Below are 56,973 nucleotides of genomic sequence, written 5' to 3' on the forward strand. Positions count from 1 at the left end.
GTACTTCGTCGGCGAGCGCACGCCCAACCGTCCGGACGCGACGGCCTCGCTCGTCGGCATGACGGCGGGGACGACGGACCGGGCGCACCTGGCCCGCGCCGCCGTCGAGGGCATGCTCTGCGCGCTCGCGGACGGCCTCGCGGCCGTCGAGGGGACGGGTGTCGTCGTCGAGCGGCTGCTGCTCATCGGCGGTGCGGCCCGCAACGAGGCCGTGCGCGTCGTCGCGGCGCAGGTGTTCGGCCGGGACGTCCTCGTGCCGGAGCCGGGCGAGTACGTGGCGGCCGGCGCGGCGAAGCAGGCCGCGTGGGTGCTGACCGGGACCCTGCCCGCGTGGGACACCGCCACGACGGTCGTCGCCGCGGATCCGCACCCCGAGGTGCTCGAGCAGTACCGGGCCGCCGCACACTGAGCGGCCCGCCGTCCGTCAGTTCGTCCGTTCGTCCGTTCGTCCGTTCGTTCGCGGACACACCAGCCCCCGACGCCGTCCACGACGGTGTCGGGGGCACCATCGTCCCCGGAGGAGACCACATGCCGTTCACCGACCTGCCACTCGACGCCCTGCGCGCGCACCGCTCGGACGCCCGCCGTCCCGACGACTTCGACGCCTTCTGGGCCGACACGATCGCTGCGTCCCGGGCCGCCGGCGCGGGCACCGACCCCGTCCTCGTCCCGGCGGACACACCCGTCACCGGCCTCGTGGTCGAGGACCTCACCTTCCCGGGCTTCGCGGGCGACCCCGTGCGCGCATGGGTCGCTCGGCCGCTCGCCGCCGAGGAGCCGCTGCCCGTCGTCGTCGAGTTCCTCGGCTACAACGGCGGTCGCGGGCTGCCCGGCGAGCGGGTCTCGTGGGCCCTCGCGGGGTACGTGCACGTCGTGATGGACACGCGCGGCCAGGGCAGCGGGTGGGGCTCCGGCGGCGACACCCCCGATCCGCACGGCTCCGGCCCGCACGTCGGCGGCTGGATGACGAGCGGGATCGGCTCCCCCGCCGACCACTACTACCGCCGCGTGTACACCGACGCCGTCCGCCTGGTCGACGCCGTCCGGACGCTCCCCGGGGTCGACCCGGCACGCATCGCCCTGACCGGCGGGAGCCAGGGCGGCGGGATCACCATCGCCGCGGCCGCGCTCGTCGAGGCGCACGTCGGACCGATCACCGCGCTGCTGCCCGACGTCGCCTTCCTCTGCGACTGGGAGGGTGGGACCGCGGTCGCCGTCGGTGGCCCGTACCTCGAGCTCGCGACCTACCTGTCGGTGCACCGCGACCAGGTCGACACCGTGTGGCGCACCGCCGCGTACTTCGACGGGGTGCACTTCGCCGCGGGCATCACGGCGCCGGCCCTGTTCTCCGTCGCGCTCATGGACGACGTCGTGCCGCCGCGGACGACGTTCGCGGCCTACAACGCGCTCGGCTCGACCGACACGGCGATCGAGGTCTACCCGTACAACGGCCACGAGGGCGGCGGGTTCGCGCACTGGGAACGCCAGGTGGCGTTCCTGCGCGCCCGCGACTGACCGGGCACCCGGGTCAGTACCAGCGTCGGACGAACTGCTCCAGCACGTTCTTGACGACCTGGACCGGGCCGGGCGCCGGGTCCCCGCTGTCGCGGCCGATCCGTCGAAGCAGGTCGGCCTGGGCGTCCTCGTACTCGGCGACCTCGTCGGCGGAGTAGTCCGACGGCGGGACCGTGCGGATCGTGCTCACCGTCTCGAGGCGCTCGAGTCCCCACCGGAAGCCGACCGGCTCCGGACCGGCGTCGATCAGGGCGACGATGGCCGCGTCGGACGAGGTCCCGCCGGGGTCGGCGGCGGCCGAGATGAAGTCGACCAGGCCGCGGAGCGCCGGCTCCGAGCCGCCGGTGCGCTGGTGCACGCGTCGCGCTCGAGCACAGAGGTCGTAGAGGAGTCCGTCGTCCACGCACCGAGCGTGGCACACCGAGGCGCCCGGACGCCACCAGGACTGGGTACTCCCGTCCCGCGGCCGACGCTCGTAGGCTCGGGGGCCGTGACCGACACCGCCCCCGGACTGCACACTCCCGCCGCCGATGCCGCACCGTCCGCGCTCGCCCCGCTGAGCCTGCTGGCCGTCGTGGCCATCGCCCTCGCGTTCGTCGCCCCGATCGGTGGCGTCGTGGTCGGCTGCATCGCCCGTCGCGAGGTCCGGCGCACCGGGGAGCGCGGCGACGGCCTCGCCTTCGCGGCCGTGCTGATCGGGGCGACCCTGACGCTGGCGACGGTCGTGGTGCCCGCGGCGATCGCTGCGTCGGGCTTCCTCGGACTGGGTGTGCCGTTCGGGCTCGGCCTGACCGCTGGCCTGGGGTCCTGACCGTCAGCCGCCGACGAGCGACGTGACCGCGTCCACCACGACCTGCCGACGGCGCGCCGGCACGACCGCGCGGGTCAGCGCCTCGGACTCGGGACCCGCCTCGCTCCAGAAGGCCGCGAGGTGCAGCACCAGGCCGAGCAGGACGGCCGGCCGGTAGCTGCGCGGCAGGACGCCGGCTCGTTGCGCCCGCTCGACCTCGGCCACCATCGCGGTCTGCCGTTCGAGGACCGCGTCGAGCGCCACCGCCGAGGCCCGGTCGAGCCGGTGCCAGGTCGTCAGCCGCTGGGCCCACGGCCGCTCGGCCCAGGCGTCGTGCAACCGGCCGGCGAACCCCGGGAGGTCGTCCGTGTCGAGCGGGACCCGCTCGAACGTCTCGGCGACGGTCTGTTCGACGAGGGCGTCGAACAGCCCCTCCTTGCTGCCGAAGTAGTGGAAGACCTGGGCCTTGTTGCTCGAGGCGGCCGCGGCGATCCGTTCGACCTTGCCGCCGACGAGCCCCGACGCGGCGAACTCGTCGCGCGCGGCGAGCAGGAGTCGTGCACGGACGGCGTCGGCGGCTGGGGGCGTGAACGGTGCCATGCCGTCCACCGTACCGATCCCGACGACGGGCACGGCCGCGGGTCACCAGCGCGCCGGATCGGTCCGCCGGTCAGGACGGCGCCACCGTGACGAACAGGTACCCGGCGAGCGCGACCGAGCAGCACGCGATCGCGACCCGGAGGACGCCGTGCGGCACCCGCCGGGCGACGGTCGGTCCGATGAGCCCACCGATCACCGCCCCCGCACCGAGCGCGACGGCGGCGGACCACACGACGTGCCCGGACACCGCGAACACGACGGCGGGCAGGAGGTCCGCAGCGAGGAGCAGCACGTTCTTGACGGCGTTCGCCCGGTGCAACGACGGCGACCCGGTGAGCAGGAGCACGGCGATCATGAGCACACCGGACCCCGCGCCGAAGTAGCCGTTGTAGACGCCGACCCCGGCGATCCCGGCCGACGCAGCACCGGTGGACCGAGCACGGGCGTCGGCGGTCGTCCGTGCACGACGACGGTCGAGGAGCGGCTGCAGCAGGAGGAGCAGTCCCCCGGCGAGGACGAGGAACGGGACGATGCGGTCGAAGAGGTGCGCCGGCGTGACGACCAGGAGCACCGCGCCCGCGAGCGAGGCGACGACGGTCGTCGGCATCCAGCGACGCACGACCGCCGGATCGGCACGCACCTCGTGCCGGGCGCGGAACGCGGAGCTCGCACCGCTGCCGATGAGCGCGACGGAGTTCGTGACGTTGGCGGCGAGCGGCGGGATCCCGACGGCGAGCAGCGCCGGGTAGGCGACGAGCGAGGTGATCCCACCGGCGGTGCCGATCACCCCGGCCACCACGCCCGCGACGACGAAGATCCCGACGGTCAGCACGCTCCATGCTGTCACGACGCGGCGGCCCGGGGCGCGATCGGTCGCTGCAGGGCCCCCGATCGCCTGCCGTCGCGAGCACGCCGCCGATCGTCGGGGAACCGGTCCGGGCGGGGCCGTCAGGCCGCGGGGGCGACGGGTCCCTCGTAGCGGACCGCGAGCAGGGTCACGTCGTCCTCGTGGTCGACCGACCCGCCGAGCTCCTGGACCGCGGCCACGAGTTCGTCCGGGTCGCGGTGGGTACGGAGGAAGTCGCGGAACCGCTCCGGGGCGTCGAGGTCGCCGCCGAACAGGTCCAGCACTCCGTCGCTGACGCTCACCACGACGTCACCGGGGCCGAGCACCGTCCGCCGCGGGGCCCACTCGGTGCCGACGCCGATCGGCAGGTCGTCGGAGCGGAGCCACTCGTCGTCGCCGTCGGCGCGGAGGAGCACGGACAGCCCGTGACCGGCGTCGACCCAGTGGGTCGTCCCGTCGCGGGCGATCTGGAAGTGGAAGCAGGTCGTGAACTGGTCGGCGCCCGGGCCGGACCGCATCCCCTCGGCCGCCGACCCGATCGAGGCCTCCGGAGCGCCGGGGCTCGACGCCGTCCGCACGAGGGACCGCACCACGGCCGCGATCATGCCCGCGGCGACGCCCTTGCCCATCACGTCGCCGAGGGTGAAGGCCGCACCGTGCGCGGTCGGGTACCAGTCGTAGAAGTCGCCGCCGACCGTGCGGGCAGGCAGGCAGATCCCCCGCGTCGTGAGCTCGACCGGGATGTCGTCGTGGGAGTCGGGCAGCAGGGACCGCTGCACGAGGGCGGCCTCACTGATCTCGCTCTCCGCCTGCCGTCGGCGCTGCTGGGCGAACCGGAGTCGCAGGTCGGCCTGCCGTGCGAGCTCGTTCGTGACGCCGGCGACCGCCGCGAACACCAGGATCACGAAGACCAGGCGCACCATCTCGCTCGCGATCAGGTCGTCCGGGTCGAGCACGATCGGCACGGCGAACGTGATGACCGTGCCGACGAGCGGGTAGACGATGTGCTGTCGACCTGGCTTCGCCGCGATCCACACCAGCGGCAGCAGGACGGCGGCGAGGAACGGCGACCGGGCGTCCCCGGTGCCGAAGCGCAGCAGGCCGATCGCGATGAAGTCGACCGCCGGGACCAGCAGCTCGGCGCGCGCCAGACCCGGCCGCCACACCATGAGGGCGGCGAACCCGAGCCCGGCCAGGGCGAGCACGACGCCGCCCCAGACGCTGGCGGCGTCGGTGACCGCGAGGACCGGGACGACGGCGCTGCTGACGGCGGCCACGATCGTGAGCCCGGCGATCACCGCCTGGTTCACGAGCGGGGCGGACCGGGCGAGGCGCCACCGGGCGACCGGAGCTGCCCGCGGGGCGGTGGCGGCCTCGGGCACGCTGATCCGTGCGATGACCGGGCCGAGCGTGTACTGGGTCATGACTCGTTCACCGTACCGTCGCCACCGGGATCCGGCCGCGCCGTGGACCTCGGCGCGCCACCGGACGCCGGGTGGTGCCCCCTTCGCACCAGCCGGCGTCGTGCCGGGTCCCGACACGCTGGTCGTGTCCCGGCGCAGCCGCCGTCAGCAGCGCTCCCAGGTGACGGTGCGCCGGTCGGACGCCCGGACCTCGCGGACCGGACCGGTGACGCGGACCACCGCGCGCCGGGTGGCGGAGCCGGGGACGGGCGGTGGACCGGAGCGGTCGCCCGCCGCGACGATCCCGTCCGCGCGCACCGTGCCTCCCGGCTCCGACGCCGCCGCGTGCGACGCGACCCACACCTGCACGTCCCCGGGCTCGACCACCTTGCGGAGGGCCCGGTCGGTGAAGGCGAAGCGCTGGACGGGCACGCTCCAGCGGAGCCGTGCGGTCTCCCCCGGTGCCAGCGCGACCCGCGCGTAGCCGAGGAGCTGCACGACCGGGCGGGTGACGCTCGCGTGCACGTCGTGGCCGTAGAGCTGCACCACGTCCTCGCCCGCGCGCTCCCCGGTGTTCCGGACGGTCACCCAGACGTCGAAGGCGTCCGCGCTGGACACGCTCGGGTCGACGACGAGGTCCTCGTGGGCGAACGACGTGTAGGAGAGCCCGAACCCGAACGGTCGGACGGGGGTCGAGTCGGTCGCGGTCACGTCCGACGGCCCACCGAGGCGCGGGTGCAGGTACGTGTACGGCTGCGCCCCGGCCGCCCGCGGCAGCGAGACCGGCAGCCGACCGGACGGTGCGGCGACCCCGGTGAGGAGGTCCGCGATCGCGGATCCGCCGCCCTCGCCCGGGAAGAACGCCTGCACGACGGCGGCCGGTCGACGTCCGACGGCGCCGGTGTGGTCCGGCACGCCGTCGAGCGCCCAGCCGATCGCGTACGGCCGACCGGTCAGCAGCACCACGACGGTCGGGGTGCCGGTGGCGACGACGGCCTCGACGAGGCCGCGCTGGACACCGGGCAGGTCGAGCGACTCGGTGTCGTTGCCCTCGCCGACGGTGCCGCGGCCGAACAGCCCCGCCTGGTCGCCGACCACGACGACCGCCACGTCGGACCGCTCCGCGACCGCCACCGCGTCGGCGAACCCGGACCGGTCGTCGCCCGTCACGGCGCAGCCCGCGGCGAAGCGGACGGCGTCGCTGCCGAGGGCGTCGGTCAGGGCCTCGCGGACGGTCGGGATGGCGAACCCGAGCGGCAGGTCGGGGTGGGCCGCGAGCACGTGGTTGGCGAAGGAGTAGCAGCCCTGCAGCGCCTCGGCCCGGTCGGCGTTCGGGCCGATCAGGGCGAGCGAGGCACCCGGCCGGAGGGGAAGGACCGGGGCGTCGCTGCCGTCCACGGACCCGTTCGACAGCAGGACGAGCGACTTCGCGGCGAGCTCCGTCGCGAGTGCCCGGTGCCGGGGCGTGTCGAGGTCGATCCGGGTCGGCGGCTCGTCGTCGAACGCGTCGGGGTCGAGCAGTCCGAGCCGCTCCTTCTGGCGCAGCACGCGGAGCACCGCCCGGTCGACGAGCGCCTCGTCCACCTCGCCGGCCCGCACGCGGTCGACCAGCGGTTGCAGGTAGGCGTCACCGGACGGGAGCTCGACGTCGATCCCCGCGGTGAGGGCCATCGCGGCCGCCTCGCCACGGTCGGCGGCGATGCCGTGCATGACCTCGAGGAAGGCGACCGAGAAGTAGTCGGCCACCACCGTGCCGTCGAAGCCGAGACGGTCGCGGAGCAGGTCGGTGAGCAGTTCGCCGTTCGCCGCGACCGGGACGCCGTCGACCTCGGCGTACGAGTTCATGACGCTCCGGGCGCCGCCGTCGCGCAGCGCCATCTCGAACGGCGGCAGGAAGACGTCGGCGACCTCGCGCGGGCCGGCGTGCACCGGGGCGTGGTTCCGGCCGGCCTGCGACGCGGAGTACCCGAGGAAGTGCTTGAGCGTCGCGTCCACACCGGCGCGCTGGAGTCCGCGGACGTACGCCGTACCGATCGTCCCGACGAGGTACGGGTCCTCGCCGATGCACTCGTCGACCCGCCCCCACCGCGGATCGCGGATGACGTCGAGCACCGGGGCGAGGCCCTGGTGCACGCCGAGCTGGCGCATCGAGTCGCCGATCGCCTCGCCGACCTGGTCGACGAGGTCCGGGTCGAACGCGGCACCCCACGCCAGCGGGGTCGGGAACGTGGCGGCTTTCCACGCGGCGAGCCCGGTGAGGCACTCCTCGTGCACGAGCGCCGGGATCCCGAGTCGCGTCTCCCGCTTGAGCCGGCGCTGCTCGGCCCAGAGCCAGGCGGCGCGCTCGTCGGGTTCGACCGGCCGGGTGCCGTACACCCGGGTGAACTGCCCGAGACCGTGTCGGGTGATGTCCGCGAGCGTCCGGCCGCCGTCGGCGTCCTGGTCGCCGGCCATCTCGCCCTGCATCGGGGCGACGAGGCCGTTCTGGTCGAGCCAGTAGCCGACGAGCTGGGCGGTCTTCTCCTCGAGCGTCATCGCGGCGAGCAGGGTGGTCGCTCGGTCGGCGGCGGCCCCGTCCGCCAGCTCGGTGCGTTCGGACTGGAGGCGCGGTGCAGGACCGCCCCGCGCCTCCCGTCCGTCACCGGTCGCGCTGGTGACGTGCTCCTGCGTCGCGGGGCGCGCCTCCTGGCCGTCCGTGGTCTCGGCCGTCGGGCCGAGCGTGCTCACCCCTTCACCGCCCCGGTCAGACCGCCGACGATGCGCTTCTGGAAGACCGCGAAGAACACGAGCGCGGGGATCATCGACAGCGACGTGAACGCGAGCACCCGGGCGGTGTCGACCGAGTACTGCGACGAGAACGCCTGGACCCCGAGCGGCAGCGTGTACGCCGATGCGTCGTTGAGGATGAACAGCGGGAGGATGTAGCTGTTCCAGCTGCCGATGAACGCCAGGATGCCGACCGTCACGACACCGGGCAGCGACAGCGGGACGACCATCCGGAAGAAGAACCCGAGCCGGCTGGCCCCGTCGATCGACGCCGCCTCCTCGAGTTCGTCGGGGATCGCGCGGAGGAACGGCACGAGGATGATCACCGTCGTGGGCAGGGCGAAGGCGATCTGCGGCAGGATCACCCCGGCCAGGCTGTTGGTCAGCCCGAGGTCCTTCACGAGCAGGTAGAGCGGGGTGATCGCGACGGTGATCGGGAACATCAGGCCGGCGGCGAAGAGCGAGTAGAGCGCGTCGCGCCCCCGGAACCGGTAGCGGGCGATGACGAAGCTCGCCATCAGTCCGAGCACGACGACACCGACGGTGGTGGTGACGCCCGCGATGACGGAGTTGCCGAGCTGCTGCCAGAACACGCCGCTCGACAGCACGGACAGGTAGTTGTCGACCTGCCACGGGCTGGGGAGTCCCGCCGGGCTCGCGGTGATCTGCGAGTTGCTGCGGAACCCGCCGAGCACGATGTACAGGACCGGCCCGACGCAGACCGCGATGAAGAGCAGCGCGATGAAGTACGTGCCGAGGTTGCGCTCGCGCCGGACGGGCCCGGTGTCGCGGGGTCGACGCTTCGGTGCGACGAGGGAGGCGGTGGCGGTCATCGGTCGGCCTTCTCGGTCAGGGCGGTGGCGGTCATCGGTCGGCCTTCTCGGTCAGGGCGCCGGCGGTGTCGCGGCGCAGGACGAACCGCTGGTAGACCAGGGCGATCACCAGCGAGATGAGGAAGATGACCACGGCGACGGCGTTGCCGTACCCGTAGTTGCCGGAGAGGCGGCCGTTGGCGACCATGTACGTCGCCATCGTCGAGGTGCCGGCCGTCGAGGCGATGTACTGCCCCCAGATGATGTAGACGAGGTCGAACAGCTGGAGCGACCCGATGATCGACAGGAACGCCCAGATGCGCACGGTCGGGCCGAGGAGCGGCAGCGTGATGCGCCGCTGGATCTGCCAGTAGCTCGCGCCGTCGAGCTGCGCGGCCTCGAACAGTTCCTCGGGGATGCTCTGCAGTCCGGCGAGGAAGAGGATCACCGCGAAGCCGATGTACTTCCACGAGATGATCGCGAGCAGCGTCCAGATCGCGATGTCGGGGTTCGACAGCCAGTCGGCGCGGAGCGCACCGAGCCCGACGGTCTGGAGCAGGTCGTTCACGGCGCCGCTCGACTGGAGCATGAGGCTCCACCCGGTGCCGACGATGACCTCGGAGATGACGTAGGGCAGGAAGATGAGGACGCGGATCAGGCCACGTCCGCGGATGCGCTGGTTGAGGAGCAGCGCGAGGACGATCGCGATCGGGCCCTGCACGAGGAGCGACCCGACGACGATGATCAGGTTGTGCCAGAGCACGCCCCGGAACGCGGCGTCGGTGAAGATCACCGCGTAGTTCTGCAGGCCGACGAAGTCGGTGGGGGTGCCGTAGCCCTGCCAGCGGTAGAAGCCGTAGTAGGCCGCGAGCACGACGGGCAGGATGACGAACCCGACGAACATGATGGTCGCGGGGCCCGCGAGGACGGCGATCTCGACCCGGGTGCGGACGTCGGTCCCCTTGCGGACCCGGCGGACCGGGGCCGACGGCGAACCGTCGGCCCCGCCCGTGCGACGCCCCGTCCCGGACCGGGCCTCCTCGGGACGAGCCGAGGAGGCGCTGGTGACGGAGGTGGTCATGGGTGTCAGCCCTTCGCCGCGGCCTGGTTGACGGTGGAGATGATGTCGTCGACGGACCCCTTGCCCGCGAGCAGGTTGACCACGCTCGTGTTGAGCGCGTTGCCGACGTTCTGGCCGTAGACCGTGTCGAGGTAGTTCGACACGAACGGGGCCTTGTTGTACGACTCGAGCACGGTCTTCAGGTACGGCTCGGTGACGACCGACTGCGCCGACTCGTTCGCCGGGATCGCGTTGAAGGCCTTGTAGTAGGCCTCCTGCACGGGCTTCTCGGTCATGTAGTTGAGGAAGTCGGTGCACGCCTGCTTCGGAGCCTTGGCCGAGCAGGAGTACCCGTCGACCGCGCCCATCATCGAACCGGGTGCGCCCTTGCCGCCGGAGACCTCCGGGAAGGGGAAGAAGCCGAGGTCGGCGAGCGGCTTGCCGTCCGGGGTGAGCGACGAGATCACGCCCGGGTCCCACGCCCCCATGAGCTCCATCGCAGCCTTGTGGTTCGCGACCAGGCCGGCCGAGCTGCCGGCGCCCTGCTGCGCAGCGGTGGTCAGGTAGCCGTCGTTGAACGGCTTCGTGTCGAAGAACGCCTTGGTGTCCTTGCCCGCCTGGGTCCAGCAGGAGTTCGTGAACTTCAGGTCCTGCGCGGTCTTGACGAGGGTCTTCTCGCTGCAGGCGCGGAGCGCGAAGTTGTAGTACCAGTGCGCGGCCGGCCAGGCGTCCTTCGCACCGACGGCGACCGGCTGGATGCCTTTGTCCTTGAGCTTCTGGATGTCGTCGTTCAGCTCGTCCATCGTGGTCGGCGTGCCCTCGATGCCGGCCTGCTCGAAGAGGTCCTGGCTGTACCAGATCCCCTCCGGGTTGACGTCGACCGGCATGGCCCAGGTCTTGCCGTCCTGCTTGTACCCGCCGAAGGCACCGTCGCTGATCTCGCTCTTCGCCGTCTTCCCGATCGAGTCGGAGATGTCCATCAGCTGGCCGGCGTTCACCATCGCCGACATCTTGCCGCCGCCGCGCTGCAGGAAGACGTCGGGTGCGGACCCCGAGTTGAGGGCGGTCTGGAGCTTGCCGTCCAGGTCCTCGTTCTGGATGGCCTGGATCTTGATGGTGACGTTCGGGTTCTTCGCCTCGAAGTCCTTGACGGTCTTCTCCCAGAACGCCTTGCCGGGACCGGTGGTCGAGTTGTGCCAGAAGGTCATCGAGACCTTCCCGCCGTCGCCGCCGGCCGCGTCGCTGCCGGATGAGCAGCCCGCGGCCACCAGTGCGGTCGCCCCGATCAGCGCGATGGCTGCCGCGGCACGGATCTTCCTCGTCATCGTGGATCTCCTGAAGTGTCGTCGTTGACAAACAGCGACATCGACTGCCGCTGCGGAGAGCGTGCCAGCTGCTCGGGACGCTTGTCAATCGATATCGATAACGTTTTCTTTACCGATTCGGCGCGGGGTCAGCGGTACGGTGTGCACATGGACACGGCCCTCGGCATGCGTCCCGGAGCCGGCCGGGTCACCATCGCGGACGTCGCACGTGCCGCCGGGGTGTCCATCCCGACCGTGTCGAAGGTCATCAACCAGCGCGACGGCGTGGCCGCTGCGACGATCCTGCGGGTGCAGGAGGTGGTCGAGCAGCTCGGCTACGAGACCTCGCTCGTCGCTCGGAGCCTCCGCAGCTCGCGGACGAACGTCATCGGGATCCTCGTCACCGAGTTCGAACCGTTCTCGACCGAGCTCCTGCGCGGGGTGTCCGGCGCCACCACCGGTACCGGCTACGAGCTGCTCGCCTACGCCGGACTCGTGACCGGTGCCGAGCAGAAGGGCTGGGAACGCCGGTCGCTCTCGCGGTTGTCCGGCACGCTCATCGACGGCGCGATCGTGGTCACGCCGAGCACGGCGCTGTCGAGCTCGTCGATCCCCGTCGTGGCGATCGACCCGCACACCGGCCCCGAGGGGCACGCCACGGTCGACTCGGACAACGAGGCCGGGGCCGTCCAGGCCGTCGAGCACCTCGTCGCGCTCGGACACATCCGGATCGCGCACCTGCGCGGCCGTCCGGACCTGGCGTCGGCACAGCTCCGCGAGGCCGGCTACCGGCGCGCGTTGGCCGCGGCGGGCCTGCCCGTGGACGAGTCGCTCGTCCGCGACGGCGGCTACCAGGAGGACCGCTCGGCCGAGGTCGCCGTCGACCTGCTCGCCGGCGCGGACCGTCCGACCGCGGTGTTCGCGGCCAACGACTCGTCGGCGGTCGGGGTGCTCCGCGCCGCCGCCGAGCTCGGGCTGCAGGTCCCCGACGACCTGTCGGTGGTCGGGTTCGACGACGTGCCGCAGGCCGCCACGACGACGCCGCCGCTGACCACCGTCGCACAGCCCCTCGTCGAGCTCGGCTCGCGGGCGGTCGACATGCTCCTGACGATGCTGCGCGGCGAGCGGGCGTCGGACCACGTCCGGCTGCCGACGACGTTGCGCGTGCGCCGGAGCACCGGCCCGGTGCCCGCCGGTCGCTGAGCCCGGCCTGGCGCTGCCCGGCCCGGCACTACCCGGCCCGGCCCGGCCTGGCCTTGGGCCGTCAGCGCCGTAGGGTCTGCTTCGGGTACTCCCCGAACCGCTCGACGTACGCCGCCGAGAACCGCCCGAGGTGCGCGAACCCCCACCGCCTGGCGACGTCGCCCACGGCGCCGGCGAGCGGGTCGGCGTCGAGCAGCTCCGCCCGCACACGGTCGAGTCGCACCTGCCGCAGGTACGTCAGCGGGGACACGTCGAACACGCGGCGGAAGGACTCCTGCACGGACCGGACGCTCAACCCCGACGCCGCGGACAGGTCGGCGATCGTGACGGGTTCGGCGGCGTGGTCGTGCACGTACTCGACGGCGGCGCGGAGCCGGGCATTGCGCGGCTGCCCGAGCACCCCGGGCAGGTCGTCCACCATCGGCGGGAACAGCTCGAGGAACAGCTCGGCGACGACGACCTTGGCCTGCTGCCACGCCACGGACTCGGTGCCGCCGGCCCGGAGCGACCGGACGAGCGCGGTCAGCGCCCCCTGCCACCGCCGTGCGGCCTCGGGCTCGGGCACGTGCTGGTCGTCGAAGCGGAGCGCGTGGTCGCCGACGGTGCTGCGGGTCGCGGCGACCCGGTGGACGAAGTCGCGGTCGAGGTGCACCATGCGCTGGTCGTGGTCCGTGACGAGGAAGGCGTACTCGTGGTCGGGCGGGAACAGCGCCGGTGCCCCGAGCGGGAGCACGAGCCGTTCGCCGAGCCGTTCGACCTCGGCGGTGCCGGAGCCGATCCAGGTGACGACGTAGTCACCGCCGGCCGGCACCACCCCCGAGAGCGCACCGCGCAGCTGGGACCGCCGAACGGTCAGCTCGGCGTCACCGATCGCCGTGTACCGGTACTCGAACGGCGTCTCGGTCACGCGCGCGACCCACCGCTCGCCGCCGTAGACCGCGCCGAGGTCCCGCGCGGCGTCGGCAGGGAGCTCACCGGACACCTCGAAGCGGACCGTCGCCGGCGTCGGGACCGGTCCGTCGGCGAAGTCGTCCGTCAACGGGTCGGCCACGCGCACCCCCGTCTGACGGATGTCCAGAACCCGCTGTCTCCCTCGTTATCTGGATACGCTGTCCCGGTGAGCGCGGCGTATCGTTGCGCGGAACCGATCCGCACCGAAGGGGCGACCGCGTGAGTGAGATCGACCTGACGGCCGCCATCACCCGGCTCGAGGCCGCGATGGGCGCGCTGCGCGGGCGACTGCGGGTGCGCCTGGACGTCTCCGGCTCGGACCTCACGGTGCTGCAGTACGTCGCCCGCGCGGAAGCCGCCGAGCGGAAGGTCCGGGTGAAGGACCTCGCGTCGCACCTCGGCCTGAGCGGCCCGGCGGTCACGGGCGCCGTCGACCGTCTCGAACGGGCCGGACACCTGTGCCGCGTGCCGAACCCGGACGACGGGCGGAGCCGCTACATCGAGTTGACCCCGGAGACCGAGCGCGCCTACGCGAGTGCGATGGACAGCACCAACGAGCATCTGCACGAGCTGGTGTCCTCCTTCACTGATCGCGAGCGGGCGAAGTACGTCCGGGTCATCGACCGCGTCATCGAGGCGCTCGAGTTCGGCGCCCCGTCCCCGTGACGGCAGCGTACGGGCGGTGGCGGACGCACCCCGAACGTTTGTCCACCAAGCGCAGTTAGGTAACTTCCCTACCTATCTGGCCGGACGGGAGCCAGCGGCGGCCGTAGCGTCTCCGGAGGATGCCCCCGATCGGGGGTACCAGACGACGGGGAGGGAACCATGGGCACGTACGAATCCCAGCAGGGCGTCGATCCGGTGCGCATCGAGACGTTCCGTCGGATGCGCAAGCGCTGGAAGTACGGCGAGCTGCAGGACGGCGCCGGTCTCTACGACGACTTCTTCACCGACACCGCCCGCGACCCGCGCGGCCGCTGACGAACCGACGGGAGGCGCGTAGCGGATCCGCCACGCGCCTCCCGTCTCCTCGCGCTGAGCGACACCGCACGGGTCACGCAGCGCGTGACGTGTCGGTGGGTGCGAAACGGCGGCCGGTGGGCGCGGGACGGGAGGCGCGGTGCGGGGCCGACCCGCGCCTCCCGTCCGCCCGGACGCGGCCCTGCTCCGAGACTCGGCCGCGCGGACACCTTCGTGGCATCGGAGCCGCGAAGGTGTCCGCCCAGGCGAGACTCGGCCAGCGCCAGACGGGCGCGGGAGCCGTCGACTCGGCTCCCGCGCGGGCGCTGACTCCCGTCTCCACGCGCTGGGCGACACCGCACGGGTCACGCAGCGCGTGACGTGTCGGTCAGCGCGAAACGGCGGCCGGTGGCGGCGGACGGGAGGCGCGGTGCGGGGCCGACCCGCGCCTCCCGTCCGCCCGGACGCGGCGCTGCCCCGAGACTCGGCCACGCGGACACCTTCGCGGCGTCGGAGCCGCGAAGGTGTCCGCCCAGGCGAGACTCGGCGCGCGGGGCGCGCGGGGCGCGGCGCGCCGGTCAGGCGGGCGCGGGAGCCGTCGACTCGGCTTCGCGGAGGGTGCAGGGCAGCAGGAAGTGCGGCAGCTCGTCGGACTTCCCGTCGAGCTGGTCGATGAGCGCATCGGCGGCGCGGGTGCCGAGCCGGCGGCCAGGGGCCACCATGGTCGACAGTCGCGGGTAGTGCTGGTCGGCGTTCGTCTCGGACGAGGCGATGCTCAGCACCGAGACGTCCTCGGGTACGCGACGACCGGCGGCGTACAGCCCGACGAGGAGCCCCGCCGACGAGTCGTCCTTCATCACGAGCACCGCCGTCACGTCGGGGTCGAGGGCGAGGAGCTCGCTCGCGGCCGTGCGTCCACCGTCGCTCCCCGGGCCCGCCGTGACCACCGTGCCGACGAGTCCTCGTGCAGCGGTCACCCGACGGAAGGTGTCCTGGGTGCGGAGGTGCGGGGCGTAGCCGGCCATCGGCGTGCCCTCGAGGTCCTCGAGCACGAGGGCGAACCGCCGGTGCCCGAGCGCCTCGAGGTGATCGATGCTCGACTCGATCGTGGTCTCGAAGTCGATGTCGACGAACGGCAGACCGCTGCTGTCCCGGGTGCGCCCGATGAGCGTGAAGGGGACGTCGAGGGCGGTGAGGACGGCGACGCGCGGGTCGTCCATCCGCACCTCCATGAGGATGACGCCGTCGACGAGCCCCCCGGAGACGAGGTCGTCGAGGTCGTCCCCTGCCGGGTCCACCGGCCAGAGCACGAGGTGGTAGCCGCGCTCGGACGCCCGCTCGGCGGCGCTCATGAAGAACTCCGACGTCGTCGGACTGAACCGGTTGCCCGTGGTCGGGAACAGCAGCGCGATGATCCGGGTGCGCCGGCTCGCCAGCGCACGGGCGACGACGTTGCCGCGGAACTTCAGTTCGCGCATCGCCGCCTGCACCCGGGCAGTCGTCGCCGGGGTGACGTACTTCGTGCCGTTCACCACGAAGGACACGGTGGCGATCGAGACTCCCGCGCGATCGGCGACCTGTTGCATCGTGGCCATGCCGTCCAGCCTACCGTCCAGGATGCGAAAAAAGCGCTTTACAGGTGAAGCGCTTTTCTGTTAGCTTCTCGCCCCAAGGACACAGCGACGATGACGTCAGCGGATTCGTGGTTGCGTGCCTGCCCCTGCATCCGCACAGAGAAGAGCTCTGCAATGAAGCAAAGATTCCCCTCCACGACGCGCCGGACCCGAGCCCTCGTCGGCGCGGTCGCCGTGCTCGCGACGATCCCCCTGGTCCTCACCGGGTGCTCCGGTTCCGGCTCGGCCTCCTCCGGCGGGAGCAAGGCCCTGACGATCGAGGACTACTACGACGCGACCTACAACCCCGTCTACAAGCAGTGCGCGAAGCAGGTCGACGCGACCGTCACGATCAACCACGTCGCCGGCGCCGGTCTGATCTCGAAGGTCCTGCAGCAGGCATCGTCGCGGACCCTCCCCGACGTCCTCATGCTCGACAACCCCGACGTGCAGCAGATCGCGGCCTCGGGTGCGCTGTCCGAGCTGAGCGACTACGGCCTGAGCGCCGAGGGCGACGTCCCCGGCGTGAAGGCGGCGAGCACCTACAAGGGGAAGCTCTACGGCCTGCAGTCGAACACGAACTCGATCGCGCTGTACTACAACAAGAAGCTGCTCTCGGACGCCGGCGTCCAGCCGCCCAAGACGTGGGACGAGCTGAAGGCCGCCGCGAAGAAGCTCACCTCCGGGTCGACGTACGGCTTCGCGATGAGCAACATCAACACCTACGAGGGCACCTGGCAGTTCCTGCCGTTCTTCTGGTCGAACGGGGGTGACGAGAAGGACATCGCGACGCCCGAGGCGGCGCAGGCCCTGCAGCTCGTCGAGGACCTGCAGAACGACGGCTCGATGTCGAAGAGCTCGATCAACTGGGCCCAGGCCGACGTCAACAACCAGTTCCTCGCCGGCAAGGCCGCGATGATGATCAACGGGCCCTGGCAGCTCCCCGCCCTCAACGCGAAGAAGGGCCTCGAGTTCGACAGCGTCCCGATCCCGACCCGCACCGGTGAGGCGACCGTCGCACCGCTCGGCGGCGAGGCGTTCACCGTCCCGCAGACCGGCGACAAGGCGAAGATGCAGCTGGCCGCCAAGTTCGTCGGCTGCCTGCACTCGCAGAAGACCCAGAAGGCCCTCGCCGATGTGAGCGGCAACGTGCCGACGAACCTCGAGGCCGGCGCCGCGTGGGCGTCCGACCACCCGCAGGTCGCCTCGTTCGTCACCACGGTGAAGACCGCCCGCGCCCGCACCGGTGAGCTCGGACCCGACTGGCCCAAGGCCGCGACGAAGATCTACACCGCCGTCCAGCTCGCCCTCACGGGCAAGGCCGACCCCGAGGCCGCGCTCAAGCAGGCGCAGTCGCAGAGCCAGTAGTGCACGAGGGAGCCGGCCGCCCGGTCGGCTCCCTCCCCACCCTCGGAAGGAGCGGTTCCGGCATGAGCGCCACGACACAGACCCGACCACGGACCACGGCGTCCGTCCCACCACCACGACCCGGCCAGCGCCGAGCGCGCATGCGCACCGGGCTCACCCGATGGCTCTTCGTCATCCCGGCCGCGCTGTTCGTGGCCGTGTTCTTCGGCTACCCGGTCGTCAAGAACGTCATCATGTCCTTCCAGGACTACACGACCAAGACCTTCTTCACGGGCGAGGCCCCGTGGGTCGGGCTCGGCAACTACATCCAGGTGTTCCAGAGCTCGGTCTTCGCGACGAGCGTCGTGAACACGGCTCTGTTCACGGCCGGCTCGATCGTCCTGCAGTTCGTGATCGGCCTCGGTCTCGCGCTGTTCTTCCGGCGGCACTTCCCGCTGTCCGGCTTCCTGCGCGGGCTCCTCCTGCTGCCGTGGCTGCTGCCGCTGATCGCGTCGAGCGCGGTCTGGAAGTGGCTGCTCGACCAGGACAGCGGAGCGCTCAACCAGCTCCTCGGGCTCGTCGGGATCGCACCCGTACCGTGGCTGGTCAGCCCGAGCCTCGCCCTCATCGCCGTCATCGGCGTGAACGTGTGGCTCGGCATCCCGTTCAACACGACGATCCTCTACAGCGGACTGCAGTCCGTCCCGCCGGAGCTGTACGAGGCCGGCGCACTCGACGGCGCCACCGGCTTCAAGGCGTTCTGGTACATCACCTGGCCGAGCATCCGGAGCGTCGTCAGCGTCGTGATCGTCCTGGGGGTGGTCTACACGTTGAAGGTCGTGGACATCATCCTCGGCCTCACCGGCGGCGGACCGGCGAACTCCACGCAGACCCTCGCCACGAACGCGTACCACCAGTCGTTCATCAACTTCCAGTTCGGCATCGGAGCCGCGGTGAGCAACGTGCTCATCGTCGTCTCGTTCGTCTTCGCGATGGTCTACATCGCGATCTCCAGGAAGGCGGTCGACGAATGAGCGTCGGAATCGCGAACCAGACCGTCACCGCCACCCGGGCGATCACGACGAAGCGCAGCGCACGGGTCCCCGGGCCGAAGCGCGGCGTCAAGGGCATCCCGCTCACGATCCTCGGCTGCGTGTTCCTCGCGATCATGGTGTTCCCCGTCTACTGGATGGTGAACACGAGCCTGCAGGCCACGTCCGGTGCCGCGACCGCGACCTGGTTCCCGTTCTCGCCCACCTTCCGCGGGTACGAGACGGCGTTCGCGCAGCAGGGGCAGAACTTCCTGTCGAGCATGATCATCGGCCTCGGCACCGTCGTGCTGACCCTGGCGATCGCGACCCCGGCCGCGTACGGGCTGGCCCGGTTCAAGATGCGCGGCACCCGGGTGTTCCTGCTCGTGCTGCTCATCACGCAGATGATCCCCGCGATCGTCATCGCGAACGCGCTCTACACGCTGTTCAACAACGTCGGACTGCTGAACAGCTACATCGGGCTGATCCTCGCCGACAGCGCCGTCCAGGTGCCGTTCGCCGTGCTGCTCATGCGTGCGTTCATGGAGTCGATCCCGCCGAGCCTCGTCGAGGCCGCGCTCGTCGACGGCGCGAACGACTTCCGGGCGTTCGTGTCGATCGTCCTGCCGATCAGCCGGAACGCCATCGTCACGGCGGCGCTCTTCACCTTCCTCGGGGCCTGGGGCGACTTCCTCATCGCACTGACCCTGACGTCGACGACCGCGGTCAGGCCGATCACCCTCGGCATCTACAACTACATCGGTTCGAACGTCACCGACTGGGGGCCCGTCATGGCGACGTCCGTCCTCGCGTCGCTGCCGGCCGCCGTGCTGCTCATCGTCGCCCAGCGGTACATCTCCGCCGGTGCGCTCGGCGGCGCCGTCAAGTGACGGCGACCGACCCCGCGGCGACCGACCCTGCGGCGACCGCGGCGACCGCGGCGACCGCGGCTGTCGCCCCCTGGGCAGCCGTCCTGTGACGGCCGGCGACACCCACGAACCCCAGCCAGAAAGGCACACCATGACCACCACCCCGCTGCGCATCACCGTCTGGGGCGAGAACGTCCACGAGCAGGTCGAGCAGCACGTCGCCGAGCGGTACCCCGACGGCATGCACGGCGCGATCGCCGACGGCATCCGCGAGAACCTGCCGGACGCCGTCGTCCGCACGGCGACGATGCAGGAGCCCGAACACGGACTCACCGACGAGGTCCTCGCCGAGACCGACGTCCTCACCTGGTGGGGGCACGCCGCGCACCACGAGGTGGACGACGCCGTCGTCGACCGCGTGCACAAGCACGTCCTGTCCGGCATGGGGCTCGTGGTGCTGCACTCCGGCCACTGGTCGAAGATCTTCGGGAAGCTCATGGGGACCACCTGCACGCTCCGGTGGCGCAGCGAGCACGACCAGGAACTCGTCTGGACCGTGAACCCGCAGCACCCCATCACCCGCGGCGTCCCGAACCCGATCGTCATCCCCGAGCAGGAGATGTACGGCGAGTACTTCGACGTGCCGACCCCCGACGAGCTGGTCTTCATCTCCGGCTTCACCGGCGGCGAGGTGTTCCGGAGCGGTATGACCTACCGCCGCGGCCTCGGGAAGATCTTCTACTTCTCCCCCGGCGACCAGGACTTCCCCGTCTACCACCACAAGGACGTCCGACGCGTGATCGCGAACGCGACCGAGTGGGCCCGGCCGGAGCGCGAGCGGGAGATCCCGACGCTCCGCCGGTACGACCTCGGCGAGTACTTCGACGGCCAGCACTACCGCGGCCCGTTCGACGACGCACCGGTCGACGAGGAGGTGTCCGCGTGACCGCGCCGCTCCGGGTCGTCCAGGTCGGTGCCGGTGGCATGGGCCGGGCGTGGCTCGCGACCGTCGCCGCGGACCCGGACGTCGAGCTCGTCGGCATCGTCGACCTCGACCTCGACGCCGCGCGCGCCGGGGCGGAGGTCGCCGGCGACCCGACGATCCCGGTCGGCCGCGACCTCACCGCACTCATCGCCGAGACCGGTGCCGAGGCCGTCCTCGACATCACGGTCCCCGTCGCGCACCACCCGGTCACGCTCGAGGCCCTCCGCGCCGGGCTCCCCGTCCTCGGGGAGAAGCCGGCAGCGCAGACCGTCGCCGAGGCGCTCTCGCTCGCCGCGGCCGCCGAGGCCACGGGCAAGCTGTTCATGGTCTCGCAGTCCCGTCGGTACAACGACCACCTCGTCGCATTCCGGCAGCACGTCCGCGGGCTCGGACAGGTGGGCGGCCTGAGCACGCGCTTCGCCAAGGCCCCGCACTTCGGCGGCTTCCGCGAGGAGATGGACGACGTCCTCCTGCTCGACATGGCGATCCACGCCTTCGACTCCGCCCGGTACGTCCTCGAGCGCGACCCGGTGTCGGTGTACTGCGAGTCGTGGAACCCGTCGTGGTCCTGGTACCGGGGCGACGCCGCGGCCGCCGCGGTCTTCACCTTCGAGGACGACGTCCGCTACGTGTACGACGGCTCGTGGTGCGCGCCGGGCGCCGAGACCTCGTGGAACGGCGACTGGCGGGCCTCCGGGTCCGACGGGACCGCGCTGTGGGACGGCGACCACGACCCGTGGAGCGACCTCGACGGCACCCCGGGCGCTCCGGAGGCGGCACCCGGCGTCGGCAACGAGATCGCCGGCGCCCTCGCGTCCTTCGTCCGCGCGGTCCGCTCCGGCGAGCGCCCCGACGGCGAGGTGCACGGCAACGTGATGAGCCTGACGATGGTGGACGCCGCGATCGCGTCCGCCCGCACCGGACGGCGCATCGTGATCGACGAGGTCCTCGAGCAGGCGCACGCCACCGCGCTCGAGGCCGAGCAGGACGAGTCGATCCGCGAGCGGCTCGCCGCGTGGGGATCGGTCCGGAGCGCGCTCGCGACGGGGTCACCGGACACGGCCGCGCTCGGCTGAACGAGGCAGGTGGGCCGGGAGGCGCGGTGCGGGTCGGACCCGCACCGCGCCTCCCGTCTGTCCAGCGTGCGTCACCGTCACCACCGGTCGTCGGCGCGCACCCACCGGACCCGGGCCGGCACCGTTACGGTGGCCCTGTGCGTGGACACCGGTCGTCGGACACCGAAGCGGCGGGGACCCCGCTGGTGCTCGTCGCGGCCGACCAGCGTCGTCGGACCGGCCGGACGCCCTGGGGCAGGGTCCTCGTCGGGGTGGTGATCGCCGCCCTCGTCGGGGGCGCGGCCGTCGCCACGGCGGGCGCGCTCGTCTCGCAGCGCATCGCCGAGGGCTTCGCCGTCCGTGACGCGACGTCGGACACGGCCGCACTGGCGCGGGTCGTGGTCGAGCCCGCCCTGGTGGACGCGATCGCCGACCCCGACGCGCCCACCTCCGAACGGGCTGGGGCCCGCGCACGACTGGCCGATGCGGTGGCCGGCGAGCTGCGGGCGGGGTCTGCGGTTCGGATGAAGCTCTGGGCCGCCGACGGCACCGTCCTCTGGTCCGACGAAGCCCGGCTCGTCGGGGAACGGTTCCCGCTGGGCGCCGAGGACCTCGAAGCGCTGCAGACCGACCGGTCCGACGCCGAGGTGTCCGACCTGTCCGAGCCCGAGAACCGCTTCGAACGGGGACACGGCCCGCTGCTCGAGGCGTACCAGGCGGTGCACACCCCGTCGGGCGAGGCGCTGCTGTTCGAGGCCTACCAGCGCTACGACGAGGTCGTGTCCCGCGCCGCGGACCTGCGTGGCGCGTTCGCCGCCCTCGCGTTCGGCACCGTCGGCGTCGTGCTCGCCCTGCTCGTCCCGCTGCTGCTCTGGCTGCTGCTCCGGATCCGGTCGGGGCAGCGCGCGCGGGAGCGGCTGCTCGGTCGCGCGCTCGACGCCGAGGCCGCCGAACGCCGACGGATGGCGGCCGACCTGCACGACGGCCCGGTGCAGGACGTCGCCGGGCTCGCCCTCTCGCTCGGGGCGGACCCGGCCACCCGTGACGCGGCGGCGGCCCTGCGCGGTGCGGTGTCGTCGCTGCGCGGCTCGATGTCCGCGATCCGTCCGGCGGCTCCGGAACGGGACGGCCTGGGCGCGGCGCTCGACGACGTCTGCGCACGGGCGCGCGCCGCCGGGCTCACCACGAGCGTCCACGTGCCGGACCTGGTCGAGGCGTCGTCCGCGGCGCTGCTCGCGGTCGTCCGGTTCGTCCGCGAGGCGGTCGCCAACGTCGTCACGCACGCGAACGCCTCCGTCGTCGACGTGCAGGTCGCGGCGGCCCCGGGTGCCTCCGGCGCCGGCCGCGGTGCCGTGCTGGTGGTCACGGTCTCGGACGACGGCGTGGGCTTCGACCCGGTGCGCGCGACGGCCCCCGACCGTCCGGGGCACCTCGGCACCACGCTCCTGCGGGAGATCGCCGAGGACACCGGCGGCTCGCTCGAGCTCGAGACCGCTCCGGGTGCCGGGACGACCTGGCGCCTGCGCGTGCCGGTCGACACCGAGGCACTGCGGTGAGGGTCCTCGTCGTCGACGACCACGCCCTCGTCCGGAGCGGACTGCGGGCCGTCCTCGCGGCGACCGGTGACTGCGAGGTCGTGGGCGAGGCCGCCACCGGCGAGGAGGCCGTCGCGCTCGCGCCCGGACTCCGGCCGGACGTCGTCGTGATGGACCTGTCGATGCCGGGGGCCGGTGGGGTGGCTGCCACGGCGGCGCTGCGGTCGGCGATGCCCGACGTCCGGGTCCTCGTCCTCACCACGTTCGCCGACGACGGTCGGGTGCGCGCCGCACTCGCTGCCGGGGCGACCGGGTACCTGCTGAAGGACGCCGCCCCGGACGAGGTCGTGCGTGCCGTCCGCGCGGCCGCCCGCGACGAGACACCGATCGACCCCCGGGTCGCCCGTGCGCTGCTCCCCGGCGGCACGTCGACCACGTCGACCACCGCACCGGACGTCCAGCTGCCGCCCCGGGAACGCGACGTCCTCGTCCGGATCGCGCGGGGCCTGTCGAACCGGCAGATCGCGACCGAACTCGGCATCGCGGAACGGACCGTCAAGGTCCACGCCGGCAGTCTCTTCCGCCGCATCGGGGTGGCCGACCGCACGAGCGCGGCGCTCTGGGGCAGGGACCACGGGTACTAGTACCAAGGTCCGATGGTGCGGCCGCGGCGGGGCGGCGACGATCGGTGTCGAGGGGTTCTCACCCCCAGCACACCAGGAGGCACACCATGACCAGCACGCACCAGCGCCACGGACGGCGCATCGGCATCGTCGCCGCGGTCACCGCGGGCGTCGTCGCCGCGGTCGCCCTCGCCGGGGTCGCCCCCGCGAACGCGTCCGGCAAGACCTCGACCGGCGGGGACTACGCCGTCACCCTGAACGGCACGACCACCAACCCCGCACCGGGCAAGGACTTCAAGGTCAAGGACGTCGCCGTCTCCGGCACCATCGCGGTGCGCGGCAAGCACAACGGGTTCGACATCCGCACGGCCGACCTCGGCGTGTACGACTACACGCTCACCGGCGCGCCGGACACGCAGCGGATGGTGACGAAGCCGACCGTGGTGTTCGCCTCGAAGGTCCCGTCGCTGACCGCCGCGCAGCTCGCCGGCGCGAAGTTGTCGTCGCTCGAGGTGCGGGACGACACCCTCGTCGCGATCTTCGCCACCGGGGCCGGCAAGCTCAAGGTGCAGGCGAAGGACGGCGCGCAGGGCGGCATCTTCCAGATGGAGACCGAGTTCGCCCAGCCGGTGACGTTCACGCACACGCTCGGCGCCGGCCTGTTCTACTTCACGAACCCGTACACCGGGAAGATCAACTTCGGCGACGGCACCCCCGCCGTGACCTCGGGCAGCGGCGCCCACCAGATGCTGCTCGGCAAGGACAGCCCGCAGGTCGCGACCAAGACATCGCAGACCGCGACCACGACGACGTGGACCGTCCAGCCCGGAGGACGGATGGGCGGGGTGCTCGGCGAGGACGCCGTCGAGCTCTCGCAGGGTGCGACGAACTGCACGAGCCAGTGCCAGGCGCAGAACCAGATCCGCGGCTCGCTGCCGGTCCCGCCGGACCCGGTGGACCCGCAGCCGCTGCGCGTCGCGGTCCGCTGACGCGGACGGAGAGCGCAACCGTGACGGGAGGCGCGGTGCGGGTCGGACCCGCACCGCGCCGCCATCGCGTTGGCACGGCGACGGTTCCATGATCCGATGTTCGCGCGTTCACTGCTCGACTGCTCGCTCTCGGGGGCGGTACCGGTTCACCAGCGAGGCGTCCGGGCATCGATCGATCGCCGAGACGGCCCGCGCAGTCAGGGACGCACGAGCACACGACAGGCGCTCCGACGTCGCGTCGACTTCGGAACGCAACGCAACGCGACCACTGCACGGACGGGAGGCGCGGTGCCGGCTGGCACCGCGCCTCCAGTCCGTCATTCAGCGCGTCAGCGCGGGATGACCGAGAACAGGAACCGTTTCCGGACCATGTACCAGGCCAACAGGATGAGCAGGGTGTGGGTCGCGAAACCGATCCACGCGTTGCCCCAGTCGATGCCCGGGATGGACGCGATCGCCAGCGCGAAGAACACCTGCCACACGAAGACGTAGAGGCTCGCCTGGCCGATCGGGATCCACAGCCAGCCGATCGCCGTCGAGATCGGCTTCCAGAACACGGTGAGGATCGCGTAGGAGACGATCGCGAAGAAGGCGATGTCCACCAGACGTCCCCACTGCAGGTCGACGCGCTGGTAGGCGGTGTTGTACAGCTGGTCGTACATCGACGCCGGGAACGGCGCGGGCGTGAAGCCGAAGTGGTTGCCCGCCCACACGTACACGAGGAACAGGGCGTAGCCGCCGATGCCCACGCCGATGAGCACCTTGCCGAGTCGTCCGGTGAGGGCGGCGATGATCTGGCGACGGTAGTACCCGAGCACGAGGCCGTGGGTGAACACCACCTGCCAGGTGAGGAGCGGGAACACCGCCTCGAACTGGGAGTTCAGCGGCCGGAACTCGGGGTTGAGCGCCTGGAACAGGTACAGCGCCCAGCTGACGACGAGCAGCGCCCACCAGAAGCCGCGACGGATCACCCACATGAACGCCGGGATGAAGAGGCTCAGCACGACGAAGAGCCCCATGATGTTGAACGGCCACGGGCCCATCTCGAGCAGCAGGAACTGCCGGATCGCGTACCAGGGCGGCGGGTAGGCCAGCAGCTGCATCGCGTTCGGGTAGAGGTCGTACACGCGCCCCTCGGCCCCGACGCCCCCGGTGCCGGTCCCCCGGTCGGTGAACGTGGTGATCGCGTCGGTGTTGAGGAAGGGCGCGAAGCTCAGCGCGAAGACGACGAGGATCACCGCGAGCGTGACGAGGTACTGCTTCCGCGCCCGCTTCCACGCCCCGATCGCGGCCGCCCACTCGCCGAACTTCTTGATGGCGAAGGGGTACGTCATGCCGAGCACCATGCCGGACAGGAACACGAACATCTCGGCGCCCGTGATCGCACCGACGGCGTGCAGCGTGATGTACGAGTACGGACCGCCGATCTCGATGTGGGTGATCACCACGGCGAGGATGATGAAGCCGCGGAACAGGTCGAGCCGGAGGTCACGCCCGGGCTTGCCGTCGTCCGGGTACCGCCAGCTCGGCAGCAGGCGGCCGAACAGCCCGCTCAGCAGGAAGACCACCGCCAGGCCGACCGCGCACCAGACGATCCACGCCATCTGGTCGCCGCCGGTGTCGTACTGCTGGTCGGTCGCCGCGGCCCCGGCCACGGGCGTGACCCGTTCGGTGACCGGTCCGAAGACGAAGTCGCCCGCGCGTTCGAGGTCCGTCCGGAAGGAACCCGCGATGCCGGGGACCGCGGTGTCGCGCCAGTCGGCGACCCGGTTGCCGGCCTCGGGCTCACGGCGGTTCGTCTCGAGGAACGTCACCCCGCGGATCAACGGGCGGTCCTGCACGGCGGCGATCACCTGTCGCCACCAGCCCTGCTTCACCGGGAGTTCGTCGTCGCCACGGAGCGAGTGGTCGTACAGCGCCCCGGTGTCGAGCAGCATCGGCCGGTCGTCCGCCACGGCGAAGCGGTCGTAGAAGCTTCCCTGCTGTCGCTGCTCGTAGCCCCAGGTCTCGTCGAAGCGAGCGGAGACCTCGCCGGCCTCGGGGACGTCGTTCCGGGTGAGCGGGACGTCCCGGCCGGCGGCCTCGGTCGCCTTGCCCTTGCCGAAGTACAGCATCGACAGCCCGACCCAGTCGACGGCGGAGTCCCCCGGCCAGTACGGCGCGTAGGGGTCGTCGGCGGCGGTCAGCCGCCCGTCCCCGTTCGTGTCGAGCATCGAGACGTCCGTCGCCGAGAGGTCCTGCAGGCGTCCCGCGGACTCGCCGAAGGGGTACCCGGCGCCGTACGACGGGGACCACACCATCAGGGCGTCCGAGCTGCCGGCGTGCACCGCCGTCGCGAGCGCGCGGAAGGCCTGCACGAACTGGGTCGGCTGCTGCCCCCACCGCACCCACGTGCCGTTCATCTGCGGTGCGAACCGGACGAGGACCTGGGTGTCGTACTGCCGGTGGACGTCCTCGAGCAGGGTGTTCGCGGCTCGGGCGTCGGCGGCGGTCAGGGACCCGAGCGACCGGTCGGGCTCGAAGCTCACGACGAGGACCGCGCCCTGCGTCGCCGCCGCCCGGGTCGCGCGGAGGAACTCCTTGCGGGCGCTGCGGTCGAGCGGGTACGGGATCTCGACGCCGTACATCGACGGTGTCGCGCCGAGGCGTCCGGCGTAGCCGTCGGGGGCGTCGTCACCCCAGTCGATGTCCGGCCCGAACCAGGTCGTCCCGGAGCTCGGTCCCACCGCTGCGGCGTTCGTCGCAGACGCCGCTGCGGCGGTCGTCGCAGACGCCGCTGCGGCGGTCGTCGCCGACGCCGCTGCGGTGGTCGTCGCCTGCACCGCGGACGCCGGCAGCGCACCGCCCAGCGCGAACGTCGCGAGGACGACCAGGAACGCGAGGAGCCGGGCGGCGGGTCGGCTCACCGCGTGCACGCCAGGGTCCACACGTTGTGCCCGCCCTCGTGCCGGTGCTCGAGCCGGTCGAGTGCGGCGATCGCGAGGGCGAGGCCGCGGCCGCTCTCCTCGTCGACGTCCGCCATCGTCACCGCGGCGAGGTCGATGTCGACGGGCAGCCCGTTGTCGGTGAGGACGGCCACGAGTTCGCGGTCGGTCACGTCGAGTTCCACGGTGTAGCGCCTGCCTGCTTCCTGGTCGGCACGACGGGTGTGCTCGACGATGTTCGCCGCGATCTCGGCGACGGCGGTCTCGAGACCGAACCGGAGTCGGAGGTCGTCGATGCCCAGGGCGTCCCACCACGCACCGAAGCGGTCCTGCACCTCGTCGAGCGACTCGGGGACCGCGGGGACGTCGAACTCGATGCGCTCCGGGCTCACAGGGGTCCTCCGACCGTGCTCGATCCGTGTCCGGACCGTGCCGTCCCGGGGCCCCGGTACAGCACCGCACGGATGACGATGCTGAAGATGAACAGGTCGAACACGACCCACGCGGTGTTCACGAGGGGTGCGATGCCGGATGCCTGACCGGTCAGGTACCGGATGCCGATCAGCACGAGCGCCGCCACGAGGGCTCCCATCGCGACGAGCTGCGGCTTGACGAGGTCCCACCGCGGCCGCTGCTCGGACTCGTCACGGACCTTCGGGGTGACCCGGAAGCCCAACGGCTTGCCGCGGAACACGTTCTCGAAGGCGCTCGTCACCGACTCGATCCACACCGGGAACAGCGCCAGTGAGTACTGCTGTCCGCGCCACGTCGGTCTGCCGGCCGCCACCACCCAGAACAGCAGCTGGTTCAGCACCAGGAACGGGATGAGCCGGGCGAAGAAGTCCACGCTGTACGCCTGGACCGGCACGACGCCGAACGACAGGCAGAGCACCGGCGCGGCGATGTAGACGATCGCGGCGAAGCCGGACAGGTAGCTCCACATCGTCGAGAAGTACATGAGCCGCTGCCCCCACGAGAGCCCCTTCTGCACGAGGGGGTTCTCGCGGAAGAAGACCTGCATGGTGCCCTGCGCCCAACGGAGCCGCTGCACGAGCATGGTCGGCAGGTCTTCGGGGGCGAGGCCCGTCGCGAGGATCTCGTCGTGGTACGCCGACTTCCAGCCGAGGCCGTGCAGACGCATCGCGGTCGCCATGTCCTCGGTCACCGAGATCGTCGCCAGGGGCATGATCGGCTGGGCCTCGTCGTCGCGGTTGACGTCGAGCGCGCGGGTGAGCACGGCGATGGACTCGATCGCGGCGACCGGCGAGGCGTCGCGACGACCGAGGACGTCGAGCGCCGCATCGTCGAGGCCGGCGAAGGTGTTCGCGTCGGTCGACATCGCCGCGAGCTCCTGCAGGTCGTTGCGGACGGACTCGAGGTCGGAGGCCGCGAACCGGTAGGAGATGGCGTCGATCCCGCGCTGGAAGTCGTAGGTCACGTCGCCGAGGGGCTCGCCGCGCTCCACCTGGTCGCGAGCCCGGTCGATCACGGCCTCGGCCTCGTCGAGGGCGCCGAGCACCCGCTCGTCGGTCTCGGTCTCCCGCGCACGGGCGAGGAGCTTCCGCGAGGTCTTGATCGTCCGCGCGACCGACGCCTCGACCTCGCGCACGTAGCGGGTGACCCCGAGCTGCATGAGCGCTTCGCGGCGGAGGATCGCGTTCGAACCGCAGAAGAACGCGGCGTTCCAGCCGTCCTTCGACTGCTGGATCGGGCCGTAGAACAACGGCGCCTGGCTGCCGAGCAGATCGGCGTCGGGGACGTTCTCGAACCACTGCGGCGTCTGCACGAGCGCCATCTCGGTGTCCTTGAAGTACCCGAGCGTGCGGTCGAGGATCGCCGGGTCCGGCACCTGGTCGGCGTCGAGGATGAGCAGGAACTCGCCCTGGGTCGCGAGCAGTGCGTTGTTGAGGTTGCCGGCCTTGGCGTGCCGGGGCCGATCGACCCAGTCGGCCCCACGGGTGATGATCCCGATGCCGAGCGACTCGGCGGCCGCACGCATCTCCGGACGGTTGCCGTCGTCGAGGATCCACGTGGCGTGCGGGTGGCGGATGGCCTTCGCGGCGCGCGCGGTGCGGAGCACGAGGTCGACCGGCTCGTCGTAGGTGGTGATGAACACGTCGACGGTGACGTGGTCCCCCGGCGAGGTCGGTGGCTCGCCGCGTTCACGGAGCCGCCAGGCCCCGAACGCGAAGAGGAGCGAATCGATCACGCTGTACGTCTCGGCGAGGATCAGCGGCACGGCGATCCACCACGAGTGCCAGTTCACCGACGCGGCCCACCGCCACACGACGTAGTTCACGCCGGCGATCGAGGCGAGCAGTGCGACGGTCCGCACCGTGACGAGTCGACGCCGGGACGTGCCGGTGGTGAGGCGGCGGCGGTCCTGCCGGCTGACGTCGAGCGCGGTCACCGGGTGCCCCCGACGGCGTCGCCGAACGTGCTGCGTCGCAAGCGTGCCTCCCTGATCCGTCGGCCCCGGCCGCGGCGCGCGCCCGAGGGTGGTGGTCCGTCCGGGGTGACTCGAGGTGTGCCGTCCCGGGCGAGGGCTGCGCCGTCGGGTACGGCCGGGGCCCACGACCTGTCTACCGCAGGGAGCACCCTCCTGTCAGACCGGCGCCCCGGTCTGGGGACAGCCCGCATCCGTCCACCGGCGTGGGACGGACAGCACTCAGTCGAACGCGGCGACGATCCCGAGCCCCTCGGCCAGCCGGGCGACGACCTCGTCGAAGAAGGCCGCGCCGTCGGAGACCGACCCGACGTAGTGCCCGAACAGCTCGAACGACACCGTGCCGAACACCGTCGTCCAGGCCATGAGCGTGCGGGCGAGGACCTCTTCCGGCAGCCCCGTCCCGAAGGCCCGGAGCGACTCCACCCCGTCGGCGACGGCGGGCGTGAGCCGGCCCGGGCCCGACCGGGGCGCGTCCGGCGCCCGGTACCCGGGGTCGGCCACGGCATCGGCGACCACCCGCACGATCGTGAGCGTCGTCCGCGACGCCGGCTCGACCGTCGATCGCGGCGCGGCGTACCCGGGCACCGGCGAGCCGAACAGGAGCGCGAAGTCCCCCGGGTGGGCGATCGACCAGGTGCGGATCGCCCGGCAGACCGCGACCCACCGTGCCCCCGGGGCCGGACCCGCTGCCGCATCGGCCGCCTCGACCGCGGCCCCGAGCTCGTCGTAGTCGGCGATGAGCAGCGCCGTCAGCAGGTCGTCGCGGCTCGGGAAGTACCGGTAGACGGCCGACGACACCATGCCGACGTCACGGGCCACGGCCCGCAGGCTCAGCTGCGATGGACCTTCGTCGGTGAGCCGCACCCGGGCGGCGGCGAGGATGCTCGCGTGCACCGCCTCGCGAGCGCGGGCTCGGGCGGTCGGGGCCGTGTCGGTCATCCCTCCACCATGCCACGCGAGAGCACTGCACACAAACGAGAGCACTGCTCTTGCAATTCGACGATCGGGCGTGCATCCTAGACACAGAGAGCGGTGCTCTCGCTCACGAACGAAAGCAGGAAGTCATGTCACACCAGCACGTCGTCGTCGGCGCCGGTCCCGTGGGCCGTCACGTCGCCGCACTCCTCGCCGAGCAGGGCGAGCGGGTCGCCGTCGTCACCCGGTCCGGCCGGGACACGGGTGTCCGCGGCGTCGAACACGTCGCACTCGACGCGTCCGACGCCGACGCGCTCACCCGCGTCACCGACGGGGCCGCCGTCCTCTACAACTGCGCGAACCCCGGCGACTACACGCAGTGGGAACGGACCTGGCCGCCGCTCGCGACCGCGCTGCTCACCACCGCCGAACGGACCGGCGCCGTGTACGCGATCACCGGCAACCTCTACCCGTACGGTCCGGTGGACGGCCCGATGCGCGAGAGCCTGCCGGACGCCGCGACCGACCACAAGGGCATCCTGCGGGCACGCCTCTGGGCCGATGCGCGCGCCGCGCACGAGGCCGGACGGGTCCGCGCCGTCGAGGTCCGCGCGTCGGACTACGTCGGCCCCGGCATCGGCCAGAACGGGCACGTCACCCGCGTGCTCCCGGCCGCGCTCGAGGGCCGGTCCGTGTCCATGGTCGGACGCACCGACCTGCCGCACACCTTCACCGACGTGCTCGACGTCGCACGGATGCTCGTCGCCGCCGGTGCGGACGAGGGCACCCACGGGCGCACCTGGATGGTGCCGAGCAACGCGCCCCGGACGCAGGTGCAGGCGCTCACCGAGGTCTTGGCCGCGGCCGGGAAGCCCCCGGTGCGGGTCGGTCGGATGCCCGTCGGCGTGTTCCGCGCGATGGGCCTGGTGTCGCCGATGATGCGCGAGATCGCCGAGATGGGCTACCAGTGGACCGCGCCGTACGTGGTCGACGACTCGGCGAGCCGCGCCCGGTTCGGGATCGAGCCGACCCCGTGGGACGAGGTGTGCCGACGGACCGTGACGGGTGTGGTGTGACCGCTACGCACGGCAGGACGCCAGGCGCGGCACCCGCTGGCACCGCGCCTGGCGTCCGGCGTCCGGTCGGGTCCGACCTCAGATCACCAGCAACCGCGTGAACGCTCCGGCGGACAGCCGCTGGGCGACGCCGCCGGCGGCGTCGAGCCGCCAGAGGCCCGGTGTCGCACCGGCACGCACGTCGATGAACAGGTCGCCGGCCTCGTCGGCGGCGCCGATCCACAGCCCGCGCCCCTGGGCCTTCACGCCGCTCGTGACCCGCTCGGCCACGGAGCCGTCGGCGTTCCGGGACACGACGCTCGTGATCGTCTTGTCCGCCGAGCAGCCGGTCGGGCTGGAGTCCGCCGGGGCGGCGCACCACTCCGCAGACTTGGCGATGAGCAGCGAACGGGTGGTCGTCGCCGCGTAGTCGAAGGCGAGCCGGTCGTCGGCGGCGGTGAGCGTCGACGAGCCGGCGGCCAGGAGCACCCACCCGCTGGCGCCGGAGGCACCCGTCGCGGTGTAGTTCAGGTAGAGGTTGCCGTGGCCGTCGGCGAGGACGCCGGCGAACACGCGGTACCCCGTCTCCGGGAAGCTCCGCGTGGTGCGCGCACCCGAGGGTGACACGGAGACGACGGTGCTGTCCGCGCCCGCCCGGCCGAACGTCACCGCGGAGACCGTGCCGTCGCGTCCGACCGCCCACCCGGTCCCGGCCGAGGGGATGATCGCCCTCGGCGCGGCACCCGTCACCGGCAGCTTGGTGATCGCGCCCGTCGACGAGTCGACCCAGTACAGGTTCCCGGCGACGTCCGAGCGCAGGTCGGCGCCGAGGTGCAGACCCGTCGCCACCGTCCGGGGAGCAGCGCCGCCCGCCGGGTACATCACGATGGACGTGCGGTCTCCCGAGGGCACGAAGACGTCGCCGACGTCGTCCGCCGTGAAGCCCGCGCCGTTCGGCGCGATCGTGGTCGGTGCGCCGGTCCCGCTCACCGGGAAGCGCACGACGGAGCCGGTGCCGTCGAGGGCGTACAGCGACTGCACGGTCCGGACCGACCCGGGCGCGGTGTAGCGCACCGAGACGGCCTTGCCCGCGCCGCTGGTCCCGACCGCACGGACCGAGAACGTGTAGGTCGTGCTCGCGGTCAGGTCGCCGAAGCGGTCGGAGCGGGCGGTCGCCGGGAGTCGGTCGACGCCGCCGTCCGGCTGCTGCTCGGCGGGCGACACCGTGACGCGCCAGCCGGTGACCTTCGCACCGGACCCCGGCCGTCCCCAGGTGACGGTCGCGCTGTCGGCAGCACCGGTGACGCGGACGGAGGTGGGCGCACCCGGCACCGACGAGGGTGCGGCCGTCGCCGGCGCTGCTCCCCCGATGACGAGCGCCACCGCTGCGGCGGCGGTGACTACGGCTCTGAACACGTGCGTTCCCCTCGGTCGTCCCGTGGTCCTGCGCCACGGCTAGGGGTATCAGACCACCGCTCGGGCGCCGCGGACCCGTCGGCACGGGGATCGTGCGGGCAGCGCACGCCCTCGTGCGTCATCCCGCAAGGCAGCACCCGGACGGCGGGGCGTTCCGTGATCCGCCGCGCGGGCAGCCCGCGCCCGGTCGTGCCTCAGTGACGCGGCTTGCGCTCCGGACGGTCGTCGCGGTCGTACCGACGCGGGCCGCGGTCGTCGCGGTCCCGACCACCGGCACGCGGCCCACGGTCGTCGCGGTCGAACCGACGCGCACCACCGGCACCGCCACCGCGGCGGTCGGGCTTGATCTCGATGAGCTTGCCGCTGATGCGGGTGTCCGTCAGCCGGTCGAGCACCCCGGCGTCCATGTCGGTGGGCAGCTCGACGATCGAGAAGTCCGGACGGATCTGGATCGCCCCGAAGTCGTCGCGGCGCAGGCCGCCCTCGTTCGCCAGGGCCCCGACGATCTGGCGCGGCTCGACGCGGTGCCGACGCCCGACCTCGATGCGGTAGGCGGTCATCGGCTGCGAGCGGCGCGGGCCACGGTCGGACCGCTCGCCCCGGGCGCCGCGGTCGTCGTCACGGTCGCGGCGGTCGCCGCCACGGCCGTCACGGTCGACGCGGTTCCGCAGCTCGTCGGCCTTCGGGTCGAGCAGCAGCGGGTCCTCGCCCTGCGCAACGACGGCCAGCGCGGCGGCGACGTCGTCCGCCGGCACGTCGTGGTGCTCGACGTAGTGGGCGATGATGTCGCGGAACGCGGTGATGCGGTCCTGCTGCTCGAGCGCTGCGGTGATGGCGTCGTCGAAGCGGGTGAGGCGCGTCTCGTTGACGTCCTCGATCGTCGGCAGCTGCATCTGCGTGAGCGGCTGCTTGGTGTGCCGCTCGATCGCCGACAGCAGACGACGCTCACGCGGGGTGACGAAGCTGATCGAGTCGCCCGAGCGGCCGGCACGCCCGGTGCGGCCGATGCGGTGCACGTAGGACTCGATGTCGACGGGGATGTCGTAGTTCACGACGTGCGTGATGCGGTCGACGTCGAGGCCGCGGGCGGCGACGTCGGTGGCGACGAGGATGTCGAGCTTGCCGGACTTCAGCTGGTTGACCGTGCGCTCGCGCTGGGCCTGGGCGACGTCACCGCTGATGGCTGCTGCGGCGTACCCGCGGGCGCGGAGCTTCTCGGCGAGGGTCTCGGTCTCGCTCTTCGTGCGGACGAAGATGATCATGCCCTCGAAGTCCTCGACCTCGAGGATGCGGGTGAGCGCGTCGACCTTCTGCGGGTACGACACCATGAGGTACCGCTGCGTGATGTTCGCGGCGGTCTTCGTCTTCGTCTTGACCGTGATCTCGGCCGGATCGGTGAGGTACTGCTGCGAGATGCGGCGGATCTGCGCGGGCATCGTCGCCGAGAAGAGCGCGACCTGCTTGTCGTCCGGGGTCTCGGCGAGGATCGTCTCGACGTCCTCGGCGAAGCCCATCTTGAGCATCTCGTCGGCCTCGTCGAGCACGAGGTACTTCAGCTCGGACAGGTCGAGCGTGCCCTTGGCGATGTGGTCCATGATGCGACCGGGGGTCCCGACGACCACGTCGACGCCACGGCGGAGCGCGGACAGCTGCACACCGTAGGCCTGGCCGCCGTAGACGGGCAGGACGTGCACGTGCTTCATGTGCGACGCGAACTGCTCGAACGCCTCGCACACCTGCAGGGCGAGCTCACGGGTCGGGGAGAGCACGAGCGCCTGCGGCACCTTGGCGCCGGCCTCCATGCGGGACAGGATCGGGAGCGCGAACGCCGCGGTCTTGCCGGTTCCGGTCTGCGCGAGGCCGACGACGTCGCGCCCCTCGAGCAGCGTCGGGATCGTGGCCTCCTGGATGGCGGAGGGGGTCTCGTAGCCGATGTCCTTGACGGCCTTGAGCACAGCATCGCTCAGGCCGAGGTCGGCGAAGGTCACCACTGGCCCGTCGTCGAGGGTCTCAGTGGTGGTGGCGGTGTCCGTGCTCATGCGGAAACGGTATCTCGAATACGGCGTCAGCAGTGACGGTGTGGCGCGTCTCGCTCAGCGGTGACGCGCCAGCGGCACGCGAGACGCGCCGACCGAGCCTGCGAGGGAGGGCGGGGCGGGCCCGCACCGCGCCTCCCGTCCGCCCCGTGGTCGCGTCCAGGACGCGTGCCGCGTCGTCAGGACGCGTCGCGCCGGTCCGTGGCGCCGATCCCGAGGACCGCGTCGGCGCGGTCGTTCAGCCGGGCGAGGAGCCCCGCGAGGGTGTGCAGCTCCCCCGTCGCGAAGGCCCCGGTGAGGTCGTCGAAGACCTCGGCGCCGGCGACGTCGAGCGTGTCGAGCAGCGTGCGTCCGGCCGGCGCGATCGAGACGAGGCTGGCGCGACCGTCCGCCGGGTCCGGTTCGGTGCCGAGGTACCCGGACTCGACGAGCGACGCCACGCGACGGCTGATCACCGGGCGCGACAGCCCCGTGGCGTCCGCGATGGCCATCGACCGGACGGCCCCGAAGTGGTCGACCGCGCGCAGGATCACGCGTGCCGTGGGGTCGAGTCCCCCGCGCGACTCGATGAGCGATGACCGAAGGGTCTGCCGGACCCACAGTCGGTCGAGCTGGGCACGCAGCAGCCGCTCGGCGTCGTCCCGATCCTCGGTCATGCCGCACAGCGTAGTGGGCGGAATTAGTTGCTTGCCGGAAGCAATGGATGTATCGTTGCGCGGTCTGCAAACTTTCACAGCAGGAAACACAGCACGAAGCAAGGAGCTCGATGACCGCCACCGCACCCGTCCCGGTGCAGCACGGCCGACGCGCAGCCGGGGTCCCCACGGACTCCGCCGCAGCCGGTCAGCAGCCGCTGATGACCCACCGCCAGATCCTCCTCGTGATCTACGGGCTGATGGCGGGCATGTTCCTGTCCTCGCTCGGCCAGACGGTGTTCGGCACGGCCATCCGGACGATCGGTGACGACCTGCACGGGCTCGACCAGCAGGCCTGGGTCACCACCGCGTACCTCATCACCTCGACGATCGCGACGCCGATCTACGGCAAGCTCTCCGACATCTTCGGGCGCCGTCCCCTCTACATCTTCGGCATCGTGGTGTTCATCCTCGGCGCAGTGCTCTCGTCGATGTCGACCTCGATGCTCATGCTCGCCGGCTTCCGCGCCGTGCAGGGCATCGGCGCCGGTGCGCTGATGTCGCTGCCGCTCGCGATCATGGGTGACATCCTCGCCCCGCGTGAGCGTGCCAAGTACCAGGGCTACTTCCTCGCCGTCTTCGGCATCTCGAGCGTCATCGGCCCGCTCATCGGCGGTCTGCTCGCCGGTTCCTCCGAGATCCTGTGGATCACCGGCTGGCGCTGGGTGCTCCTCATCAACGTGCCGATCGGCATCGCGGCCCTCGTCATGGTGCTCGTCTTCCTGCACCTGCCGAAGGTGCACGGCGGCGACGGTGCGAAGCCGAAGGTCGACTGGTGGGGCGCCACGGCGGTCATCGTCACGCTCGTCCCGCTCCTGCTCGTGGCCGAACAGGGCCGCACCTGGGGCTGGGGCTCGCCCGCCGCGATCGCCTGCTACGTCATCGGTGTCGTCGGCCTGGTCGTCCTGCTGCTCGTCGAGTCGAAGATGGGCGACGCCGCGATCATCCCGCTCAAGCTCTTCCGCTCCGGCACGTTCTCGATGGCGACCGTCATCGGCTTCCTGGTCGGTTTCGCGATGTTCGGCGCCATGCTGACCATCCCCCTCTACCTGCAGATCGTCGTCGGCCTGACCCCCACCGAGTCCGGGTTCGCGACGCTCCCCCTCGTCGGCGGGCTCATGATCGCGTCGATCACGAGCGGCCAGATCGTGGCCCGCGTCGGCCGCTACCGGATCTTCCCGGTGATCGGCACCGCGCTGGTGTCCTCCGGCTACGTCGTGCTGACGTTCATGACGATCGACAAGCCGCTCTGGTTCCTGATGATCGGCATGTTCCTCATCGGCCTGGGGCTCGGCTCGGTCATGCAGTCGCTCACCCTGGCGTCGCAAGGCTCGGTCGAGGCCCGGGACATGGGCGTCGCCACGTCGTCCGCCACGTTCTTCCGCCAGATCGGTGGCACGCTCGGCACCGCGGTGCTCCTGTCCATCCTGTTCTCGGTCATGCCGTCGAACATCCTGCACGCGACCGCGGACCGGACCGACCTGCGCCAGGCACTCGAGGCGGCGACGAACCCGACCGTGGCCACGGCGCCCGCGAACCGCGGCGTCATGGACGAGATCTGGTCGCCGATCGTCACCCCGCTCGAGCAGAACGTGCAGGCGTCGCTCGACGACGTCACCGCGCAGGTGCAGCAGGCGACCGCGAGCGCCCCGGCAGCCGTGCAGGACCAGGCCCTCGCCGCAGCGGCCGAGAAGGCGCACGCCTCGGTGCAGGACGGCACGCTCGTCGTCGACTGGTCGGACGCCTCCGAGCGGTCGTCCTGGGTGGGCGAGCTCACCCCGGCCGTCGCGAAGCAGGTCTCGGACAGCAGCGACTCCGGGTCGAGCACCATGAGCACGAACGACACCTCGTTCCTGACCGGTGCGGACAGCCGGCTCACCCGGCCGTTCATGGCGGGCTTCAACGCCTCGTCCGTGACGATCTACTGGGTCGGGCTCGGCGTGATCCTGCTCGCCTTCGTCCTCACCTGGTTCTTCCGGGTGCCGCCGCTGCGTCAGCGCTCGGCCCTGCAGGAGCAGGCGGACGCCGCCGGTGCGAAGCGCGACGCCGACGACGGCCGGCTCTCCGCCGAGGACGAGCTCGAGGCTGCCGCCGGCCTCGCCGCCGCCGAGGCGGGGTCCTTCACCGGCCCGATGACCGGATCCACCCCGACGCAGCCCGCGCGGCGTCGGTGACCGACCGGGGCGCCCGTCCGCTGTCCCCCCTTCGTGGACGGGCGCCCCACACCACCACCCCAGGAGCGACCGTGACCACCATCCCCGCGACGACGGCGACGGAGCCGTGCTCGCTGCGTGAACGGAAGAAGCAGCAGACCCGCACGGCGCTGCACGACGCCGCGCTGACGCTCGTCTCCGCGCACGGCCTCGACGGGGTCACCGTGGAGCAGATCTGCGCCGACGCCGACGTCTCGCCGCGGACCTTCTTCAACTACTTCTCGTCGAAGGCGCACGCAGCCCTCGGCCTCGACACCGTCGAGGTCCCGGAGGCAGCCGCGACCTGGTTCGCCGCCGCCGAGGGTCGGTTCATCGACGACCTGTGCGGCCTCGTCGCCGCCACCGTGCCCCTGTCGCAGGACCGGCGCCGGATGAAGGAGCTGCTCGTGCTCCGCCCGGAGATGTCCGCGATGGTCATGCAGTGGATGGCCGAGTCCCGGCAGTCCCTGCTCGCCACGGTCGGGGCCCGGACCGACGAGCAGACCGCCCGCACCGCGGTGGCGCTCGTGATGTCCGCGCTGTCCGAGGTGGCGCACCGCGAGACCGTCAGCGGCCCGGAGGAACTCGCCACCAGGCTCCGCGCCGTCGTCGCCGAGATGGGCGCGCTGGCCTCCGCCTGACCGGATGCTCGCCTGCGGGGACCCGCAGGGCGTGTTCGGCATCCCGCAGCACTCCGCCACGGCGGCCCCGATCCTGCGTACACTCCTGACACCGGCCGGACCCACGGCCGGGACCGCACGACCAGCCCCTGCCGTCCCGCGGCCGACGGACTCGCGTCGCGGCGCGCAACGGCGCGTGTCGCGACGTGACCACACCACGACGCACCGTGTACCCGTACGGTGCGTCGTGCACGCGAGGGCGGGTGCGCGTGCGCTCGCGCGGTTCGCCGATGACGTTTCGCGCTCATCGACACCTCACGCGGTCCCCGCCCCGTGAACGGTCGGCCAGCGCGTGACGACGGCACCGTTCGCGGACGGGAGGCGCGGTACCAGCTGGCACCGCGCCTCCCGTCCGGCGGGTGGTCTCGACTCAGGCGTGCGCCAGCGGGTCCAGCTGCTCGGGTGTCGCGTCGGCCGCCTGCGTCGACCGGCTGAGCGCCTCGTGCCGCTCGTCCTCGGCCAGGAGCGCGCGACCGGCGGTCGTCCCGTGCTCGAACGCGTCCGGGCCGACGAGCAGGCGGAGCGGCGGCTCGTCCATCGCGACGACCTGCAGGACGAGCTGGGCGACCAGGTCCGGGTCACTCGCACCGATGCTCGCGCCCCCGTGCATCCGCGCGGACACGCCGACGGTCGCCTCGTACTCCGGCCGGACCGGAGCGACCGACATGGACGAGCCGGCCCAGTCGGTGCGCATACCGCCCGGCTCGAGGACGGTGACGCGGATGCCGAGGGGCCCGACCTCCTTCGCGAGCACCGAGGAGAACCCGCCGACGGCCCACTTCGCGGTCTGGTACGCGCCGAGCCCCGGCGTCGACATGCGGCCACCGACGGACGAGACCTGCACGATGTGCCCGGAGCCCCGCTCGCGCATGACGTGCACGGCCTCCTGGCTGAGGGTCACCACGCCGAACAGGTTCGTCTCGACCTGGGCGCGGAAGTCGGCGGGGTCGACGTCCTCGATGCTGGCGAGGTTCGCGTACCCGGCGTTGTTCACGAGCACGTCGAGCCGTCCGAAGCGCCCGACCGCGGTGCGGACGGCTGCACGGGCGGCGTCGGGGTCGGTGACGTCGAGGGCGACCGGGACGAGCTGGGCGCTGGCCGACGTCGGCTCGGTGCCGGCGATGAGGTCGTCGAGGGCGTGGACGTCCCGGACCCCGGCGACCACCTGGTGACCGGCGGCGAGGGCTGCGGTGACGATCGAGCGGCCGAGGCCCCGCGAGGCGCCGGTGACGAGGAAGACGGACATGGTGTTCCTAACTGACTGGTTGGTTGACAGGCCCCATGGAACACCTTCGTCGCTCGCTTGTCAACCGCCCGGTTGATAACGTGGGCTGATGCCGATGCCCCGCGACGCCGACGCCACCCGCGCCCGACTCCTCGTCGCCGCCCGCGACGAGTTCGCGGCGGTCGGGATCGCCGGCGCGCGGGTGGACCGGATCGCCGCCGCCGCTGCGAGCAACAAGGCGCAGATCTACCACTACTTCGGCAGCAAGGACGGCCTGTTCGACGCGGTCTTCGACGCGATGGTCGCCGAGACGCTCGACGAGGTCACGATCGACGCCGACGACCTCCCCGAGTACGCCGGACGCCTGCACGACTCGTACGCGCACCGGCCGTGGGTGCAGCGCCTGGCGACCTGGTACCGGCTCGAGCGGGGCGACACCTCGCACCCGATCGATGCCGTGGTGCAGAGCAACGCCGCGAAGCTCCGGGCTATCGAGGACGCACAGCGGGACGGACGGCTGCCGACGGCGTTCTCGGCGGCGGAGCTCCTCGGGGTCGTGATCCACACCGCGGCGCTGTGGAGTGGTGCGACACCGGAGTACGCCCGACTGACGGACGAGGTGGGGGCGGCGCGGCGGCGGGAGGTCGTCGTGGCGACGGTTGCGGCGGTGGTACGGGGCTGACGGGGTCCTCCGGTGGGCACGGAGGACTGCCAGCTCCCTCCCCGCTGACTCGACCGAGTGGCGGCAGTGTCGCGCTGAGGTCATGGCAGCACAGGGAGAGCTCCATGTGCGTGAGCATCGCCCTGACGGAGACCGTCATGGGGCCCAGTGGGGTCGATGTGTCAATGATGCCCGACCGGGGTTGAGAACGCAGAGGCCCGCCCCCGATCACCCAGCTGCACGGTGAAGCTGAGCATGTCGATCGGGGACACGCCAAGCCGATCAAGTGTGGTGACGACCAACGTGTCACCGTCATGCAGTGTGTCGAGTGCCTGGTCGAACGCTGGCCGGGAGGCGCGGGCCCCGGACACGCCGTAGTCGATGTAGAGGTCATCCCGCCGGACACATGCGGCGAGCAGGTCCTGATCTTGCCGATCGGCGCCTTGCCGTTGGGTCGATACGCGCGCATAGCCGATCAGCTTCACCACGATGCTGCTTCTGTCTCGCAACCAACCGCCATGGCGGGGATTCATGGCGGATGCTTGCGACACATGATTGCGAGACTCGCACGTCGCGGAACTGGCGGAAGCGTTCGCGTGACTACGAGACGTCTCGCAACCGTAGGGATGTAAGTCGGAGACCCAGAACGGCCACTAACGGGACATTGCGGTTAAGTGCCAGTCACACGGCTCGTTGCGGATTTCTTTTGGGCGAGCGCAGCGATGCTGGCCAGCGCGCTCTTGCGGTGCTGGACTTCCAGCACCCGCACTGCGTCAGCCACACAACAGTCGTCGCCTGCGCACTGCCCGCACCGCACCGCAGAGCTCCCCACCCTCCACGAAGGTGAGGAGCTCTGCACACATGGCCCGTGTCGAAGTGCCTTTCGTGGCACCAAACAGCGGATCGCTACTCGTAGATCTGCACTAGGTCCGCCGGCACAAGCAGCAGCGGCAGGATCGTCGGAACATTCAAAATCGCAAACGCTCTTGAAAAGACATCTCGAACCTCGCGCAGCCACCCACTTCCAGACCGCTCAGTGTTGGGGCAATGCAACCTTGAGGAAGACAACAGCTATTAAGGTCACCAAAACAACGACAACTACTGAGCCAAGGACGAATAGCGCACCACGACGACCAGTTCGGTGCCGACGCACACCGAGGAGCAATCCACCCGCCACCGCCCCAAATCCGATTGCAAGAGATAGAGCCATGCTGCCGTACCACCCCACACCGGAGCATGGGACATTTTGCCTCTCCGCACAAAACGCGTAGGCAGTCAGGTTCGAATCGAACACATAACCAGCCCCAATAATTGCCGCGAACAAACTTATGATAAAGAATACCCAAATCATTACTAAATCGGCACGCAAGCTCGGTCGTTTACGATCGTCGTTGGTTAATGTGTTCATGCGAACTGCCTCAACCACTTCTCTTCATTACTAGGAGTAGGCTCATTCTTATACGAATTGTGGACGGGCAGCGACGTGCCGAATGTTTGACAGAAGAGGTCATTCGGGAAACAGTAAGATCGAACTTGCGTTACCTTCTTTCCCTTATTGTTCTTGGCCTTGAGGAAGTCAACGCTATGGTGCCACGGGTAAAGCTTCCCGTTGAGGCCGCCATTGCCCGGTGCGTCCACGTACTCACCCCACCTGTACGTGGGATTGCCTGCGAGCACGCCACCCCGGAAATTAGCTTGCGCTGTCTTGGAGAATTTCTTACTCGCGAGGGTATCCTCGACGACCTGAGCCCCCTGGGAATGTCCGCCAATCCAAATCTTCGTGGAAGAGCAGCTCTTCGCTACGGCGTTAACCTCGGAAATGAGATTTGCTTGCCCCTTTGCTTCGCTATTCCAGTACACCGGACCAACGGACCCGCTCCAACTGGCAGGGTAGTTCAGGGACTCTACAGTGGCGCGAACATCGTTCCTGAGCTTTCGGGCAACCTGCTCCATCTCGCCGTACCCTCCGGATGTCCATCCGTGGCCCCATCTGGATTTTCCGGAGCCAGCCTTTTCATTTGTGCCACGCACGCCAATGAAAAGCCATGACGGACAGCTAGATGCTGCAGACGCCTGCGTCGACTCGGTTTGCGAGGAGTTCGTAGTGTCCTGAGTCGTGGCGCCTGTAATCAGGTTCGAGTCTGTGGTTGCGGTGAATGACCAAGTTGGAGTGGTCACGTCTGCGATAGTCGAGCCATCGTTCAGCGGCCCTCTTGCCTCAGCGTGCCAGAAATATGTGCGCACCGTTGTGAGGGTTCCTGACTCGACAGACAACGGGTGGGAGGACCAGTCCGACTGGGCGACGACACCGCTTCCGTCCCTATTAGCACTGACTGTGTATTGAAGTTCGACGTCATCACTGAACGGAGCACCGTCGGTGTCGACAAAAAGTGTGGGCGCAATATCCGCAGAATCCCCTCCATCCTTGATCGACGGTACGTAGTCCGCGTTCGACCACAGTCCCGAGCCGAAAGCAAAGGTCGCGTCGGTGCTAGCGTTTGTCGCATCAATTGACGTCGTGGCAATGATTGAGTGCGCCGCAGCCCCCGATGGGATTGTCACAGTCATTTGCGTGGGATCTCCAAGACTGAGAGGCTGGCTGCCGACATCGTTTCCGTCGAGAGCAACGGAAAGCTTTGCCGCGTCCGTGTACGCCGGCGGCGCCGTAACCGTGCACGTCACGGGCGCATCGAGGGCGTCGTGTTGCCAGCTACCGTCCTGATACGGAGAGGGGCAGGAAATAGCAGCGGTCGGTGCCGTGCTCGCTACGAACGACCATGTCGGCGATGTGACGGTCTTGACGGTCGTGGAGCCTCCGCTTGTGCCACGCACCGACACAGACCAGAAGTAGGTGTGCCCTGGCGCCAAGGCAGTCGCTGGGATCGGGAAATCACCCGCGACCCAGTCGCTGTCGGCCACCAAATTGCTACCGTCGGCGTCGCTTGTGATGACGTAGTGGAACTGAGCGTCAGGGCCGAATGTGTCGTCGGCAGGAGCGACTGAAAGCGATCCGGCTGTATTGGTCTCCGCCCCGTCAGCGGGAGCCGGAGTCAGCGACTTCAACGACCAATCACCGAGGCCAAAGGAGTAGATATTCGCTGCAATAAAGGCGCCACTTGCGGTATCAACCTCTACCGAAATCGTGTGGACACCCCCGTGCGCCGGGACGGCAACGGAGGTCGTCGTCGTGCCGCTTTCGGACAAGTCATTGAGACTGTCAAGATCGCCGTCGAGGGTGACGGCGAGCTGTTGGCCGCTGCTCGATTCCGTGGGTGTCACGACGGTGCACATGATGTCAGCAGATGGAACCGCTGTTGCCCAGCTGCCCGCGAGATATGGGCTCGGGCATGAGATAGTCGGCGCTTGCGGGTTTGCGTACCAGCCTTGGACGTCGATGAGGAAGTTCGTTGCCCCGTTGCCGATGTTATGGAGACTGATCTTCCCGTTCGCGCCAATCGGGACGGTGATGGTGTTGGAGCGAACCGTTCCGTTGTCGTAGCGGAGCGAAGCAGTGTCGGGCTCGCTGGTGCCGTTCGCCCAGACACGACCCCAACCGGACCCGTTGGCGGCGTTCGCGGTCAAGGTCAGGACGACGGAGTTGATGCCGGAGCCCATGACGGGGACACCGGCCTGGCCGGCGACGGTGATCGCGCGGGTCTCGTTCCCGGCGAGGATCGTGCTCCCAGTCGCGCGAGAGTCGAAGATGCGGCCCGAGCCCGGCGTGAACACCGCACCGGAGCTACCGGTGGCGGTGAAGTAGCCCTGCACGTCGATGGCGAGGTCCATGGTGCTGTTGGCGTTGTAGATCGTGATCTTGCCGTCAGCGGAGAGCTTCACCTGCGCCTGCATGGTGGTGGTGGTGCCGCCGGCGTAGTTGAACGAGTTCGCCGGCCGCGCCGCACCCGTCGGGTACGGAGTCAGGAACCCCACGTTCGATGTCGCGTTCATCGCAACCAGGTTCACGATCACCGCGGACGCGCCCGCCGGGACACCGGCGGTGCCGGTGACCTGCAGCACGGCGCTCTTGCCGGTGGTGAGCTGCGCCTGCGGCACGCCGGTTCCGGAGCGGGTGTCCGCGACGCGCTTGCCATTCAGCGGGACGAACCCGCCCGGGGCGGTGCCGTCCGTGTTCGCGGTGTAGTAGCCCTGCACGTCCAGGATCAGCCGGGCGCTGGTCTCCGCGTACACCTGGATGGTGCCGTCGGCGCCGACGGCGAGGACGGACGAGAACGACGTGTTCTGCTGCTGCTCGCCGCCGTAGATCCCCATCAGCGTGTACTTCGTGTCCGCATCCGGACGACCGAACAACTGCCCGGCCGTGGTGATGTCAGCAACCGTCGCAACCATGGACACGGCACCAACCGTGCCATCGTCAGGGACGCCGGCAAGGCCGGTGACCTTGACGGTGCGCCAGGTCTTCGCAGGCATCGGCGTCGAGTAGCCGCCGATGTTGTTCTTCGTGTCCAGGATCCGGCCCGTGGTCGGAACGAACACACCACCGGTACCGGTGTCGTTGTGGCGGCAGCGATGCTGCGCCTCCTCGAGCGCGGAGCGTGCAGCAACGTGCGCACAAGACCCCCTAGGCCCAGCGACAGCACGGGTTGCTGTCAGTTCTCGGAGCATAAGAGAAAGCTGAAATCCGCTCGGTGACCCCCATTCGGGGACAAGAAGAAAACCCCAGTTCACAGGCTTAGTTCCGCCATGGGCTTAATGAACTCTCAGATCCGAACGGTCGGACGCGTGACCGACGGCGGCAGCGGTGTACATCGGCGCCCGAGCCCCGGCGAAGCAGGGCAAAACGTGGTCGCGTTTCACAACTCCGGTCACCATGGTCGATCTACCGCGCGGGAGACGATCCCGCGCAGAGCCATGCGAATAGGACGACACCGAGCGAAGCTGCCCACAGCGTGTCACGACCCAGGAGCTACCTGCTCAGAAACGATCGTTTCCGGTGAAGTTCTTACAGAGGTGATGAACTACCGAAAACGGTAGGGGGGACGTGTACGACGAGAACGGCTGAGCGAACCAACACGAGACGCGGACGCCAGTCGCCCGCGGGCACGTCCGACATGATCCCACCTCCCTCCATCGCGTTCGTGGTCTCGGTGTTGTGTGGCCGGGGTCAAGCGATGGTTTCCTACGCTTTGTCCGGTGGGAGCTGTTCTTCCTGATCGGACCGGCACTACCAACTGCAACAGGCGGGTGCGGGCACCCTGAACAGGCACTTGTTCTCGTGGTCGTTCGCGGCTCGGTAGCGACGGTCGGCGCCACGATCTGCGGCGTTGTATGCATTCCATCTCGTCGTGAATCAGCGCCCGTCGCGGCGACCGCACCGTACGGTCTCCGCGGTGGAGCCGACGTGACTACGGCCGCGCGTCGACGGCGACCCTCGGGCGCGCCGGCCGGTGCCAGACGAGCGCCGACCGTGCAGCATCCCGCGCGACCCGGAGAACACGGAGCACCACGATGTCGTGGTCGCCAGCGCGGTGGACACCCTCGACCGAGCACTCGAACCACGAGTGGGCACCGTCGAGGAACACCGCACCGGACCCGGCGGTGGCGTACTCGATGCCGCGCAGACGGCGCGCGCGGTCCCGGGACGCCAACTGCGCCGTGTGCGGCCCGTGTCCGTCGCCGAGCACCGAGATGCCGAGCGTCGGCGCTGCGGCGAGATCCGGCCACGTCGTCGACGAGTGCTGCACGGCGATCGTGGCGAGCGGCGGGTCGTAGGAGACACCGACGGTGAACGACGTCGCCACCATGACCACGGGGGAACCGTCGACGCACGTGGCGATGGCGGCCACGACGGAGGGCACCTCGGCGATGGCCTCACGGATGTCGAGTGGGTCCTCGATGAAGTGGTCGTGCACGATGGGGTCCTCCTCGGGGAACGAGCGGTCGGGGACGAACGGTCAGGGCCGATCGGTCATGAGCGTGCGAGCACGGCGCGCGCACGGCGTTCGTCGGAGCGCATGGCTGCGACGAGCGCGTCCGGCCCGCGGAACCTCCGCTGGCGTCGGATGCGTCGTCCGACGGTGAGCTCGACGACCGAGCCGTACAGGTCGCCGTCGAACTCGAGCACGTGGACCTCGACCGTGCGGGGACGATCGGGGAAGGTGCTGTTGCTGCCGATCGACACGAGCGCCTGCCGTGCCGGAGCGCCGATGGGAGCAGCGAGCCACCCGACGTAGACCCCGTCGCCGGGAACGGGGGCGTCGGAGCCGCTGTCGGGCCGCAGGTTCGCGGTCGGGAACCCCAGGTCGTGTCCGACCCCGGCACCGTGCACGATCTCACCGGTCAGCACCGCGGAGGTGGCCGGACGGCCGGACAGTGCCCGCGCCGCGACCACCGCACCGCAGGCGACGAGCGCGAGCGCACCGAGGGCGACCGCGTCCCCCGCGGTCGCGAGCAGCACGGCGGTGGCGGTGCTGCCGAGCACGGCGCCGAGCTGCTTCACGGTGTTGAACACGCTCGAGGCCGCCCCGACCGTCGCGGGGCCCGCTCCGAGGACCGCGGCGAGGGAGAACGGCGACCAGACGAACGCGTTCGCGATCCCGAACCCGGTGAAGGCCGCGGCGATCGTCCAGAGTGGTGCCGCTGCACCGACGAGCACCGCGGTCAGTGCCACCGACACGACGAGCAGGACGGCGCCGACCGTCGCGGTCGCCCGGGGGCCGGCGGTGTTCGTCATGCGACCGACGAACGGCGCCGAGGCGAGGCACGCGATCCCCATCGGCACGAGGACGAGGGCCGCCGATCCAGCGCTGAGCCCGCGGGTCTGCTGCAGGTCGAGCATGAGCGGGATCGGCGCGGACCCGACGCAGAACGACGCGGCCGTGGCACCCCACGACCCGGTGACGAAGCCGCGGTCACGGAACAGCGCGAGCGGCACGAGGGCGCGGTCGCCGGCACGCCGCTGCCGGACGATGACGGCTGCGACCACCGCGGCGCCGAGCAGCACCGCTCCACCACGGGCGACCGGGTCGGCGAGCAGCCCGGTGTCCGTGCCCTGCACGCCGACGACCACCCCGAGGACCCCCACGGTCACGCCGAGGACGGCGAACAGGGGCAGCGGGACCGCGATGCGCTGGGAGACCGGCACGAAGCGGAGGACCGCGATCGCCGTGACGATCCCGACGGGCACGTTCACGAGGAACACCGACGGCCACCCCCACGCCTCGACGAGCAGCCCGCCGACGATCGGCCCGGCGACCGTCGCCGCCCCGCCGCCGGCGCTCCAGACGGCGAGCGCGACGGCGAGCCGCGGCGGGTTGAACAGTGACCGGATCACGGTCAGGCACTGCGGGGTGAGCAACGCGGCGCCGAGGCCCTGCACCGCACGCCAGGCGACGAGGGCGCCGATCCCCGGCGCGGCCGTGCACCCGACCGAGGCGATCGTGAAGACCGCGAGCCCGACGAGGTACATGCGCCGGTGCCCGAACCGGTCGCCGAGCCGGCCCGCCACGAGCAGCGGGACGGCGAACGCGAACAGGTAGGCGCTGTTCACCCACACCGACGTCGACGCGTCGGCACCGAGATCACGCCCGAGGTCGGGCAGGGCGACGGACACGATCGTGCTGTCGAGCAGCAGAATGAAGAAGCCGAGGCAGAGCCCGCCGAGCGCGAGCCACCGACGGGCCAGGGTCACCTCACACCGCCAGGTTCTCGCGGAGCGTGGTCCCCGGGTACCGCGGCGCGAGGGCCCCGCGACAGCGGAGTTCCGGCACGAGCAGTTCGCTGAGGTCGGCGAACCCGGACGGCATCCCGAGCGGGCTGGACAGCATGTAGCCGCCCCGCCCACCGGTCACGGCGAAGTTCTCCTGGAGGGCGTCGGCCACCCCCGCGGCGTCGCCGACGAGCATGTGGTCGAGGCCGGTCGCGGCGCGCCACCCGTGCTCGAAGAAGTCGTCGCGGTCCATCGTGTGGTCCTCACCGAACTCGGCGACCAGGCTGCCGACGAGACCGGCCGGGCTCGCCTGGGCGGCGACGATCTCGTCGCGCAGGTCCCCGAGCCGGAAGGACGCGGGCAGCGTCGAGAAGTCGTACCCGGCGTTGTGCGAGATGAACGTGCCGACCGCCTCGCGGTTCCAGAACGACAGGAGCGAGTCCCGTCGGGCCTGGGCCTCCGCGAGCGTCGCGCCGACGATCACCTGGGTCGCCCAGAGGATCCCGACCCCGGCGGGGTCCCGGCCGGCGTCCTCGAGTGCGGCGTCGAGGGCGCTCCGGTGGCGCAGCTGCCCGGCGACGCTCGCCCCGAACCCGAACACGAGGTCGGCGAACGACGCGCTCGCGGCGATGCCCCGCGGTGAGTTGCCGGCCTGCACGACGACCGGGTGACGCTGCGGACTCGGGACGCTGGCGAGCGGCCCGCGCACCTTGAAGAACCGGCCGTCGTGGTCGATGGGGTGCACCTTCGACGGGTCGGCGAACCGGCCGGTCGCCCGGTCACGGACGATCGCGTCCGGCGCGACGGAGTCCCAGAGCGCGCGGCAGACGCCGATGAACTCCTCCATCCGCTCGTACCGGAGGTCGTGGTCGACCAGGTGGTCGGAGCCGTAGTTCGCGGCGTCCGCGCCCCGCGACGAGGCGACGACGTTGAACGCCATCCGGCCGCCGGTGACGTGGTCGAGCGAGTTCAGCAGCCTGGCGGTGAAGAACGGGTGCGTGAACGTCGACGAGTAGGTCAGTCCGAACCCGATGTGCTCGGTCACCGTCGACATCGCCGCGATGACCGGCGACATGTCCTGTCGCGGCCACTGGATCCCCCACTCGACCGCGGGGTCGATGCTGCCGCGCCAGGTGCTCGGGACGCCGGAACCGTCACCGAAGAAGAGCATGTCGACGCCGGCGCGCTCGGCGGTCCGTGCGACCTCCATGTACATGCGGACGTCGGGGAAGTCCTGGCCGACCCAGCTGCCCGGCGCGGCCCAGCGCCCTTCGGTGTGGGTGAAGGACAGGTCGTAGGCGATGTGCATGCCGCTCACGGGGCACCCACCTTCGCCGCCGCCCACGCCTGCCACAGCGCCGTGGTCTCGGCAGCGTCCGTGACGACACCGACGTTGAGCTCGATCATCGTGAGCGCGGCGTCGTGCACGTCGATGTCGTAGGCGGCGGTGGCGTCCGACGGCACCACGACCTGCCAGCCGAGCTGCATCGCGTCCTGCGCCGTGGCGAAGACGCAGCACTCGGACGTGAGTCCCACGACGGTCAGCCAGCCGATCCCCGCGGTGGTGAGCCGCGCCTCCAGGTCGGTGCCGAGGAACCCGCTGTAGCCGCGCTTGACGACGCGGGTCTCGCCGGGTGCCGGCGCCGTGCGGTACCACTCGGCGCCGGCGGTGCCGATCCGGCAGGGCTCGTCCTCCGGCATCGGCCCGTCGAGCGGACCACCACGCAACCACGTGCTGCTGTGCCAGGGGACGGACGGGTCGCTGCCGAGCTCCACCCAGACGACGGGGACGCCCGCCGCCCGTGCTGCCTCGACGAGCTCGCCGATCCGGGTGATCGCAGCCCCGACGGCGGCGGAGGCTCGTTCGTCGAGGCCGTACCCGGCGATGCGAGCGGGTTCACCGAAGTCGCGCTGCACGTCGACGACGACCAGCGCCGGTGAGCGGCCAGCCGCCGGGCCGGACGCTCCGTCCGACAGCAGGGCGAGCCTCGGGTCGAGCCCGCCGGTCCCGCCGGTCACCGGACGACCGCCGCGTCGTGCTCGCGGAGTGCGGGCAGGACGGTCTCGCCGAAGCGCACCATGTCCTGGTCGTACTCGGGGAAGATCAGCATGAGGCCGTCGAGCTCACCCCGGTCGACGATGTACTCGATGTGCTCGGTGACGGTCTCTGCGGAACCGGCGACGTACGCGGTCTGGAACGCGTCCTCGCCCGCCGCGCCGTCCGCCCACGCACGGGCCTGCTCGGCGGGGACGCCCCACGACGCCCGCATCGAGGCCAGCGCCTCGCGGTCGACGCCGGCGCCCCACGCGCGCACCTTCTGCTGCGCGGCCGCGTCGGTGTCGTCCTGCACGACGGTGAGCATGGAGTACGTGCGGCACTCCCGGCCCTCGGCGGCCGCACGGTCGTGGACGTCGCGGGACAGGTCGCGCATCTCGTCGAGGCTGTCCGCGGCGAGGAAGGCACCGTCGGCGTACTTCGCCTGGAACGCCCGAGCGGCCTCGGACTTGCCGGCGCTGATGATCGTCGGCCGGCTGGCCGGGTGCGGGCGGGACTCGCACGCGTCGAGGTCGAAGTAGGGCGTGTGCATCGTGACGCTGTCCTCGGTCCAGAGGCGGGTGACCGCCTCGGTCCACAGCTCCGTCATGCGGTAGCGGTCGGCGTGGCTGAGGGCCGCGTCCCAGATCCCGAACTGCTCGAACTCCGCCGCGTAGGCCCCGTTGACGATGTTCATGCCCGCCCGGCCCCCGGAGAGGTCCTGCAGAGTCGTGTACATCTTCGCCGCGACCGCCGGGTTGTGGACGTTCGCGTGCATGGTCGCCCAGACCTTCACGCGCTCGGTCGCCTCGGCGATCCCGGCCATCATCGTCATCGACTCGAGGGAGCGCCCCCAGTGGTCGGTGCTCCCGCCGAAGCCGCGCCACTTCGCCATCGACATGACGAAGTCGAGACCGATCGCCTCGGCGTGCAGGGCTGCGCGCTTGTTCCAGGCGTAGGTCGCCTCGGGGTGGGGTGCCGTGGTGGAGAGCATCCACCCGCCGTTGCCGATCGGGAGGAAGATCCCGTACTCCTTCGCGGGCATGGTGCGCCGCCTCTCTGGTCGTTGCTCGGTGCGTGTCACGTCGTGCCGGGTGGGTCGCGCGTCCGCGCGACCCACCCGGGTCACGGTGCGGGCCAGACGGTCTCGCCGTCCTTCGTGATCGCGTCGATGTACTCGTTCGTGAACCAGCGCTTCGCGTCGTCCGCGGTCACCGAGCTCTTCACGATGTCGAACTGGTGCAGCATGTCGACGAGCTTCGACACGTTCTCCGGGTCGATGCCCCCGAGCGGCTGGCCCGGCGTCGGGTTGTCCGCGATGACCTTCGTCTCGGTCGTCCAGATCTTCGCGTTCTGCGCCTCGTCGTAGGTCGCGCCGGAGAGCTTCGCGGCGTACCCGACGCACTGCTTCGTCTTCGCCGTGCTCGACGAGCAGAAGTCGTACGCGTGCAGGGCTGCGCGCAGGACGTCCTCGACGGCGGTCGGGTGGGCCTTCGCGAACGCGGGGTTCACGGCCATGGCGCCGATCGACGAGGGGATGCCGTAGTCGACGGGCTGCCACACGGTGACGTCGTCACCGGCGGCCTTGAGCAGGTTCGGCTCGTTCGACACGAAGCCGGTGAGGGCCTCGAGACCGTTCTGCTTGCGCGGCAGGACCGAGGGGTCGTAGCCCTCCTTCACGAGGGTGAGCGAGTCCCACTCCACCCCGGCCTTCTCCATCATCGCCCGGACGGACGCGGGGACGTAGCCCTTGTGGCCGACGACCTTGCCGTCGAGCTGCGGGAGCTTCGTGATGTCCTTGTTCGTCATCAGGATGTCGAGCCCGGCGTTCGAGTACGACGAGATCCCGGTGATGTCGATGCCGTTCGCCCGGGCCTGGATGAGGTCCTGTTCCGCGACGGCCGACACCGTCGCCTGGCCGCTCGCCAGGAGCTTGGTGTTCTGTGCGGTGTCGCCGGAGCCGGGCTTCAGGGTGACGTCGAGGCAGAGGTCCTTGAAGTAGCCGAGCTGGTCCGCGGCGATGTACTCGAGGATCGACGCCGAGGACTGGTACTGGTAGCCGGACAGGTAGGTGATCGGGCCGGCGGCCTTGTTCTCCTTGCACCGTTCGGCGGAGATGGCGCTGCCCTCGGACGAGCCGGTGCCGGCGCTCGAGCCGGTGCTGCAGCCGGTGAGGGCGAGGGCCACGGCCGCGGTGGTGGCGAGGGTCGCGAGGGCGGCTGCGGTGCGGGACCGGCCGGTTCGGCGGGGACGGGTGCGGTGCTGCATGGTCACTCCTGTGGGAAGGGATGGGTGGTGCAGGGCGGGGGCGGAGCGGGGGCGGAGCGGGGGCGGAGCGGGATGGGTGCGGGTCAGGGGTGGCTGGGGTCGTCCTGGAGGCGCGGCCGGCGTCGCGTGGGCAGGCTCGCGCCGGCAGGTGGTGCTGCTGGCCGCGGCGCGGCGTGCGGTGGCCGGGCGGTGCGGTGGCGGGGCGGCGGTCGGGCGGTGGTCGCCGTCAGTCGTTCGCGGTGCGGTGCCAGCGCAGGACGCGTCGCTCGACGAGCGAGATGACGCCGAGCAGGGCGACGCCCATCACCGCGAGGATCGCGATCGCGGCGTAGACCACGTCGAGCTGGTTCATCGACGACGCCGTGCTGATCACGGTGCCGAGGCCGCCGGTCGACCCCGAGGCGGACAGCTCGGCGACGACGGCGCCGATGATCGACAGCGGGAACACGATGCGGAGCGCGGCGAACACGAACGGCAGGGCGTTCGGGATCCGCAGGTGCACGAGCATCTCGAGGCGGGACGCGTCGATGGTCCGGTACACCTGCAGCACGGGCTGCGGGACGGACCGCAGCCCGGTGGCGGTGTTGATGAGGATCGGGAAGAAGCAGATGAGTGCCGTGATCACGAGCTTCGGCAGCGGACCGAACCCGAACGCCACCACGAGGGCCGGGGCGATCGCGACGAGCGGCGTCACGTTGAGGACGATCGCGATCGGCATGACGGCGCGGCGGACGATCGGCAGCTCGCTCGTCAGCACGGCGAGCACGAACGCGGCCACGAACCCGATGCCGAGGCCGACGAGCGACTCGACGAGGGTGATCCCGGCGTTCTGCAGGTAGTAGGGCAGCTGCGTGGCGAGGGTCTCCCCCACCGCGGGCAGCGGCGGGAGCAGGTACGGCATCGTCGTCGCGCCGATCTGCCACAGCACGGCGAGGACGGCGAGCATCACGACGAGGGGTGTCCAGACCGTCGGGCGGATCCAGCCGGGGAGCGGCCGACGGGACGCTGCGGCCTCGGACTCGACGGTGGTGGTCGTGGCGGAGGCGGTGGAGGTCGTGCTGGTGGTGGTCATCGTGTCGTCTCCCTCAAGCCGCGTCCGTCGCACGCCACGCGCTGTGCAGCCGCGTGCGGACGAGGTCCTCGTACTCGTGGAAGCGCCGTTCCTCGAACAACCGCTGGTTCCGCGGTCGCGGCAGGTCGATGTCGATGACGTCGACGATCCGTCCGGGCCGGGGCGCCATGACGACCACCGTGTCCGACATCCGGACCGCCTCGGAGACCGAGTGCGTGACGAAGAGCACCGTCGTCCGCAGCTCGTCCCAGAGGTCGAGCAGCTGGTCCTGCAGCGACTCCCGCGTGAACTCGTCGAGGGCTGAGAAGGGCTCGTCCATGAGCAGCACGTCGGGGCGCAGGCCGAAGGCCCGGACGATCGCCGCACGCTGCTGCATGCCCCCGGAGAGCTGTGCGGGCAGCTTGTCCATCGCCTCGCCGAGCCCGGCCATCCGGAGCAGCTGCCGCATGTCCGGGCCGCCGTCGGCTCCGCGCTCCTCGAGGTCCTCGATGGCGGCGCGCCGACGCCCGGCACCGGGGTTGACCCGACCGGCGAGGGAGACGTTCTGCAGCACGGTGAGCCAGGGCAGCAGCGCCGGCGTCTGGGGCACCAGGCCGATCAGCTTCGCCGCGCACGCCTGCGCCGGGGTGACGCCGTGCACCTGCACGGCGCCGCGGTCGGCGGGCTCGAGGCCGGCGACGAGGCGCAGCAGGGTCGACTTGCCGCATCCGCTCGGGCCGATGAGCGAGACGAACCTGCCGGGTTCGATCGTCAGGTCGACGTCGTCGAGGGCGACCATGGCGCTCGGGCCACCGCCGTACACCTTGCGCACCGCGTCCACCCGGACCGCTGCTGTGGTCATCCGTTCCTCCATACCGTCGGCGAGCACGCAGGCTCGATCTCGTATGGCGGAGAGCGTGCGTCGCGAGCTCGGGTTCGTCTGCGACGCGGAAATCCGCTGCTGGTGACGAGGCTAGGACGCTCGTGTTACGGAGTCGGGCCACATGTGTTGCGAACGTGTGAACGGTCGCGCGGTGTCAGCGCCGCGCCGGTGCCGCCGCGTGCCCGTCCCAGACGAGCACCTCGACGCCGAGGTCCTCGGCGGCCACCGAGACCCACCCGGCGAGCGCCCGTGCAGCCGGTTCGGCGACGACGAGGACGGCCCGCTCGACCCCGGGGACGGACTGCCGCAGCCAGAGCAGCTTGAACAGGTCGGCCATCACCTTGTTGCGCCAGGCGGGCTTGTAGGCACCCTGGTTCGCGACGAGCTGGACGACGACGCGGTCGTCGGCGTCGATGCCCTCGACCTCGACCCGGGCACGGTCGAGTACGACGGTGCGGGGACGGAGGACGAGCCCGAGTGCGGTCCCGGTGTCGTCGAGCATCCGCCGCTCGACGGAGTCGGGGGCGAACCGGCCCCAGTCGGAGCGGGCGTCGGAGACCTCGGTCATGTCGGCAGTGTAGGCGGCCGCTCAGACCACCGACCACCCGCCGTCGCTCGGCAGCACCGCGCCGTTCACGTTGGCCGAGTCGTCGCTGAGCAACCACGTGATCGCCGCCGCGAGCTGCTCGGGCTGCGCCACCGGCGGGATCGTCGTCTGCATGATCGGACCCACCCGCCCGGCCGCGTACTCGCTGCGCATCGGTGCCTCGATGTTCGTCGCGACGGCACCGGGCGCGACGGCGTTGGCACGGATGCCCTGCGGTCCGTGGAAGAAGGCGACGCTCTTCGTGAACCCGGCGATCGCGTGCTTCGACGCCGTGTACGCAGCACCCGCGGCCGACGCCCGGAGCGCCGCCTCGGACGCCACGTTCACGACGACGCCGCGTCCGGCGGCGATCATCAGCGGCAGGACCGCGCGGGTCAGGCGCATCGGCCCGGTCACGTTCACGCTGAACACGCGGTCCCAGGTGGCGTCGTCGACCTCGCTCGGCGGGAGGAACGCGTCCATGATGCCGGCGACGTTCGCGAGCCCGTCGACCTGGTCCCCGGCGGCTGCGAGGAGCGCGGCGATCGTCTCGGGTGCGGTGACGTCACCGACGACGGTCTCGAGATCGAGGCCGTCGAGTTCGGTGCGGAGTGCGTCGAGCCGCTCGGCGACGACGTCGGTGCCGATCACCCGCCCGCCCTCGTTCGCGATGCGCGTCGCCGTGGCGCGTCCGATGCCGGAACCCGCCCCGGTGACGATGATGGTCCTGCCGGTGAACCGTCCGGCGGTGGTGTCGGTCATGTCGTCTCCTCACTGCGAGGCGCTCGCTGCGCCACCACAGTTGTAGCACTCAGTGCCGAAAGGAATCCATGCCCTCCACGACGGACCGGCCCACCGGACGTCCACGGACCATCGACCCGGACGCGGTCTCCCTCGTGGCCCTCCGGCTCTTCGACGAGCGGGGGTTCGACGAGGTGTCGATGGACGACGTCGCGGCCGCCGCAGGGGTCAGCCGTCGGTCGTTGTTCCGGCTCTTCCCGAGCAAGGCCGCGCTCGTGTGGGGCGGCCTCGACGAGTTCGCGGTCCGGTTCACCGACGCACTCGCCGCACGGCCGGCATCGGAGTCCGCGTGGGTCGCCCTCCGCGCCGCCTACCGGGTCGGCGCCACGTTCCCGGACGAGGCCGTCGAGGTCACCCGGCACCGCCTGCGGGTGATCCGGGCGAACCCCTCGCTCGAGCGCGGTGGCGAGGCCGCGGTCAGCGCCCTCACGGGCGTAATCGAACGATTCGTGGCCGAGCGGGACGGCGGGTCGGTCGACGACCTCGCGACCCGGGTCCGGGCACACGCCCTCGCGGCGGCGGCGAGCGCCGCCCTCACCTGGTGGGCGACCGACGGCGCGGGTCGCCCCGAGGACGTCGTCGACGAAGCACTCGGGCTGTTCGGCTGACGGAGCGGTCCCGTGTCGGACGGGAGGCGCGGTGCGGGCCCGCACCGCGCCTCCCGTCCGACGATCGGCCGGCTCTCGAGCCCCACTCACGACGGCACGAGCGGTAGGGTCCGATCATGAACGTGAACGGGCCCTCGCCCTACTTCCAGTTCGACGGCACCGCGCTGCAGGCGCTCGGGCGCTGGCAGGACGTCTTCGGCGGCGAGTTGCGCATCGCCACCTTCGCCGACTTCTCGCGGGAGGACGGCCCCGCCGACGCCGTCGCCCACGGGCAGCTCACCGGCGGCGGCATCACGCTCTTCGCCGCCGACGCCCCGGCTGGCGAGGACGCGTTCTCGGCGACCGGGCTGCTGTTCTCGTTGCTCGGCGCTGCCGAACCCGACGTGCTCCGCAGCTGGTTCGACGACCTCGCCTCGGACGGCGCCGTCATCGACCCGCTGCAGGAACGACCGTGGGGCGACTGGGACGGCACCGTGCGCGACGCGTTCGGCGTCACGTGGCTCATCGGCTTCGAGGCGGGAGCGCTCGCGTGAGCGGTCTCCCCACCGTCCTGTTCGTGTGCGTGCACA

General features: G+C 71.1%; 52 protein-coding genes (2 of these 52 cut by a window edge). 21 read left to right on the forward strand and 31 right to left on the reverse strand.

The genetic code is table 11. The annotated features are described in order from the left end of the window. Both ACQXVK_RS02085 and ACQXVK_RS02090 read left to right on the forward strand, forming a co-directional pair. A protein-coding gene (locus ACQXVK_RS02085) for an FGGY family carbohydrate kinase (RefSeq protein WP_430852512.1) crosses the window boundary here: on the forward strand, positions 1-409 show its final stretch. It extends 1,070 nt beyond the left edge of the window; only the last 409 of its 1,479 coding nucleotides appear in the window; the start codon falls outside the window, past its left edge; it ends in the stop codon at positions 407-409. Positions 410-528: 119 nt separating this feature from the next. Further along, on the forward strand, positions 529-1,515 hold the full coding sequence (locus tag ACQXVK_RS02090; protein ID WP_430852513.1) for an acetylxylan esterase: 987 nt from the start codon (positions 529-531) through the stop codon (positions 1,513-1,515). A gap of 13 nt (positions 1,516-1,528) precedes the next feature. On the opposite strand, the gene ACQXVK_RS02095 is transcribed toward ACQXVK_RS02090, so the two are convergent. Further along, positions 1,529-1,918: a hypothetical protein gene (locus tag ACQXVK_RS02095; RefSeq protein WP_430852514.1), complete on the reverse strand. Its 390-nt coding sequence runs from the start codon at positions 1,916-1,918 to the stop codon at positions 1,529-1,531. A gap of 87 nt (positions 1,919-2,005) precedes the next feature. Between ACQXVK_RS02095 and ACQXVK_RS02100 the strand changes: the two genes are divergently transcribed. Beyond that, the gene (locus ACQXVK_RS02100) at positions 2,006-2,326 is read left to right on the forward strand and encodes a DUF4190 domain-containing protein (protein ID WP_430852515.1); all 321 of its coding nucleotides are present in this window, start codon (positions 2,006-2,008) and stop codon (positions 2,324-2,326) included. A 3-nt stretch (positions 2,327-2,329) separates the two neighbouring features. On the opposite strand, the gene ACQXVK_RS02105 is transcribed toward ACQXVK_RS02100, so the two are convergent. The 7 genes from ACQXVK_RS02105 to ACQXVK_RS02135 form a co-directional block, all read right to left on the reverse strand. Further along, on the reverse strand, positions 2,330-2,905 hold the full coding sequence (locus tag ACQXVK_RS02105) for a TetR family transcriptional regulator (protein WP_430852516.1): 576 nt from the start codon (positions 2,903-2,905) through the stop codon (positions 2,330-2,332). 70 nt (positions 2,906-2,975) lie between these two features. Next, a complete protein-coding gene (locus ACQXVK_RS02110) occupies positions 2,976-3,737 on the reverse strand; it encodes a sulfite exporter TauE/SafE family protein (RefSeq protein ID WP_430852517.1) in 762 nt (253 codons plus the stop codon). Between the two features lie 116 nt (positions 3,738-3,853). Next, on the reverse strand, positions 3,854-5,176 hold the full coding sequence (locus ACQXVK_RS02115; protein WP_430852518.1) for a PP2C family protein-serine/threonine phosphatase: 1,323 nt from the start codon (positions 5,174-5,176) through the stop codon (positions 3,854-3,856). A 144-nt stretch (positions 5,177-5,320) separates the two neighbouring features. Further along, positions 5,321-7,690 (reverse strand): glycoside hydrolase family 3 N-terminal domain-containing protein, encoded by a 2,370-nt coding sequence (locus ACQXVK_RS02120; protein WP_430852752.1) that lies wholly within the window; start codon positions 7,688-7,690, stop codon positions 5,321-5,323. Between the two features lie 188 nt (positions 7,691-7,878). Further along, a complete protein-coding gene (locus tag ACQXVK_RS02125) occupies positions 7,879-8,754 on the reverse strand; it encodes a carbohydrate ABC transporter permease (RefSeq protein WP_022906953.1) in 876 nt (291 codons plus the stop codon). A gap of 31 nt (positions 8,755-8,785) precedes the next feature. Next, positions 8,786-9,814, reverse strand: coding sequence for a carbohydrate ABC transporter permease (locus tag ACQXVK_RS02130; protein ID WP_402264801.1), 1,029 nt, complete (start codon positions 9,812-9,814; stop codon positions 8,786-8,788). Between the two features lie 5 nt (positions 9,815-9,819). Beyond that, on the reverse strand, positions 9,820-11,118 hold the full coding sequence (locus tag ACQXVK_RS02135; protein ID WP_416393612.1) for an ABC transporter substrate-binding protein: 1,299 nt from the start codon (positions 11,116-11,118) through the stop codon (positions 9,820-9,822). 147 nt (positions 11,119-11,265) lie between these two features. On the opposite strand from ACQXVK_RS02135, the gene ACQXVK_RS02140 reads away from it, so the two are divergent. Then, complete coding sequence (locus ACQXVK_RS02140) at positions 11,266-12,300, forward strand: LacI family DNA-binding transcriptional regulator (RefSeq protein WP_430852519.1); 1,035 nt, start codon at positions 11,266-11,268, stop codon at positions 12,298-12,300. A 61-nt stretch (positions 12,301-12,361) separates the two neighbouring features. Here ACQXVK_RS02140 and ACQXVK_RS02145 read toward each other — a convergent pair whose 3' ends face one another. Further along, positions 12,362-13,351 carry a helix-turn-helix transcriptional regulator gene (locus ACQXVK_RS02145; RefSeq protein WP_430852520.1) on the reverse strand — a complete coding sequence of 330 codons (990 nt, stop codon included), beginning with the start codon at positions 13,349-13,351 and terminating at the stop codon, positions 12,362-12,364. A gap of 119 nt (positions 13,352-13,470) precedes the next feature. Between ACQXVK_RS02145 and ACQXVK_RS02150 the strand changes: the two genes are divergently transcribed. Both ACQXVK_RS02150 and ACQXVK_RS02155 read left to right on the forward strand, forming a co-directional pair. Continuing rightward, positions 13,471-13,917 carry a MarR family winged helix-turn-helix transcriptional regulator gene (locus ACQXVK_RS02150; protein ID WP_022906948.1) on the forward strand — a complete coding sequence of 149 codons (447 nt, stop codon included), beginning with the start codon at positions 13,471-13,473 and terminating at the stop codon, positions 13,915-13,917. A gap of 159 nt (positions 13,918-14,076) precedes the next feature. Further along, on the forward strand, positions 14,077-14,232 hold the full coding sequence (locus ACQXVK_RS02155; RefSeq protein WP_022906947.1) for a hypothetical protein: 156 nt from the start codon (positions 14,077-14,079) through the stop codon (positions 14,230-14,232). Positions 14,233-14,789: 557 nt separating this feature from the next. Here the strand turns inward: ACQXVK_RS02155 and ACQXVK_RS02160 are convergent. Next, positions 14,790-15,806, reverse strand: a complete 1,017-nt coding sequence (locus tag ACQXVK_RS02160) for a LacI family DNA-binding transcriptional regulator (protein ID WP_022906946.1) — start codon at positions 15,804-15,806, stop codon at positions 14,790-14,792. Positions 15,807-15,959: 153 nt separating this feature from the next. Between ACQXVK_RS02160 and ACQXVK_RS02165 the strand changes: the two genes are divergently transcribed. The 8 genes from ACQXVK_RS02165 (at position 15,960) to ACQXVK_RS02200 (ending at position 24,258) form a co-directional block, all read left to right on the forward strand. Further along, entirely contained in the window at positions 15,960-17,192 is a 1,233-nt protein-coding gene (locus tag ACQXVK_RS02165; protein WP_430852521.1) for a sugar ABC transporter substrate-binding protein, read from the forward strand. Between the two features lie 62 nt (positions 17,193-17,254). Further along, a complete protein-coding gene (locus ACQXVK_RS02170) occupies positions 17,255-18,205 on the forward strand; it encodes a carbohydrate ABC transporter permease (RefSeq protein WP_031262171.1) in 951 nt (316 codons plus the stop codon). Beyond that, complete coding sequence (locus tag ACQXVK_RS02175) at positions 18,202-19,092, forward strand: carbohydrate ABC transporter permease (protein WP_022906943.1); 891 nt, start codon at positions 18,202-18,204, stop codon at positions 19,090-19,092. Before ACQXVK_RS02170 ends, ACQXVK_RS02175 begins: the two co-directional genes overlap by 4 nt. 130 nt (positions 19,093-19,222) lie before the next feature. Continuing rightward, positions 19,223-20,017 carry a ThuA domain-containing protein gene (locus ACQXVK_RS02180; RefSeq protein WP_022906941.1) on the forward strand — a complete coding sequence of 265 codons (795 nt, stop codon included), beginning with the start codon at positions 19,223-19,225 and terminating at the stop codon, positions 20,015-20,017. Beyond that, positions 20,014-21,132, forward strand: coding sequence for a Gfo/Idh/MocA family protein (locus ACQXVK_RS02185; protein WP_402264816.1), 1,119 nt, complete (start codon positions 20,014-20,016; stop codon positions 21,130-21,132). Before ACQXVK_RS02180 ends, ACQXVK_RS02185 begins: the two co-directional genes overlap by 4 nt. Positions 21,133-21,269: 137 nt before the next feature. Continuing rightward, positions 21,270-22,667 (forward strand): sensor histidine kinase, encoded by a 1,398-nt coding sequence (locus ACQXVK_RS02190; RefSeq protein ID WP_430852522.1) that lies wholly within the window; start codon positions 21,270-21,272, stop codon positions 22,665-22,667. Then, positions 22,664-23,290, forward strand: coding sequence for a response regulator transcription factor (locus ACQXVK_RS02195; RefSeq protein WP_022906938.1), 627 nt, complete (start codon positions 22,664-22,666; stop codon positions 23,288-23,290). The genes ACQXVK_RS02190 and ACQXVK_RS02195 overlap by 4 nt, the downstream gene beginning before the upstream one ends. Before the next feature lie 86 nt (positions 23,291-23,376). Further along, a complete protein-coding gene (locus ACQXVK_RS02200; RefSeq protein ID WP_416393619.1) occupies positions 23,377-24,258 on the forward strand; it encodes a hypothetical protein in 882 nt (293 codons plus the stop codon). Between the two features lie 329 nt (positions 24,259-24,587). Here the strand turns inward: ACQXVK_RS02200 and opgC are convergent, their stop codons facing one another. From opgC to ACQXVK_RS02220, 4 genes are all read right to left on the reverse strand, one after another. Further along, positions 24,588-27,164: an OpgC domain-containing protein gene (gene opgC / locus ACQXVK_RS02205; RefSeq protein WP_430852523.1), complete on the reverse strand. Its 2,577-nt coding sequence runs from the start codon at positions 27,162-27,164 to the stop codon at positions 24,588-24,590. Beyond that, entirely contained in the window at positions 27,161-27,574 is a 414-nt protein-coding gene (locus ACQXVK_RS02210) for an ATP-binding protein (protein WP_022908166.1), read from the reverse strand. Before ACQXVK_RS02210 ends, opgC begins: the two co-directional genes overlap by 4 nt. Continuing rightward, on the reverse strand, positions 27,571-29,592 hold the full coding sequence (locus tag ACQXVK_RS02215) for a glycosyltransferase (protein ID WP_022908165.1): 2,022 nt from the start codon (positions 29,590-29,592) through the stop codon (positions 27,571-27,573). The genes ACQXVK_RS02210 and ACQXVK_RS02215 overlap by 4 nt, the downstream gene beginning before the upstream one ends. 258 nt (positions 29,593-29,850) lie before the next feature. After that, positions 29,851-30,570, reverse strand: coding sequence for a TetR/AcrR family transcriptional regulator (locus ACQXVK_RS02220; RefSeq protein WP_022908164.1), 720 nt, complete (start codon positions 30,568-30,570; stop codon positions 29,851-29,853). A 125-nt stretch (positions 30,571-30,695) separates the two neighbouring features. On the opposite strand from ACQXVK_RS02220, the gene ACQXVK_RS02225 reads away from it, so the two are divergent. After that, entirely contained in the window at positions 30,696-31,622 is a 927-nt protein-coding gene (locus tag ACQXVK_RS02225) for an NAD-dependent epimerase/dehydratase family protein (protein ID WP_430852524.1), read from the forward strand. Positions 31,623-31,700: 78 nt separating this feature from the next. Here ACQXVK_RS02225 and ACQXVK_RS02230 read toward each other — a convergent pair whose 3' ends face one another. The 3 genes from ACQXVK_RS02230 to ACQXVK_RS02240 form a co-directional block, all read right to left on the reverse strand. Then, entirely contained in the window at positions 31,701-33,017 is a 1,317-nt protein-coding gene (locus ACQXVK_RS02230; RefSeq protein ID WP_430852525.1) for a fibronectin type III domain-containing protein, read from the reverse strand. A gap of 194 nt (positions 33,018-33,211) precedes the next feature. Then, complete coding sequence (locus ACQXVK_RS02235) at positions 33,212-35,056, reverse strand: DEAD/DEAH box helicase (protein WP_430852526.1); 1,845 nt, start codon at positions 35,054-35,056, stop codon at positions 33,212-33,214. Positions 35,057-35,232: 176 nt separating this feature from the next. Beyond that, the gene (locus ACQXVK_RS02240; protein WP_309778753.1) at positions 35,233-35,709 is read right to left on the reverse strand and encodes a MarR family winged helix-turn-helix transcriptional regulator; all 477 of its coding nucleotides are present in this window, start codon (positions 35,707-35,709) and stop codon (positions 35,233-35,235) included. A gap of 110 nt (positions 35,710-35,819) precedes the next feature. Between ACQXVK_RS02240 and ACQXVK_RS02245 the strand changes: the two genes are divergently transcribed. Both ACQXVK_RS02245 and ACQXVK_RS02250 read left to right on the forward strand, forming a co-directional pair. Further along, positions 35,820-37,922: an MDR family MFS transporter gene (locus tag ACQXVK_RS02245; RefSeq protein WP_430852527.1), complete on the forward strand. Its 2,103-nt coding sequence runs from the start codon at positions 35,820-35,822 to the stop codon at positions 37,920-37,922. 71 nt (positions 37,923-37,993) lie between these two features. Then, positions 37,994-38,581 carry a TetR/AcrR family transcriptional regulator gene (locus tag ACQXVK_RS02250; RefSeq protein WP_402264842.1) on the forward strand — a complete coding sequence of 196 codons (588 nt, stop codon included), beginning with the start codon at positions 37,994-37,996 and terminating at the stop codon, positions 38,579-38,581. Positions 38,582-38,990: 409 nt separating this feature from the next. On the opposite strand, the gene ACQXVK_RS02255 is transcribed toward ACQXVK_RS02250, so the two are convergent. Next, complete coding sequence (locus ACQXVK_RS02255) at positions 38,991-39,866, reverse strand: SDR family NAD(P)-dependent oxidoreductase (protein ID WP_430852528.1); 876 nt, start codon at positions 39,864-39,866, stop codon at positions 38,991-38,993. Between the two features lie 88 nt (positions 39,867-39,954). Here ACQXVK_RS02255 and ACQXVK_RS02260 point away from each other — a divergent pair, with 88 nt between their 5' ends. After that, the gene (locus ACQXVK_RS02260; RefSeq protein WP_402264848.1) at positions 39,955-40,527 is read left to right on the forward strand and encodes a TetR family transcriptional regulator; all 573 of its coding nucleotides are present in this window, start codon (positions 39,955-39,957) and stop codon (positions 40,525-40,527) included. A 161-nt stretch (positions 40,528-40,688) separates the two neighbouring features. On the opposite strand, the gene ACQXVK_RS02265 is transcribed toward ACQXVK_RS02260, so the two are convergent. The 13 genes from ACQXVK_RS02265 to ACQXVK_RS02325 all read right to left on the reverse strand — a co-directional run bounded on the left by ACQXVK_RS02265 (position 40,689) and on the right by ACQXVK_RS02325 (position 55,757). Beyond that, positions 40,689-40,994, reverse strand: a complete 306-nt coding sequence (locus ACQXVK_RS02265) for a recombinase family protein (protein WP_307159810.1) — start codon at positions 40,992-40,994, stop codon at positions 40,689-40,691. 545 nt (positions 40,995-41,539) lie between these two features. Next, positions 41,540-41,914 (reverse strand): hypothetical protein, encoded by a 375-nt coding sequence (locus ACQXVK_RS02270; RefSeq protein ID WP_430852529.1) that lies wholly within the window; start codon positions 41,912-41,914, stop codon positions 41,540-41,542. Beyond that, on the reverse strand, positions 41,911-45,000 hold the full coding sequence (locus tag ACQXVK_RS02275) for a cutinase family protein (protein WP_430852530.1): 3,090 nt from the start codon (positions 44,998-45,000) through the stop codon (positions 41,911-41,913). The genes ACQXVK_RS02270 and ACQXVK_RS02275 overlap by 4 nt, the downstream gene beginning before the upstream one ends. An 869-nt stretch (positions 45,001-45,869) precedes the next feature. Next, complete coding sequence (locus ACQXVK_RS02280) at positions 45,870-46,376, reverse strand: flavin reductase family protein (protein ID WP_430852531.1); 507 nt, start codon at positions 46,374-46,376, stop codon at positions 45,870-45,872. A 56-nt stretch (positions 46,377-46,432) separates the two neighbouring features. Continuing rightward, positions 46,433-48,154 (reverse strand): MFS transporter, encoded by a 1,722-nt coding sequence (locus tag ACQXVK_RS02285; protein WP_430852532.1) that lies wholly within the window; start codon positions 48,152-48,154, stop codon positions 46,433-46,435. A gap of 1 nt (position 48,155) precedes the next feature. Continuing rightward, on the reverse strand, positions 48,156-49,481 hold the full coding sequence (locus tag ACQXVK_RS02290; protein WP_430852753.1) for an NtaA/DmoA family FMN-dependent monooxygenase: 1,326 nt from the start codon (positions 49,479-49,481) through the stop codon (positions 48,156-48,158). Between the two features lie 5 nt (positions 49,482-49,486). Beyond that, positions 49,487-50,191, reverse strand: a complete 705-nt coding sequence (locus tag ACQXVK_RS02295) for a cysteine hydrolase family protein (RefSeq protein WP_430852533.1) — start codon at positions 50,189-50,191, stop codon at positions 49,487-49,489. After that, positions 50,188-51,252 carry an LLM class flavin-dependent oxidoreductase gene (locus ACQXVK_RS02300; protein WP_430852534.1) on the reverse strand — a complete coding sequence of 355 codons (1,065 nt, stop codon included), beginning with the start codon at positions 51,250-51,252 and terminating at the stop codon, positions 50,188-50,190. The genes ACQXVK_RS02295 and ACQXVK_RS02300 overlap by 4 nt, the downstream gene beginning before the upstream one ends. Before the next feature lie 80 nt (positions 51,253-51,332). Beyond that, positions 51,333-52,475, reverse strand: coding sequence for an ABC transporter substrate-binding protein (locus ACQXVK_RS02305; protein WP_430852535.1), 1,143 nt, complete (start codon positions 52,473-52,475; stop codon positions 51,333-51,335). 226 nt (positions 52,476-52,701) lie between these two features. Then, positions 52,702-53,547: an ABC transporter permease gene (locus ACQXVK_RS02310; protein WP_430852536.1), complete on the reverse strand. Its 846-nt coding sequence runs from the start codon at positions 53,545-53,547 to the stop codon at positions 52,702-52,704. A gap of 13 nt (positions 53,548-53,560) precedes the next feature. Further along, a complete protein-coding gene (locus ACQXVK_RS02315) occupies positions 53,561-54,388 on the reverse strand; it encodes an ABC transporter ATP-binding protein (protein WP_430852537.1) in 828 nt (275 codons plus the stop codon). Between the two features lie 175 nt (positions 54,389-54,563). After that, complete coding sequence (locus ACQXVK_RS02320) at positions 54,564-54,977, reverse strand: hypothetical protein (protein WP_430852538.1); 414 nt, start codon at positions 54,975-54,977, stop codon at positions 54,564-54,566. 21 nt (positions 54,978-54,998) lie between these two features. Next, positions 54,999-55,757, reverse strand: a complete 759-nt coding sequence (locus ACQXVK_RS02325; protein WP_416393642.1) for an SDR family NAD(P)-dependent oxidoreductase — start codon at positions 55,755-55,757, stop codon at positions 54,999-55,001. Between the two features lie 68 nt (positions 55,758-55,825). Here ACQXVK_RS02325 and ACQXVK_RS02330 point away from each other — a divergent pair, with 68 nt between their 5' ends. The 3 genes from ACQXVK_RS02330 to ACQXVK_RS02340 all read left to right on the forward strand — a co-directional run. Further along, the gene (locus ACQXVK_RS02330; protein ID WP_430852539.1) at positions 55,826-56,404 is read left to right on the forward strand and encodes a TetR family transcriptional regulator; all 579 of its coding nucleotides are present in this window, start codon (positions 55,826-55,828) and stop codon (positions 56,402-56,404) included. A 116-nt stretch (positions 56,405-56,520) separates the two neighbouring features. Continuing rightward, the gene (locus tag ACQXVK_RS02335) at positions 56,521-56,937 is read left to right on the forward strand and encodes a hypothetical protein (protein ID WP_022907956.1); all 417 of its coding nucleotides are present in this window, start codon (positions 56,521-56,523) and stop codon (positions 56,935-56,937) included. Then, a protein-coding gene (locus tag ACQXVK_RS02340; RefSeq protein ID WP_402264879.1) for an arsenate reductase ArsC crosses the window boundary here: on the forward strand, positions 56,934-56,973 show its 5' portion. The gene runs 356 nt beyond the window's last position; only the first 40 of its 396 coding nucleotides appear in the window; the start codon lies at positions 56,934-56,936; its stop codon lies off the right edge, out of view. The genes ACQXVK_RS02335 and ACQXVK_RS02340 overlap by 4 nt, the downstream gene beginning before the upstream one ends.

It is taken from the genome of Curtobacterium sp. AB451, from assembly GCF_050585845.1.
Classification (GTDB): domain Bacteria; phylum Actinomycetota; class Actinomycetes; order Actinomycetales; family Microbacteriaceae; genus Curtobacterium.

Excerpts from the sequence above, each read along its gene's own strand:
- ACQXVK_RS02270 (WP_430852529.1), bottom strand. The coding sequence starts at position 41,914 with ATGAACACATTAACCAACGACGATCGTAAACGACCGAGCTTGCGTGCC.
- ACQXVK_RS02240 (WP_309778753.1), bottom strand. The coding sequence starts at position 35,709 with ATGACCGAGGATCGGGACGACGCCGAGCGGCTGCTGCGTGCCCAGCTC.
- ACQXVK_RS02335 (WP_022907956.1), top strand. The coding sequence starts at position 56,521 with ATGAACGTGAACGGGCCCTCGCCCTACTTCCAGTTCGACGGCACCGCG.
- ACQXVK_RS02245 (WP_430852527.1), top strand. The coding sequence starts at position 35,820 with ATGACCGCCACCGCACCCGTCCCGGTGCAGCACGGCCGACGCGCAGCC.
- ACQXVK_RS02225 (WP_430852524.1), top strand. The coding sequence starts at position 30,696 with ATGTCACACCAGCACGTCGTCGTCGGCGCCGGTCCCGTGGGCCGTCAC.
- ACQXVK_RS02125 (WP_022906953.1), bottom strand. The coding sequence starts at position 8,754 with ATGACCGCCACCGCCTCCCTCGTCGCACCGAAGCGTCGACCCCGCGAC.
- ACQXVK_RS02170 (WP_031262171.1), top strand. The coding sequence starts at position 17,255 with ATGAGCGCCACGACACAGACCCGACCACGGACCACGGCGTCCGTCCCA.
- ACQXVK_RS02165 (WP_430852521.1), top strand. The coding sequence starts at position 15,960 with ATGAAGCAAAGATTCCCCTCCACGACGCGCCGGACCCGAGCCCTCGTC.
- ACQXVK_RS02305 (WP_430852535.1), bottom strand. The coding sequence starts at position 52,475 with ATGCAGCACCGCACCCGTCCCCGCCGAACCGGCCGGTCCCGCACCGCA.
- ACQXVK_RS02315 (WP_430852537.1), bottom strand. The coding sequence starts at position 54,388 with ATGACCACAGCAGCGGTCCGGGTGGACGCGGTGCGCAAGGTGTACGGC.
- ACQXVK_RS02135 (WP_416393612.1), bottom strand. The coding sequence starts at position 11,118 with ATGACGAGGAAGATCCGTGCCGCGGCAGCCATCGCGCTGATCGGGGCG.
- ACQXVK_RS02290 (WP_430852753.1), bottom strand. The coding sequence starts at position 49,481 with ATGCACATCGCCTACGACCTGTCCTTCACCCACACCGAAGGGCGCTGG.
- ACQXVK_RS02105 (WP_430852516.1), bottom strand. The coding sequence starts at position 2,905 with ATGGCACCGTTCACGCCCCCAGCCGCCGACGCCGTCCGTGCACGACTC.
- ACQXVK_RS02175 (WP_022906943.1), top strand. The coding sequence starts at position 18,202 with ATGAGCGTCGGAATCGCGAACCAGACCGTCACCGCCACCCGGGCGATC.
- ACQXVK_RS02220 (WP_022908164.1), bottom strand. The coding sequence starts at position 30,570 with ATGACCGACACGGCCCCGACCGCCCGAGCCCGCGCTCGCGAGGCGGTG.
- ACQXVK_RS02130 (WP_402264801.1), bottom strand. The coding sequence starts at position 9,814 with ATGACCACCTCCGTCACCAGCGCCTCCTCGGCTCGTCCCGAGGAGGCC.
- ACQXVK_RS02310 (WP_430852536.1), bottom strand. The coding sequence starts at position 53,547 with ATGACCACCACCAGCACGACCTCCACCGCCTCCGCCACGACCACCACC.
- ACQXVK_RS02090 (WP_430852513.1), top strand. The coding sequence starts at position 529 with ATGCCGTTCACCGACCTGCCACTCGACGCCCTGCGCGCGCACCGCTCG.
- ACQXVK_RS02330 (WP_430852539.1), top strand. The coding sequence starts at position 55,826 with ATGCCCTCCACGACGGACCGGCCCACCGGACGTCCACGGACCATCGAC.
- ACQXVK_RS02260 (WP_402264848.1), top strand. The coding sequence starts at position 39,955 with ATGCCGATGCCCCGCGACGCCGACGCCACCCGCGCCCGACTCCTCGTC.
- ACQXVK_RS02120 (WP_430852752.1), bottom strand. The coding sequence starts at position 7,690 with ATGACGCTCGAGGAGAAGACCGCCCAGCTCGTCGGCTACTGGCTCGAC.
- ACQXVK_RS02325 (WP_416393642.1), bottom strand. The coding sequence starts at position 55,757 with ATGACCGACACCACCGCCGGACGGTTCACCGGCAGGACCATCATCGTC.
- ACQXVK_RS02140 (WP_430852519.1), top strand. The coding sequence starts at position 11,266 with ATGGACACGGCCCTCGGCATGCGTCCCGGAGCCGGCCGGGTCACCATC.
- ACQXVK_RS02115 (WP_430852518.1), bottom strand. The coding sequence starts at position 5,176 with ATGACCCAGTACACGCTCGGCCCGGTCATCGCACGGATCAGCGTGCCC.
- ACQXVK_RS02200 (WP_416393619.1), top strand. The coding sequence starts at position 23,377 with ATGACCAGCACGCACCAGCGCCACGGACGGCGCATCGGCATCGTCGCC.
- ACQXVK_RS02320 (WP_430852538.1), bottom strand. The coding sequence starts at position 54,977 with ATGACCGAGGTCTCCGACGCCCGCTCCGACTGGGGCCGGTTCGCCCCC.
- ACQXVK_RS02180 (WP_022906941.1), top strand. The coding sequence starts at position 19,223 with ATGACCACCACCCCGCTGCGCATCACCGTCTGGGGCGAGAACGTCCAC.
- ACQXVK_RS02160 (WP_022906946.1), bottom strand. The coding sequence starts at position 15,806 with ATGGCCACGATGCAACAGGTCGCCGATCGCGCGGGAGTCTCGATCGCC.
- ACQXVK_RS02235 (WP_430852526.1), bottom strand. The coding sequence starts at position 35,056 with ATGAGCACGGACACCGCCACCACCACTGAGACCCTCGACGACGGGCCA.
- ACQXVK_RS02300 (WP_430852534.1), bottom strand. The coding sequence starts at position 51,252 with ATGCCCGCGAAGGAGTACGGGATCTTCCTCCCGATCGGCAACGGCGGG.
- ACQXVK_RS02155 (WP_022906947.1), top strand. The coding sequence starts at position 14,077 with ATGGGCACGTACGAATCCCAGCAGGGCGTCGATCCGGTGCGCATCGAG.
- ACQXVK_RS02255 (WP_430852528.1), bottom strand. The coding sequence starts at position 39,866 with ATGTCCGTCTTCCTCGTCACCGGCGCCTCGCGGGGCCTCGGCCGCTCG.